The organism is Bacteroides pyogenes, from assembly GCF_014196225.1.
Classification (GTDB): domain Bacteria; phylum Bacteroidota; class Bacteroidia; order Bacteroidales; family Bacteroidaceae; genus Bacteroides; species Bacteroides pyogenes_A.
Window position 1 is genome coordinate 1 of sequence record NZ_JACIDI010000008.1, and the last position, 57,671, is coordinate 57,671.

Here is a 57,671-nt window from a genome sequence, read left to right on the forward strand (position 1 = left end):
GAGCGTGTGGAGCAGGTGACACTGTGCGTCTACCGTCCGGACGGGAGCATAGAACAGACCCTGACAATCTCCAAAGGCGAACTCATGAAGTTTCAGGGGACGGAACTCTACCTTCCCCAAGGGGAGTACACGGTGGTTTGCTGGGCGAATGCATCGGCAGAAAACAGCAAGCTCGGAGGGTTTCAAACTGGAGAAACCATTGCCGACCTGTTCCTTGAACATCCGAAAGCCGCAACTTCACAAGAGATCCCTACGCTCGACAGGCTGCTGTTCGCCACGGCAGACCTGAGTGTGAACGAGCGGAACGCAGGTGTGGAGACCGAAGTCAAGTTCAGCACCAAGACCATTCGCGTGAGCGTGCAGCTGAAAGGGATAAGCCTGCAACCTCAATTAAAGATGGGCGGTCTGGCATCCGCACTGCGTCCGATGAAAGATGATGACACGGGAAAATGGAAAGTGCTTCCGGTGGAGCAGGGAAAGACATATGTTCCGTCGGTGGAATACGACGGGACGAAGAAAGAGGCCGTAGCCGTGATAGACGTGCCGAGATTCGGAGCGGACACGCCCGCTCTGATAGAACTCAAAGACAACGCGGGAAACCACATCGTGCCGCCCATCTCGATAGCAGACCTTATCAGGAAGTACAACATACAGATAGGGGATGAAAACGAAATCGTGATTCCCATCGAGATTACATTTACCAACGGGCACGCGAAGATTACGATTAAAGACTGGGAAAACCAAAACGTAAAACCAGGAGGAGTCTGAAAGCCCGGAGTACGTTCTGAACGAAACATAGGTTGCCATACAACCGAATAACAATATTGCATATGATGAAAACAGATTTGATAAAGCGGATCGCGAAGCAAATGGCAAGCAATGTCATCCTCTACACGACTGTGTTGCTGCTCGCCGTAGCTTGTCGGAACGACGAGCCTGTTCCCTCTCCCGCACTGAATCCGCCGACAGGGCAAGACAAAGCGCAGGTGACCATTGCCATACATATACCCGGCATGCGCACACCCGGGACACGGGCAGTAAACGACGAAACCCTCGGATTTCCCATATCCGTACTCGCTTTCAAGGTGGAAGGGGGACAGGAGAAACTCAAATTCATGAAAGTATTTCAGACCCAGTCCGATTCGGGAGCACCTGATGTAAACACAGGGAGTAACCCGTTTGCCATGCACCTCAGAGGAATCGACGAAGGCGACTACAATCGTCTGTGCATACTCACCTCCACCGACGTCACGGGAAAACTGACGGCGGGAACCTCCACTTTCGACAATCTGAAACAATTGGATATTACCGGCGGAATGGACCCGGCGACGGGACAATACGTGAAAAACGAAATACCTATGTACGGAGAGCTGAAGCTCGCTACCCAGAACGGCATCTCCATCAAAGCAGGCGTACCCAAGGTCTTTACTGAAGAAGTCAAATTCCTGCGGGCGATGGCGAGAATAGAGGTCAAGAAACAACACGGTCCCGGAACCGTCGACGCAGTATTGGAAAAAGTATATTTCTGCCGTTCGGTGAAAAACGGACGTATATATGGCGATAAGGACAATTACACCACTACGCTGAATCTTCCGGGTTCGCTTGAAGCAAACATTACCCCGGTGGACTGCGGAAGTATCTCGCCTGCCAACATGACTGTCGAACAAAATCTTTCTACCCCTATATACGCATACGAGCAACCGGCTTCCGGCACGATAGGCACAGACGGGGCGCGAATTATCGTCAAGATAACCGGATTTCATAGTGGCTTCTACCCCATCGATTTCATCGACGACGGCACGCACGGAAAGCCGAAAGGAACGCCCATTCCCATTCGCCGCAACCATAAATATCTGTTCAACATCACGGCGGTGAATGCTCCCGGATATGCCACATTGCAAGAGGCGTTGCAAAGCAAGGAAATATTTACCAATGAAAACGGTATTACGGCAACGCTACTGACTGTAGACGAAAGCATGAAAAACATTATATTCAACAGTGGATATTACCTAACAATATCCGAAGATAAAATAACGGAATGGACTGACTCCCCGCTGACCAGACAAATAACAGTGCAAACAGACGTTCCCAGCGGATTTAGCATCGCTTGCTACAACCAAGATGGCAGCCCGATAACAGATAGTTGGCTTACCTCAAGTTCCGCCGGAGGAGGCGCGAACGCCCCGCAACAATTCACGATCTCCTTGAACGGAAATTACCGTGGCAGAACAGGCTATCTGGAAATATCCGCCGGACGGTTGGAAGCCCGTGTGAAAGTCATACTGAATCCCATTCCGCTGATGTATGTAGCGGAACATGGCTTGGTGGGGGGTTACACCGGAGCCGGAGGTTATGCCGTCATATCTACAAATGATGCGGAGAACTCTCCTGCACAGAAAGAACCCGAGGTACGGTGGGCTACCAGCCATAACAACGACCAGAACGGTTGTTACCCTTGCTATTTGACCAATGGGTCTTATCATTCCATTGTCAACCCGAATAGGAAGAACCTTTTTGCCGACCATCCTTTCTTGGCCGGTTACCACATGCCCGCTGCAGAAGAAATAAACGGGATTTTTTCCAACTTGAACTTCCAATTGAGTTCGGGACTTAATTCAGTTGACGGTGTCATGCCTGTCAGATACGGTAATATTTCAAAGACATATTATTGTGAAATAAAATCGGACGGCGGACCGATAGCATATGGCTTACATCTGCAATCTGCCGCCGGAGGACTCGGGACTGATTACCCCGGAGCACCGGATGACTCGGAACGTTGCGCCTACCGCTACGAGGCAGTAGGAACCCCAGGTAACAACAATAACTATTTCCACCTGAAAGTATCCAGCGTATGGGTAGGTGACGACTATTCGGTAGATATCGATGCGGTTGCCAATGAGAGTTTCTGGAATGCGCGTAGAACTCATACGGTTACTCGCATATTCCCTAATCCGGGACAAATAGCGAATTATAACGATCCTGTTTATCACCAAGGAAGTCTCCTACATAGAGGTAGTCTCAGGTTCTATTACTGGATTGCGACACCTCCATTGGCAGATACGAATTATGAATCCGGGAATCTGTCGCATCTCCCGGGGAATACCAACCGAAATGCGATGCAAGGAATGGCGGTACGCCCTTTCCTTAACCCTTGAATGAAGACATGTACGATAAGCAATAATTAACCGGACCTTGTTCTTAAACGAACGACGTAATCCGACAGTAGACAGAGGCAATATTCTGACAAATAAATTATGAAGACAAGAGATTTTATCATAAACATGCTTTTCGCTTGCTGCGCAATGGGAACCGTTGCATGCAGCGACGAAGCCGAACAAACGCCCGTACCCGACCGGGAAGCGACCATCTACCTGAATTTCAAGACAGCCGCCACCGAGCCCCATTCCGGCATACGGGCTTTGCAGCAAGCCGGTACACCGGCAACGGAACTTTGGATGGACGCGGGCACAGCGGACAGTGCTCCCACCGAAGGAAAAATGACTGCCGGAACTACGCGTGCGCCGATGACCCGCGCCGTGAACGAGGACGGCATACAGACCGTAGACCTGCTCGCATTCAAAACCGGAAGCAACCCCAACGACATAAAGCAGGGTACGTTTTTCTATCGCGTACGGGGCGAGTACGACCCCGCAAACCGCTCGGTGAAAGTACGCCTGATAAGCGACCCCCACGCCCAGACGCTTGTGCTCGTAGCCAACGCCCGCGACAAAGTAGACCGGCTCGCAGCCGCATTGGGCGAAGCCAAAGAGGATGTGATGAAGCGCCTCCTTGTGAGCGCTACGGCAGACGGACAACCCGACCTGAGCAGCGGGTACATGCCCATGTGGGGCGAACTGCCCAACCAGACGATAGACCCGAACTACGGCAACGGCACTTCGGCAACCGCGCCGAAGACGACCGTAACAATGATACGCCCCGTGGCAAAGGTGACGCTGAAATGCTCCGATGCACCCGGAAAGTCCTTCTTCGGGAAATTCGAAGAATTACGCCTGTACAATTATCGCAGTAAGGGACGCATCTCACCCGACAACTGCACAGCGCCCAATGCGCCGGGAATGACGGTGAACACGCCTACCGTGCCCGACAATGCGACAGTGGCGCAAGGCACATATAAAGAACTGCACAGTTTCGGTAATCCGGCTATCCTCGCAGGGCAAGAGAAAAGTTTTTATCTTTTCGAGGCGGACAATCACGCCAAGGCAGGCGAATCGGGGATGAAAGCCACCTGCCTCATCGTTCATGTCAAATTCAACAGCGCCACACCGGAAGGACAAGCTTTGGAAGCCAGTATCTCTCCACACTTCGGATATTACCGTATCGACTTCAGGGATTATGCTACAGACCAGTTTTTCGACCTGCTGCGCAACCACCACTACGTCATTGAAACTCAGAGCGTGGACAGTCCTCCGGCAGCAACGCCCGAAGACGCGCTCAATGGACAACATACCCTCAAATGCCGCATCGTTCCATGGAACCAAGTGCAGGAAGAGGTGAAAGTGCCGGGCAACAAACGGCTGACGGTGGATAAGAGAGAAGTGTATATCCCTTTCTCTGCGGCCACTACAGGACGCCCGCTTACCATCACCACCGAAAACACGGGAGGGTGGACGACAGCCGATGTCCCGGCATGGTGTACGCTGTCGAATACGCAAACAACGACAGACGGCACTGTTGTCTTGAACATAAAAGCCACGAACAAACTATACGCCAGAGGAAGCTTCAAACTCAAAGCCGGAGCGGCGGAAATGGAAATAAAAGTAAAGGTGGGCAAACTGCCACCCGAATATATGAGCGAATATAACCTTGCAGGAGGTTCTGCATACGGTTATATACCAGGAACCGGAGCCACTGCCGCACAAACCGACGGGCCGTTGCGTTGGGCCAATGACAACCAATTCGGCGCAAGCGGCTACTATAACTGGTATGTATGCACAGGAACAACGGATGCCACCCACAACCCGAATGGGCTGAAACTCTTCGAAGACCCCTTGCTGAAAGACAAATACCACCTGCCTTCGGCCGAAGAATGGGGAGGAATTCTGCCCCCGCATGGTTTTATTGCATGGAACAGTTATACAGAACTTACCATAAACGAAAGACTACGGCATGAGAAAATAAACATCGGAGGGCAAAAGCATACATACAAAAGCGAATATAAGCTCCTTTCACCATGGAAAATGTCAGCGCTTCGTTTTCAAAAAGGAGTGCAAGGAGCCAATGCCGAATATCCCCTCGCACCGGACAACTCAATGGTTTGCGCTTATTTCTACGAGCTAAAAAGTGTTAACTATCCCGGTGGATCATCAGGAAACGCCGTAAATATAAGAATCGTATATCTGGGCGGAGATGCCGCTATACCGACTATCAACCAGTTGACCGCCGCTTGGTGGCAAACGCAAGCACAGACCCCGGGCAGAGTATTCAACTATACGATAGAGCGCTCAGGATATTTATCTCCACTTTCCAGCAATCCTTCTTCAGGTATTCCGGGGGGCACTATACCCGGATCGGTTAGCCAGCTAAATACCGCATTTAATTTCTGGACATCTTCGCCTCCTCCGCCCGGCACCTCTCAGGCTTGGAGGTACGGATACACGGCTTTTGAGAATGGACACGCCATAGGTGAGGCCCATCAGCCTAAATACAGAGGCTACAGCGTACGCCCGTTCCATAACTATGACGAATAGCGTCGCCGTAATCCGCAGAACAGCAATCGCCGTTCTGCGGATTACGGCACGAAGGCATGGGCATTTCGAGCGGCAATTTGTTGAGATCTTTAACAATGATGATGAAATAAAAGTCAGCAGTGTAGGTGACACTGTTTTTGGGCAAGGCACGGGATGCGGCATCAGGCTCCCAACCAAGCCGGACGGAGCGATTGGTTAAAATATGTACATTCCCGACGGACGAAATTCTCCACGGAAATGAGTCGAACGCCCCTACCCCGGCCCGGAAACAGAACAGAAGAGACGGGGAATTGGGCAGGAAAAGAGTAGGTGGAAAAGACGGCGCGGCATCGAATTGTGAAAAAGCCGACACTGCGAAAACCACGGCCCGTTACTGAGGGTACCACGGCCTCTTACCGAAAGTAACACAGTCCGTCACTGAGGGTTCACGGTCTCTTACCGAGAGTAACACGGCCGCCACCGAGGGGACACGGTCCGTCACTGAGAGTAACACGGTCCGTCACTGAGGGTATCACGGTCCGTCACTAAGGATACCACAGTCCGTCACCGTGCTCCACCCCCTCAGGAAGCCCTTACAGGAGGGGTATCCGCCGAGCCCGTGATAAGGGGCGGAAATACACCGAAGACGACGAAAGCGGGAGCCGCACAAGCATGAAGCGCGAAAGCCCGGAGAGGCGGGAAAAAGGAATACACCTTTCTTCGGAAACTCCGGAAAAACAACGCGCAAGAGCATGAAAGAACAAATCTTTATTAACAAACTTAAATATTATCATTATGGCATTTTTTAAGAAAGTGAAACAGAAAATCAACGGCAAGTGGTATCCACGCGCCGTGACGGTGGGCAAACCGGTAACAACGGACCAAGTGGCCGACCGATTGTCGCAAATCTCCACCGTGAGCCGTGCCGACACGTTCGCCGTGCTCAAGGATTTGGGTAGAGTACTTGCAGACTACATGGCACAAGGGCGCACCGTGAAACTCGAAGGTGTGGGCACGTTCTACTACACGGCGAACGCCTCGGGCAAGGGTGCAGACACCGCGGAGGAGGTGTCGGCCAAGCAAATCACGGGCGTACGCGTACGCTTCATCCCCGAATCGACCCGCACCACAGGCAATAAAATAGCTACCCGCTCGCTTGTCTCCAACGAAGTGTTCTGGGAAGAATGGGGTGGAACAACCTCACAGCCGGGAGGCGTGCAAAACAATCCCGGAGATGGCGGAACTCCCTCGCCGGGAGGAGGTTCCGGCGGACACGGCGAGGCTCCCGACCCGGCAGGATAAAGATGACGGAATATTCATAAATCTTTCATTCATAAAATATCTTTTTTGTTCAAAACTCCCTGATCCGCCCCGGCTTTCGGGCAGAAGGGAAAGGAAATAAGGGAGTTTTTTACAATGTAAAACGAAACTTTAAACTTCTATGAACAAACGACACATCTGCCTCGCATTGCTCCTACTCGCTGTTCTCGGCAGCTGCCGGAACGAAAAGAAGGAAAAATCCGAAACAGAAAACCGCTACATACGCCTGCTGCAAGCCACTGCGGCATACAACCCTTTGCTGCTGGCACAAGAACAGTCGTTCGTCACCGATTCGCTTTCTGCCGACAGTCTGATGGCGTTCGTTTATGCACAGGACTACCTCTGTACATGGGCAGACTCTTACGCCGATACCGGAAGTTCCTCGCTGTGCACGGCTGCCAAGCGCATGGCCCGACGACTGCTGGAAGAGGGCAAGGAGGAAGAACTGAAAGTATTTTTCCGGGAGATTGCTGCACACGTCTTCAAACAAGGGTTGCAGCGTGCTGCGGCGTGCATTGCCGCCGCAGCCGAAGGGCTTGATGTGCCATCCACCGATCCCGGCGAAATAGCCCACCGCCTGCTCACCGCCTTAATGCTTAAAGACAGTCCTGCTCCACCGTTGACCCGGAGTTCGCCCCACGTGTCGCGCGGAAAAACTCTTCTGATATTCTATGAGAGTGATTGTGGCAATTGCGAGCGCACCCTCCGTGAAATCTGCTCAGCATACGGCACGCTCAAAGGGGAAGGAATACGCGTAGTATCCATCGGAGCGAACACGGACGAAAGAATGTTCGCCCGCAGGGCCGCCTCACTGCCGTGGGCAGAAAAGTGGAATGCTCCCGAGGGGTTTTACAGCCCTGACTTCATTGCATACGGTGTGGCCGCTACTCCCACACTCTACATCATAGGAAAGGACGGAAACGTGACAGGCTCTTTCCGGACATGGGAGCAGGCCAAAAAGGGCTTGTGCGGAAATTAAACCGTAACATGCAAAACCGCAATGACAAGTTGAAAAAACAGAAAAATCAAAATTAACAATCAAAACCATGAATTTACTTTTAAACCATGACGGGGACATACGGACGGAATTATCGATGCTGTATGCCAAACTCCAGATATATTACCTCATGCAAATATACCTGTGGCGCAAACATGATATAGAAAGGGCAAAGATATTCAAGGCACGACTGAAACAACTGCAAGATTCCGAAATAGAAGACAAGCAGCAGGATGTGAGCACGCGGACGCTATGCACGGTTTATATGCGTATGAGAGAAAGTTACGTGCATGAATTAGCTATGGTCGACAGAGTTCTGGAAGAGCATCCGGCATTGTTTCTTATGGAAAACGAGCAAATTATGGAGATACTTGAAAAAGAAACAGAGGATTACGCATCGAAAGGGGAATGTGATATTTAATTTTTGCAGCAACGACAGAAAGTTCCTTAATCACTTCTTAATCAGAAGTTATGATCCATTGTGCTACAATTTGACTTTATGCTGTGAAGCTTTTCAATAAATATTATGCAAATAGCCATTTGCGGCATCGGTCACTTTGTCAATCGTCTTCAAAAGGCTTGCAGTCACTTTTTTCACCTCATTCGAATACTCAGAACCACGCATACCCTCCAGCCATGTGAGAGCGGAGAGGGAGTCGGAAGCATTGATGACCGTAAACAGAGGAAGAAGCTTATGTGCCATATCTGCTATTTCATCTACATTTTTACGTTCCAATGCTTCTTTCATCCGCGCGGCATTCTTACCGGTTTCCTCAATAAAAGTCCGGATAATGGCCCGGGCAGCCTCCGGATCGTCTTCGGAAAACGCTGTCAGAGCAGAAAAGCAAAGCGAAGATGAAGAGTTCTGCGGTATATCAGAGGGCATATATCCGGTATTCTTCGTTATCCGGCGGATACCGACAGCTGACATCAGCTCTGCGACAGTGAAGGGTTTGTGCAGGCATCCCGCAAAACCGTGCTCACGCAGAATAGCTTCATCCATTTCACTCCGGGCCGTAACAGCAATAACAGGAATACTCCGGGCCTGAGGCGTATTCGATGTTCTGAGCAGGCGAAGCAGATCAAGCCCGTTGATAGCAGGCATTTGTATGTCGGTCAGCAAGAGGTCGAAAGTAAAATCCCGCAGTTGACACATCAGCTCGTCGAGTTGCTGGCAGCAAACTGCAATAATGCCTTGCTGCCGAAGCATGGCGGCCGTCAGCTCAAGCTGAATCTTGTCGTCATCTATCAATAAGACACGAAATTCTTCCGCAGGATTTGCCTGTTCCGCATCTTCATCCTTAGCCGGTGAAGTCTCGGTTTCTTTACGGCGGTTATTGTTATAAGCACTTTTCCCGACCGGATATAAAGGCAAAATAACCGTGAAACGGCTTCCTTCGCCCAATGCGCTATCGACACTGATTTTTCCTTCGAGCAGAGTCACCAGCTTATGAACGATCGAGAGTCCCAGCCCGAACCCCTCCGCTCCTTGAGCACCGGGCAAACGCGTGAATTCCTGAAAAATTCGTTCGCAATCTTCCACCGCTATTCCCTTGCCTGTGTCGGTTATTTCAATTGTCAACAACGATCTTTCGTAAGCGGCAGTCAAAGTAACGCTTCCTTCTTCCGTAAACTTCACGGCATTCGACAACAAATTATTTATAATCTGGCGCAATCGTAGCGGATCGCTCACATATCTCTCCGAAAGCTCGGGCGCAATGATACATTTCAGGACCAGGCCTTTTTCATCCGTTACCGGCCTGAAACTCACTGCTATCTCTTCGAACAGTTGTGCCGGAGTGAACGAAATACGGTTCACTTCCGCCTTATTCAAATCGAGCCGGTGGAAGTCGAGCAAATCGGTTACCAGTTTCAATAGATGATCTGACGAACTTTTCATGTTATCGAGATAAAAGCGCTGCCGTTCGTCTTTCGTCAAGCGGGAAAGGAGTTCGGTATATCCGATAATGGAGCTTAGGGGAGCTTTAAAATCATGCGTGATGGTCAACATCAGTTTTTCACGGGCAGCCAATAAAGCCTCCGCTCGTTTGTTTGCCTCTTCCAACTGTTTGCGGTATCGGTTTTTTCTCGTTATATCACGCATGACCAACATGAGGAATATGGCCGAAAGCAACACGCCGCCAACGGCTATGCCTCCTATGATGTGAGAAGAGCGTTTTCTGACAGACTGATAAAGTTCCGCTTCTTGCCTGGCTCGTTGCAGAATGTCTACTTCATACCCTTTAATCAAGCTATCCATCCGGTTGGTCAACAATTCGTTCATGCGCTGATACGCCGCACTGTTACGCCGGATGCTTGTCTTTGTCCTGATTCGTTTCCGGCGGGTAGCCATACGTATTTTGTGTTGAAGAGAATCGGTCGTGGCAATCGGTTCAAGAATAGTATCCGTAGCAAATTCAAGAGAAGTATTGACCAGTAGGGCAGTATCCTTTTTCGAAGGAACAAACACTTCGCCCAAACGTTTGAAAAAACCTTTTTTCTTGAGTTTCGTCACCAATGTATCCCGCTTGGTGATCACACGGTTTTGTACACGATGCCGCGTAATCACGGAATCTTGCTCCGAGATGATTTCTTCCACCTCCGAAGCAGACAGCAAACTATCATTCGCTTCATTCAGCACACGCAGCATCTCAATGGTATTCCGGTCTTTCTCGTGCAAAAGCAAGAGTATGCTGTCTGTTTTCAAATCCTGCAAATTATCTGCCGAAGACAAATTCTCCATTTCACGATAAACAAATATCAAAGAAAAAATAAGCATGGCGAGAAGCAAGGAATAGCCAACGGCTATTTTCAGTTTTGTAGAACGAAAAGAAGACATAAGTTGATTTTTTAAGTGTCAATCATCGAAGTACGCAACTTGATTTGCTGCCGAAAGCGCAACCAGAGCATTATGCCGGCACTGGTCAATCCAAAAGGGAATGCCATCCAGATACCAATTATCCCCCACTCTAATGTGAAACCACAGAAGTATCCGACAGGAAGAGAGATAAGGAAGTAGGCGATGAAGGCGATGAGCATCATCGGTTTCACATCCGAAATTCCACGCAAAGCATTGGCAAAGGTTATTTGCAATCCATCGCCAAACTGATAGACCAGAAAAGGAAGCACCAATGATGTAACCATTCCTGCCACTTGGGTGCTGTCGGTAAACCAGCCTCCCAAGTAATTACGACAAAGAAAAACAATCAAAGAAAGGGTTACCCCCAATGCCATCATCAAGTGAAAGCCGGCATAGACCGAACGGCGTACATTCAGCATATCTTCCTGTCCCTTAAAGTTACTGACTCTTACCGCAACAGCAGCTCCCATGCCGTAATACATCATAAAGGTAAACTGAGAAATGGTAAGCATGATTTGATGGGAAGCCAAAGCGATGGTGCCCAACCAACCGATCATTACGGCACTCAGGCTGAAAGATGCGGCTTCCATGCCCATTTGAAATCCTATGGGCCATCCGAGCGCATTTAAACGGCGAAGCACAGAGCGGGACCATCCCAAACGAAAAAAGCCGATTTTATAACGAAGGAAACGAGGGCTTCGGACAAAAACGGCAACAAATACCACCACCATCATAATGCGCGAAAACAAAGTACTGATTCCAGCTCCCAGCAGTCCTAACTCCGGAAAACCGAGTTTCCCATAGATTAATAGATAATTACCGATAATGTTCAGTACATTTCCTCCCAACAATATCCACATGGCGGTTTTTGTATCCGTTATTCCATCGGTAAATTGTTTGAATCCATTGAACAGCATCACAAACACCAACGACGCCAAAAGCACAAGATAATAGGGCTTTATCAATGGAATCAATTCTTCAGGTTGGCCAAGGTTCTCTACATTCAGCCAAAGCACTCCCATAATCACAGTGAGCAATACGGCTATCAGGAAATTGGCCAACAGGCTGCAACGCAATGCCTGTCCCGCAGGCGGGAACTGACGGGTTCCATACAGTTCACCGACAATAGGCGTAAGCCCATACGAAAATCCGACGCTGAATATAATGACTAAATTGAAAACATTATTGACAAAGGAAGCAGCTCCTAATTCTTCCGTACTATGATGCCCGATCATCAATGTATCGGCAAATCCGAGGATAATTACCCCAACTTGCCCGATGACGATCGGTAATCCAAGAAAGAACAACGCTTTATAATGGGACTTATATGTTTTATAAATATTTTTCATTTTTCTCTTTTTCTTCAATTATGATGTAAGTTCCATTCGTTGCAATCTCCGTCGAGACATTACTTTTTCAGGACAGAATTAACAGCTTCCTCAATGTAACCATATTCTTAAACAAACACAGTGCTGCTAACTAGCAGTTTTACAGTATGAGGGCTTTAAATTATGGCGGCTCTTCATATGTTTTTCAGGAAATCGGACAGTTCAATTTATAATACTGTCACTTTCAATATCTTCACATCTTCTTCCGGGCGATCGCTTCGGTCGGTCTTCACATTTTGTATCTTTTCTACGATTTCCATCCCCTCCACTACTTCTCCGAACACAGTGTATTCACCATCTAAATGAGGCGTACCGCCTACTGTCGTATAAGCTTTTATCTGTTCCGGCGTGAAATGGAAATCCGGTTCTTTCCCAGCCTCTTTCCGCGCCTCTTCAAACAGTTTTTCCTGAAGTTCATAAAGCCCGTCTTCATCATTCGCTTTCCGCATTTTATAAATTTCCTTCATGTGCTTCTGCGCCAACGCATTGAAAATAATATTCACACGGTTTTCATTCTTCCGGTTTTCCATATTCAATAGTGTAGAGTCATTGAATACTTTTCCTGTCACGATGTAAAACTGACAACCGGAAGACTCCTTCTTCGGATTGACATTATCACCTTGGCGGGCGGCAGACAAGGCCCCTTTCTTATGAAAGAACTGCGGATACGCAAATTCTGCCGGGATCGTATATCCCACATCGCCGCTCCCTAACATTTTTCCTTTAGGGGCATTCTTAGAATCGGGATCTCCCGCCTGAACCATGAAGTCTTTGATGACACGGTGAAACAAAGTTCCTTCATAGACTCCTTGCTTTGCCAACTTTATAAAATTATCACGATGTTTTGGTGTCTCGTCGTACAACTCAACTTTAATATCTCCTAAACTCGTTTCAATCTTTACCAACGTCCGGCTATCCATATTTCCTTCTTTTTTTATCCTGTTTTTACAACCGATGAGGCTGCTAAACAATACAATTAATACTAACAACGACGTATTTTTCATAACACTTTTGTTTTATTTAAGTCTGCAAAGATACTATTTTCACATGGAATCTCTTATCTTTGCGCCTTAAAAGAGGCAAAAAGGTCGCAAAATGAAATCGATATTAATTGTTGAAGATGATATTACTTTTGGGATGATGCTGAAAACCTGGTTAAGCAAGAAGGGGTTTGAAGTATCGTCTGTAAGCACGGTTTCACGTGCTCAAAAACAGATTGAGGAAAAAACGGTCGACTTAATTTTATCCGATTTGCGCCTGCCCGATCAGGAAGGTATCGATCTCTTGAAATGGATGAACAAACAACAAACCCGGATACCTTTAATTATAATGACCGGCTATGCCGACATACAGTCGGCCGTGCAAGCCATCAAACTGGGTGCGGGCGATTACATAGCAAAACCGGTGAATCCGGAGGAGTTGTTGAAAAAAATATCGGAAGTGCTGAAAGAAGGAAGCAGCTCCACCTCATCTTCCAAGCATAAGACAAGTGTTGCAACAAAGTCGGAATCTGAAGCTGACGAAAAACATCAAAGCTCTTTTCTCGAAGGAGAGAGCGATGCGGCCAAGCAGCTTTATGGATACGTAGATCTGGTAGCTCCGACCAATATGTCGGTTCTCATCAATGGTTCCAGCGGAACAGGAAAAGAATATGTAGCACATCGCATCCATCAACTAAGCAAACGCAGCGATCAAGCTTTCATCGCAGTCGACTGCGGTGCAATTCCCAAAGAGCTTGCGGCATCCGAATTTTTCGGGCATGTAAAAGGTTCTTTTACCGGAGCCTTAACAGACAAAACGGGAGCTTTTGTTGCAGCTAACGGCGGTACCATCTTTTTAGATGAGATAGGCAATCTCAGCTACGAAGTGCAAGTGCAACTACTTCGTGCCCTGCAAGAGAGAAAAATCCGACCGGTAGGATCAACTCAGGAAGTCAATGTAGATATCCGCCTTATATCCGCCACTAATGAAAACTTGGAACAAGCCATAGAAAAAGGCAGTTTCCGGGAAGACCTCTATCATCGTATCAATGAGTTTACATTGCAAATTCCGGATTTAAAAGACCGAAGCGAAGATATACTCCTTTTTGCCAACTTCTTCCTTGATCAAGCAAACAAAGAATTGAACAAGCAACTCATCGGGTTCGATTCCAAATCATCTCAAGCCTTGCTCAACTATCATTGGCCGGGAAACTTGCGTCAAATGAAAAACCTTGTAAAACGGGCAACCCTATTGGCTCAAGAGAAAATTATCACTATTGAAGATTTGGGAGCGGAAATTTTAGAAACTCCTCCCACCACCTATGAGAGTAGCATGGCTTTGCACAATGAAGAAATGGAAAAAGAGCAGATCCTGGAAGCGCTTCGTCAAACAGGAAATAATAAAAGCAAAGCCGCCCGGTTACTGAATATAGATAGGAAAACATTATATAATAAATTAAAGCTATACGACATTCGGCTATAAACAAAAAAGTGTGGAATAATTCTACAATCCAATCCACACATTCCACACATTATCAACATCCTCTCACACTTCCACAAGTGCACATTTATTTAAAGATCAAAACATTATGCCTTATTTATCAGTTTGGCACAAGCTTTGATGTTTTTTAAGTACGAATAATGACTGATTATCAGACATAAAAAATATAGAAACAACCGATTCCTTAACTTGAAACGAGAGAGAGTTGAATTTTATTTTATTGAAGAAAATCATTTAAGCAAACAGTGATGAAAAAAATTGTCTTAGTAGTAGCAATGTTTATGTTTGTTTGTAGTGGTTCATTCTTGGTGAAGGCTCAGAACTCTGCAAAAGCTGTGATAGCCCCGGCAGATGTTACACTAGCCGTTGTAGTCAATGACACAATATCTCCTGACACGATTGTCAAAGATACGACTGCCAGAGATACAACAGCAGTACCTGAGCCCACCAGGGAGGAGCCTGATACTGAACCGACAGAACAGCCTGCCGAATAACAGTAAGCACACTACAAAAAGCCATCCCTACTTGTCTATTCCGGGGATGGCTTTTTTATACTACTCAAACTCTTTCCACAAAACACTATCCGGCAAGGGAGCCTCAACCTCGATAAGTTTTTTCGAAACAGGATGCACGAATAATATTTTTCGGGCATGCAAACAAATACTTCCATCCGGATTCGACCGTTGGGCCCCGTATTTTAAATCCCCTTTAATTGGACAACCTATTTTAGACAACTGGCAACGAATCTGATGATGCCGTCCGGTTTTTAAATCTACTTCAAGCAGATTATAGTTCTTCGAACGCCCAATCAGGCGATAACACAAAACGGCCTTTTTCCCATCGGGCACTTCCTTATCGTAAGCATAACTTTTGTTCTGCTTCTCATTACGCACTAAAAAGTGAGCTAATTCACCTTCCAGCTCATTCGGAACATTTTTTACAATAGCCCAATAAGTCTTTTTTACCTCGCCCGTACGAAACATTTCATTCAAGCGAGTCAGTGCTTTGCCTGTTTTGGCAAAAACAACAAGACCGCTCACCGGGCGGTCCAATCTATGAGTAACACCGAGAAAAACATTTCCGGGTTTCTGATACTTCTCTTTCAAATACTGTTTTACTGTTTCCGAAAGCGGGGTATCTCCGGTTTTATCTCCTTGGACAATCTCAGAAGCGGTCTTGTTAACTATAATAATATGATTATCTTCGTATATAACAGTCATCCTGCACGCTACATGTTCATACCACCGTCTACCTGAATTACTTGGCCTGACACGTATGAAGACATATCAGAAGCAAGGAAAGTAGCGATATTCGCCACATCTTCAGGGGTTCCGCCACGGCGCAAAGGTATTTTTTTAGCCCACTCTGCTCTTACTTCTTCTGAAAGAGCTGCCGTCATATCCGTCAGAATGAATCCGGGAGCAATGGCATTTGCACGGATGCCGCGAGAACCCAACTCCTGAGCTATAGATTTGGCCAAAGCAATCATGCCGGCTTTGGAAGCGGCATAGTTAGCCTGTCCGGCATTGCCATGAACACCTACCACAGAAGCCATATTGATAATGCTGCCCGATTTTTGCCGCATCATCACGGGTGTACAAGCGTGAATAAAGTTGAACGCAGACTTCAGATTTACATTGATTACCATATCCCACTGTTGTTCGCTCATACGCATCATCAGTCCATCGCGAGTAATACCGGCATTGTTCACCAGAATATCGATACGTCCGAAATCTTTTTGAATCTCTCCTACAACTTTCGCCGTATCTTCAAAATTAGCTGCATTCGAAGCATATCCTTTTGCTTTCACACCCATTGCTTCCAGCTCTTTGGCTGTCTTCTCAGCATTCTCATCGATAAGAAGGTCGGTAAATGCAATATTTGCTCCTTCGGAAGCAAATTTCAAAGCGATTGCCTTACCAATACCACGAGCGGCGCCGGTAACAATAGCTGTTTTTCCATCTAATAATCCCATACTATAAAAACTATTTAATTAAAATTCGGTTCTACGCAATGCGCCAAATACAATGTTGACCACATATTTCTTTCTTGTATCTTCATCCAAATGAGCACCTATTTGCCCGCGAATATAAGGAACCTCAATTCCTTTCACACAGTAGTGCACCAAATCGGAAATCATTTCAATATCATCAATCTGAAAAACTCCTTTAGCTTGCCCTTCTAAAAGAACTGCCTTAAAAAGCAGTTTTTCTTTTGCATCGAATTTCTTACGAACTTTTTCTACTTTCCATATATCACGGAAAAAGTCAGCGCGCAACGTACCGTTCCGATAAACAACCTCTTTTACCGCATCCAAGCGGGTATATATCATCTCCAGAATCTTTTGATCCGGCGAAATGTCTTTTCCCGCCACCCGCTTCATCATATCCGACAAGATATCGAGTTCGGACTCGACAACAGCCAAATAAATCTCATCCTTGCTTTTAAAATAAGTATATAGCGTTCTCCTACCTTTTTTAGAAGCAAGAGCGATATCATTCATTGTCGTATTCTCTACCCCCATCTTTGCAAAAAGCTGGCGGGCGACATCGACTAATTTGGCTTTTGTTTTGGACACGGTCATAGGTTACAATTGCACAATGCTAAATATTTTGAGCAAAAGTAATTCTTTTCTTTAGATCACACAAGAAAACAGACGGAATCTTTAATACTCGCGCATGCGAATAACGTTCAGGAAAAGATCAGGAAAAAGAGTTTAGCATTCTTCTCTACATCCACATCTGGCAGAACATACAGAATATATTAAAATATTCAATAACGGGGTCCGCAATAGGCGATGAGCCTAGTACAATCGAGTCAGTAATAAATCTCAGAACCTTAGCTTTATCGGGTTCCTGAGAAATAATGAAAGTTTGCCTTTTTCTTTAAAACGATTATTCGTCTGTCGCTTGTGTTTTATTCGTCTGCCGAATGAGAGACGAATAAAACACAAACGACGGACGAATGCAACACGAATGGGAGACGCATAAACTTTACTATAAAACCGGTAAAGCATTGCAGTGAAATGAACAACATATTGCTTACACATTCTAATTGTTTTAAATTCAGTAATTAGATACAATGACTTTTCAGAAATAGAAAGCGATTTTTATATATCAAAAGCGAAGCATCAAAACAGGAGCCAGGAGTACTCAATCACTTTTTTTTGAAAATAATATGGAAATAGTTTGCATATTCAAAAATAAGCAGTACCTTTGCACCCGTTAAACATCGCGGAGTGGAGCAGTTGGTAGCTCGTTGGGCTCATAACCCAAAGGTCGTCTGTTCGAGTCAGGCCTCCGCAACTAAAAAAAGTTGAGGATGATAATATTGGTTTTCAATATTTCATCCTCAACTTTTTTTTAGGGAAAGACTAATAGATTTTGAATAGTGTAGAGATTATATCAAATCGGAAAGAATAAAAAAAATCGAAAGCTTGGTTATACAAAAAAAGAGTGACCATTTGCGGACACTCTTCTCACTTCTCAAATAAGTTATTTTCGAGCCTCTTGTCGGATTCGAACCAACGACCCCGAGATTACAAATCACGTGCTCTGGCCAACTGAGCTAAAGAGGCGGGTGGGTAAGCTGACTATATCGCGCCGCTACAACCAACTACCTTTGCTGCGATCAAGCCCTGGAGGATTCGAAGGGAGCTGGCCGTATAGGACTTACCCGTTTTGCGGTTGCAAAGGTAGACATTTTTATTTAACTTGCAATACCTTTCGCCTTTTTTCTATCGTCCCAAAGCTAATCAACTACTTTTCAAGTAACTAAACAACAGAAAAATTTCTCGCAAAACACTTAATGCAAACCTATCAATTTTAAAATAAGCATAATTTTTCTCATCAACCGATATTATTCTTATCTTTGCATTCTATTCAAATAATTAAAGATGACAGAGAACAGAAGCTATTTACAAAAATATGCCATGCATTTCGGCACCCATATGGGGGTATATTGGATACTGAAGTTTATCTTATTCCCTTTAGGATTCCATATCCCTTTCCTCTCTCTCTTATTCATTGTATTGACTCTGGCTGTACCGTTTATCGGCTATCATTACGCTAAAACTTATCGAGATAAAATATGTGGAGGAGTGATTTCTTTCACCCATGCTCTTCTCTTTAGTTTATTTATGTATATGTTCGCTTCATTGCTTGTTGCAGTAGCCCATTACGTTTATTTGGAATTCATTGATCATGGATTCATTGTCAATTCCTATACTCAGTTATGGGAGGAATTGGTGATAAAAACACCCGCTTTAGCAGAACATAAAGAAATCGTGGAAGAAACAATTAATGCAGTAAGTTTGCTCACTCCTATCAATATCACCATGCAACTTTTATCCGGCAATCTCTTTTGGGGCGGCATATTAGCCATTCCCACCGGATTGATGGTCATGAAAAAAAAACAATCGGGGAATACGGAATTGCCGCGCTTTTAATTCTCTTGCAATTCACGTTTTCTAAAATAAATGCAATAAACAGTAATTGGCCCAATGAATATATCAGTTGTAATCCCATTATTCAATGAAGAAGAATCACTACCCGAACTATATGCTTGGATAGAGCGGGTAATGAATACCAATGGCTTTTCATTCGAAGTAATCTTTGTAAACGATGGAAGCACAGACCATTCGTGGGAAGTGATAGAACAACTCAAAGCAAACTCTAATCACATAAAGGGAGTTAAATTTCGTCGCAACTACGGCAAATCACCTGCTTTGTTCTGTGGATTTGAGGAAGCGAAAGGCGATGTCGTAATCACAATGGATGCCGACTTGCAAGACAGTCCGGACGAAATACCCGAGCTATATCGCATGATTGTTGAAGATGGTTTCGATTTGGTGTCGGGATGGAAACAAAAAAGATATGATCCGTTGTCGAAAACACTGCCTACCAGACTTTTCAATGCTACGGCACGCAAAGTATCAGGAATAAAAAACCTGCACGACTTTAACTGCGGTTTGAAAGCTTACCGGAATGAAGTGGTGAAAAACATCGAAGTGTATGGCGAAATGCACCGTTACATTCCCTATTTGGCAAAGAATGCCGGATTCAAGAAGATTGGCGAGAAAGTAGTACATCATCAGGCACGAAAATACGGAACGACTAAATTCGGGCTAAATCGCTTTGTCAACGGATATCTCGATTTGCTTTCTCTTTGGTTTCTTTCGAGATTCGGAATCAAGCCGATGCACTTTTTCGGCTTATTAGGTTCACTTATGTTTATCATCGGCATGATTTCAGTCATCGTCGTAGGCGGCAGTAAACTATATGCCATGTACAAAGGACTTTCTTACCGACTGGTAACCGACTCTCCTTATTTCTATCTGTCGCTTACAGCCATGATTATTGGAACTCAGCTGTTTCTTGCCGGATTCTTGGGCGAATTAATTTCACGCAATTCCCCGGAACGAAACAAATATCAAATAGAAAAGATAATTTAAGATTTACCCGTAGAGGTAAGAAGATTATGGAGTATAACTTAGTAACTGGTAGATTGTAATTATTATGAAGAACTTAACTTATCTACTTCTGTGTTTGCTCATCCTCACAGACATTATGATTGTCAACAGCTCGTGCTCGGATGAGAATGATTGTTCACTGACCGGACGCCCGATGATGTACTGTGCACTATACACCATCGACCCTGAGACACAAAAGGTTCTGAAGGACACACTCGAACAACTCACTGTTACCGCTTTGGGAACCGATGAAGTGATTATCAACCAGGAAAAGAATGTACACAAATTACAGCTTCCTTTACGATATACCGGTAACACTACGGTATTTGTTTTTCATTACGATCCTGCACAACCCTCTCTCTATACAGATACATTGTATATCACCCAACAAAACACTCCCTACTTTCAGTCGATGGAATGCGGCTATATGATGAAACAAAGCATTCTTACTGCCCAAATAACAAATGGAAAACAAGCCGACCAACCGGAGAAAATGGAGTCAGTGGAAATAAAAAACAAAGAAGCTAACACCAATGAGATACAGAATTTGCAGATTTTCTATAAGTACCGCGATCGTACCGAGACTAATTAGTTTTCTGATCATCTTATGGATAGGCCTTCCGGCGACCGGACAACAACGTTACCAGAATCCGACGCCTAAAAGAGACCAAAAGAATAAGAAAAAAGAAGTTGCAGCAGTCGATACCATTCCGTTATATAACGGTATATATATGGGTGTCGACTTGTATGGCATGGGTGCAAAACTTTTAGGGAGCGACTTTATCAGCTCCGAAATCAACGTAAACATCAATCTTAAAAACAAGTTTATCCCTGCTTTTGAGTTTGGTATGGGAGCCACAGACACATGGAACGAAACGGGAATACATTACAAGAATAAACCATCGCCTTTCTTCCGCATAGGTATAGACTACAACACAATGGCGAAGAAAGCAGACAAAAGCAGCTTTCTTTACGCAGGATTCCGTTATGCTTTCAGTTCTTTTAAATACGATGTATCAAGCATGCCCGTCGATGATCCGATTTGGGGAGACGAACTTCCGAATCCCGCACTTGAAGATGAGATCTGGGGCGGAAGCGCTCCTTTCGACTATCAGGGGATGAAGGGATCTATGCAATGGTTGGAATTCGTATTGGGAGTAAACGTTCGCATATACAGGAACTTTCACATGGGTTGGACTCTCCGGATGAAATACAAAACAACAGTTTCTTTCGAAGAAAACGGCAACCCATGGTACATACCCGGTTATGGCAAATACAAATCGAACAATATGGGAATAACATATTCTCTTATCTATAAACTGCCTTTTTAAAAAAACAATGAGAGGATTGGAAATATGGCTGCTTGCAATAGGCTTGGCGATGGATTGTTTCGCTGTATCTATTGCAAACGGAATTCTGTTGAAACATATCCGATGGAAACCGATGTTGGTTACGGCTTTTTCATTCGGGCTGTTTCAAGCCGTCATGCCTTTCATCGGCTGGATGTGCGCCCGAACATTCAGCCACTTGATAGAAAGCATAGATCATTGGATCGCATTTATTATCCTCGTATTTCTCGGAGGAAGAATGATTTACGAATCTTTCAAAAACGAAGAATGCCGATATGAATTCAACCCTATGAGCTTAAAACTCGTATTTACCATGGCTGTAGCAACCAGTATAGATGCTTTGGCAGTCGGTATTTCGTTTGCCTTTTTAGGAATTCGCGATTACAAGGCAATCGTCCATCCTACCCTTATTATCGGCTTTGTTTCATTCACAATGTCCCTTATCGGAGCGTCTTTTGGCATTCTATGCCGAAATGGATATGCCCGAAAAATAAAAGCAGAGCTATGTGGCGGGATTATTCTTATCCTTATCGGAATGAAAATATTAATCGAGCACTTATATTTACAATCATAAAGAATATCTTCTAAATAATAAAAAATAACAGGTATGAAAAGTAAGAAAAGTTTTTTTTGGTTGACTTTCCTGATTTTAGCAAGTATATGGATATTAGTTAGAAAAAACCGTGAAGCAGATTACAAAAGCATCACCGGGCTTATATTCGGCACTGTATACAATATTACCTACCAAGACCGAAACGAACTCAAGCCGGAGATTGAAGCTGAATTGAAACGGTTCGATCAATCGCTCTCGACTTTTAACGACAGCTCAATCATCAGCCGAATCAACCGTAACGAGGACGTTGTAGCAGACAGCCTTTTCTTGAATTGCTTCAACCGTTCTCTTGAAATCTCGCGCGAGACCGAAGGGGCTTTCGATATCACGGTAGCGCCCTTGGTCAATGCATGGGGATTCGGATTCAAAAAAGGGAATTTTCCGGATTCATGCACGATAGATAGTTTACTACAAATCACCGGCTTCCGGAAAGTAGAGCAGAGAGAAGGGAAAATCATCAAGCAAGATCCCCGAGTGATGCTTGATTGCAGTGCTATAGCCAAAGGATATGCAGTAGATGTAATAGCAGATTTCCTCAACAGGAAAGGCATAAAAAATTTCATTGTAGATATTGGCGGGGAGGTTGTGGTGAAAGGCGACAACCCGAAAAACGGATTATGGAGAGTAGGTATCAACAAACCGATAGACGACTCTTTATCAGTGAAACAAGATATCCAAACAATTCTGGAATTGACAGATCACGGCATGGCTACATCAGGCAATTACCGCAACTATTATTACAAAGACCAGAAGAAATACGCCCATACTATCGACCCACGGAACGGCAATCCGGTACAGCATAGTCTGTTATCTTCAACCGTAGTTGCCAAAGACTGCATGACGGCCGATGCGCTTGCTACCGCTTTCATGGTAATGGGACTAGAGAAAGCTATTGCTTTCTGCCAGACTCACCCAACAATTGAAGCCTATTTTATCTATAGCGACGAGAATGGCGAATTTAAAACTTATCTTACTGAAGGAATGAAAAAATTTGTATCCCCTGCTAAATAATATGCCAGTAGGACTGTCTACAAAGTGAAGTGCACCCTAAAAGTTTTTATCTAACTTTTAAGGTGCATTTCACTACGACCATAGTTCCATTTTCTTTTTATGACACTATGAGATTGAATTAAAAAGCAGTACTTGAGTTCACAATCCACTTCAAAATATCATGAAGTTCTCGAAGTATATTCGGATGCTTTTCCGCCAAATTCCTTTCTTCATGAATATCATTGCTCAGATTATAAAGTTGTGGAGCGTTTAAATAACCGGTTTCAATCTTCGGCCCCCATGAAATCATTTTCGGCCCGTCACTCGGCTCTATGTACTTCCAATCTTTTGTGCGCACGGACAATGTACGATTAGCAGCTTGTTCGATCACCCAAGAACGCCCTATCCTATCTTTTCCCATCCAAGCGTCCAAATAATCCCTGCTATCGGGAGCCGCTCCTTTCGGAAGTTTGGCACCAATCAAACTCCCCAACGAAGAGAACCAATCAATTTGCGAGACCAATGCATCCGAAACATGCGCTTCTTTCATGACTTTAGGCCAGCTTGCAATGGCTGGAATACGAGTTCCGGCCTCAAACGCACTGTATTTGCCTCCACGTAAAGGTCCGGCGGGTTTATGTCCTTTCAACAACTCTTCAGAACGATCGGCATATCCGTCGTCCGTGACCGGCCCGTTGTCGCTGGAAAGGATAATGAGCGTATTCTCAGTCAGCCCCAATCTATCCAAAACATCCATGATTTGACCTACACTCCAATCGAACTGAATGATAGCATCGCCGCGAAGCCCCATAGGGTTCTTTCCCCGAAAGCGTTCGTGCGGGAAACGTGGCACATGCACATCGTTTGTAGCAAAGTACATGAAAAAAGGTTTATCTTTGTTTTGTTCAATAAACGAAACTGCATGCGATGTGATAGAATCGGCAATGTCTTCATCCTTCCACAAAGCTTTTCCACCACCTTTCATATAACCAATCCGGCCGATACCATTTACAATGGCCATATCATGCCCATGGCTCGACTTCAGGTTAAATAACAATTCAGGATGATCTTTTGCCAAAGGCTCTCCATCGAAAGGTCGTTTATAACTAACCTCAATCGGAGCCTCCGGATCATAATTCGCTACTTTCCCATTTTCGATAAAGACACAAGGCACACGATCGGCGGTAGCTGCCATAATGTAGGAATAATCAAACCCCAAATCTCCCAATGCCGCAGCCAGCGGTGCATTCCAATCCTGTTCTCCCGTTTTATCCCCCAGTCCCAAATGCCATTTCCCGATAGCTGCTGTAACATATCCAGCATTCTTGAACATATCTGCCATTGTATAACGCTCAGGGCGTATGATCAAACCTGCATTTCCGGCAGCCACATCTGTTCCGGGTTGTCTCCAGGCATACTCGCCCGTAAGCATGGAGTATCGTGAAGGAGTGCTTGTTGCAGCTGTAGCATAGGCGTTTGTAAACCGAACTCCCATGTTTGCCAAACGATTCACATTCGGCGTTTGTACATTCTTTGCGCCGTAACACTCCAAGTCACCATAACCCAAGTCATCCGCATAAATAAAGATAACATTCGGTAATCCACGTTCGCCATTTGATGATGTTAAACCGCAGGCTGCACTCTGAGCGTGGGCAGAGACACTTACCAAAGGAGGAATGGCTGTGAACAAAAAAAGCTTTTTCATATGTTATTTTCAATTTTGAGAATAGGCAAAAGCTAAAGAAAGCGCATTCCGATGCATATATGCATAAAAAGCTCAGTGAGCCCCCTTCAGCTTTCAACCGGTACAACTCTTATTTTCTTAATTTCGGGTTAATGTTCTGTTCTGACTGAGGAATAGGCCAAACGTAATCAACAGGATTACGAAAAGCCCGTTTACCAACATACCAACGGCAATGTCCCGCGGGATCTACCTCTTTGGTGGAAGTGGCATATAACTTCGACTTGGGATAAGGAGCTCCCCAAATCTTTTGGGACAATACCTCATGGGCGATTTCCCATCTTAACAAATCCCAATAGCGAATACCCTCCATTGCCAATTCCACACGCCGTTCGTTCCGTACCATCTCACGCAGTCTATTATTACTTGTCTCTGTAATTGGTGGCATATGCACAGAAGCACGCCCTCTTACTTTATTGATAGTAGCATCAAGTATCTTTTGATCTATTGTTTCGCCACTTTCGAGCACACATTCTAAATAACCGAGAAGAACTTCTGCATAACGAATTACAGGAAAGAAACCATTAGCATCTTGTAAACTTTTCATTGACGAAGCTTCGTCTATATATTTTCTCATTAAAAAACCGGTACGGGAAGCTTCACTCGAATAATCCAACCGTTCTTTTTTTGCCGCCTCATAATCCGGGCTAATTTTATATTCGGTACCTTTGAACATGCTTCCATTATAATAAACAGTATAATCTAGCCGCGGATCACGATTCTCTCCCAGTTTATCCGGATTGTATCTGGAATCAGCATAACTAAACGGAGATCCATCCAGAAATTCATAAGCTTCATATAATCCGGCACTGGGATTAATTAAGCTCCATCCTCCATCCTTAGCCGGAAAAGCATGTTGAGCGAGTCCCGTGCCAAAAAAGCTTTCCATAAATTGAATATAAAAAATATTTTCTTTATTAGCGCTTCCTTTAGAGTAATAAAACAAGCTTTTATAATCGGGATTGATATCATTATCACCTAACTCTATAATCTCTCCAAAAGCTTGCGCTCCTCTTGCCCAATCTTTTTGCAACATACAAGTACGCCCTAAAAAAGCCAAGGCAGCTTGCTTGCAAGCACGTCCGGATTCACTACTTCTGATTTCAGAAAAACGAGGTAAGTTGAGAGCTGCTTCAGAAAACTCCAAAGCGCACCATTTTAAAATATATGCTTGCAAAGCTTTATCTACACTATTTGCTTCCTCGCCCGTCAGCACAGTTGTAACTAATGGCACGTCTTTAAAATAGCTTGCTAAATAAAAATATTGAGTGGCACGTAAAAAACGAGCCTCTGCCACCATTCTCGCTTTTTTAGGAGAATCTGACCACTTTTGTATCCCATCCAAAAAACGATTACAATAACCGATACGCGCATAAGATACGGTCCAATATCTTTTAATAAAGTTGTTATCCGCAGTTAAGTTGCCGCTGGAAATTTTGAAGAAAGGGTTATTCTCACCTCTCCTGTCAAAAGCATTATCCGAGAGGTGTTCCATTAATATCATACCATGATAAGACCACCAGTCTGAAGGGTTATACTCTACTTTATCCGCCATGCTCCCTCGATACAAAGTGGTCAAAGCCAAATCGGCATTCGACTCATTATCCCAAAATGTTTTCTCTGGCAAATTGGCTAAAGGATAGCGTTCCAGATCACATGCTTGAAAGAATACTGCCACAAGTATCTGTATAAATAAATAATGTATCTTTTTCATCATCGTTAAAATTTTAAAGTTAAGCCAAAAGAATACGTTGATAAGATCGGATAATAATCTCCACTTGTATTTATTTCCGGATCCCATCCTTTACGATACTTACTAAAAGAAACAGGATTATCTAACGAAATATATAATCGCAAATTAGAGCAAGCAAACTTCCGAGTGACCTGCGAAGGAAGGGTATATCCTAATTGTACATTTCTAATTTTCAAATAAGAAGCATCCAATATCCAGAAATCAGAAGTTAAAGTGTTGATACTTCCTGCATTCGACATAACTTCCAAGCGTGGATATTTGGGATAGCGACTTTCCTGATTATTAGTCCAAGTCTCACGTGCTTGCCATTTCTGTATACTTCCCTCTTGGAAGAAAGCATATCCTGCATAATTAGTTAATAATCCTTTCACTTTTGCCACTCCTTGCAGAAGCATATTAAAATCAAAACCTTTATACTCTGCTCCTAAACTCAAGCCAAATGTATACTTCGGAATTCTGGAACCTAAATAAGTTTTATCGGCCTCGGTCACAGCTCCATCGTTACCATGCAAGTCTAAATAACGCAAGTCGCCGGCTTTGGCATTCGGAGCTATTTTACTTTGATTACTCCACTTGCTTACTTCGTCATCCGACAGAAAAACCCCATCTGTTTTATACCCATAATACATCTCCATCGGATATCCTATAAACAGATTACTGCCGTTACCCACCATACCGTTCGGTTGCTCTACATTACCTACCCCCAAACTAATTACCTTGTTTTTAATAATGGAAAAATTAGCATTAATATGATAATTAACGCCTCTCACGCTGTTTTGGTGCCCAAGTTCAAACTCCAATCCTTTGTTTTCAAGTGTTCCTGTATTCACTTCCGAAACCGACAAACCGAAAATAGCCGAATAGCTTGCACTTGGCTTATACAATATATCGCTGGTTTTCCGATAAAAATAAATAGAACTGAAAGTCAACTTATTATCCCATAAGGAAGTCTCAAAGCCAATATCTGCCGTGCGTGTTTTCTCCCATTTCAAGCGAGGGTCGACATAAGTGGTTACCGCGGCCCCCTGAGTATAAACTCCTCCGAAAATATAATTCATAGATTTGTTTAAAGTATAAGTCGACTGATATGGATAGTTTCCAATATTATTATTTCCCAACGTCCCATATGAAGCCTTCAATTTCAAATTATTAATAAAATTCAAGGATTCACTCTCTTTAAAAAACGTCTCTTCCGACAAGCGCCAGCCCAAAGCGACAGAAGGAAACAATCCGAACTTGCTATCAGAAGGGAAACGTGATGAACCATCATACCTGACAGTAGATTCGAACAAATAGCGTTGATCGTAATTATACGTGAATCGCCCGAAAAAAGACATAATAGCCCAATCATATCCATTACCTTCATTCGTTTGTCCGTCGGCACCACCGGCGTCAAGATAAGGAACTTCATCGGAAGGAAAATTATTCCGCATACCTCCCACATAACGATTCGACTCATCTTCCCAAGTATAACCACCTAATACGGAAAAATTATGTTTATGAAAACTATTATTATACTCTGCTATAGCTTGAAAAGTCTTATAAGTGGTTTTTCTCATATTATCATATAGCGAAGAGGGACCTAATTTTTTTCCCGATGTAATTTCCATTTCCGAACGATAGTGACGTACTTGCCCGTTCGTATAATTATATCCTCCGATAGCCTTTAATATAAGACTCTTCAATGGAGTATAAGCAAGTTCTATATTGGTAGTGAACTTGTCTGCATTTTCATTATAAAAAGAGCCGCTTTCCAACCATGACAAAGGAGTACCTTGCAGTTTAGGGCCTTGCCCGTATGTTCCATTTTCCAGCTTTGTGGCCCATAAACCCGGAAAGCGTAAAGCATTACTCGTAAAAGATTTGAAACCAGCATTATCCAAAGCGCCGGGAGTGGAAGGTTCGTATCTTTTTGAAGCGATTCCACCTAATCTGGCTGTAAGCTTTATGTTTTTTACCAGTTCAGTGGTTAAGTTCACTCTACCATTATAGCGTTCATAATAGTTATGCTCCATTAAGCCATTCTGCCTCACATAACCAAAAGAAAGCATATATTGCGTTTTTTCATTTCCACCGCTAACAGTAAGCTCATGTCCTGTTTGCAACCCTTTGTTATCTAATAACATGTCTAGATAATGTTCGTTAGGATAATTATAAGGATCTGTGCCTTCTTTCAGTTTACGAATTTCGTCTTGAGAAAAGCTTTCTTTTCCAATGGCTTTATTATACAACTCTGCATATTCCCATGAATCACACATATCGGGTAAAGCGCTTGCTTTATTAAAACCTATGTATCCATTATAACTCACATTGGCCTTGCCTTTCTGACCGCCTTTAGTTTTCACAAGGATAACTCCATTTGCTGCCCGTGAACCATAAATCGCAGCCGATGAAGCATCTTTTAAAACAGAAATACTCTCTATGTCGACAGGGTTCAAATCATTTAAAGAACCCGGCAGACCATCGATCAAGACTAGCGGAGAGGGGGTTGCTCCAAAAGAACCTACCCCACGCACGCGAATAGTTCCTTCGTCTGCACCAGGATTTCCACTGGACTGCTTAATGGTAACCCCAGAAAGTTGCCCCGTCAGCATGTTAGATATACTCGGTACCGATCTTGATTCCAACTTTTTACTATCTACAGTCGAAATAGACCCGATAACATTTACTTTCTTCTGTGAACCATAGCCTATTACTACAACCTCCTCAAGAGCTTTGGCATCCTCAATCAATAAAATATTAAGAAATTTTCCTGTTTCCGTTTTTACGATTTGTTGCCTATATCCTATGTAAGAAACTTCAATACTGACAGTATTGTTATCGACAAACAACACGAATTCACCTTGCAGATCAGTCACAGTTCCATTACTTGTACCCTTCTCCACAACACTTGCTCCTATAACAGGTTCTCCTGTCGCATCAGTGACTTTGCCAGAAATCCATTGTTTTACTTCTTTCTGAAGAGTCTTCCGACTATTTTCTTTAAAAGTATCCGATAAAGAGATAATCACCTGATTATCAACTATTCTATATTTATACTCCGTATCATTTAAAATATTATCCAATATTTTCTCAATGGAAGCATTTTCCACATCAATAGATACTTTCTTGTGTAATCTTACCTGATTGTCACTATAAAAGAAAGTATATTTGCTTTGCCTTTCTATTTCCTGAATAATACTTTCAATAGTTGCCTGCTCTTTCTTCAGTGAAAATTTAAGCTGCTGAGCCATCACTTTACCCGGTATATTTCCGAGTACTCCTACAATCAAAGCTGTTGCAAAAGAAAATCTCATTTTCCGAACAACTTGCAAATACCACAATTTGTTTTTCATCATAAACATATCAATAGATTTAATATTAATAATAGCACAATTTACTTTATTAAAATAAGATGTGATCGGGGTTAGTTAACAAAGGATCTCTATTTTTTCTTTTTTAGTTCATAAGTTCCATCGGGCATAAGACAATAAACAAGTGCAGGTTCACTACGCGACATCAGATCCAATATCAAATCCAAAGACTCATTACGAACAGCGAATGTAAAACGATAATAATCAGACACGTCTTTCGAACAATGAATTTTCTGTCCATACCATTTTTCCAAACGGGGAATTATCATCGAAAGTTTTTCATTCTTAAAGTTCAATCCCTTCTTCAGTCGCCACAAAGAATATGTGTCAGCATCTACAGTATCTATTTCAACAATACCTCTTCGAAGAGATAACCTCTGGTCCGGAATAAGCGTATAGTCTTTCGAGTTCTTTTCAAAATCTCCTTTCGGAGTAACTTTTATTTTTCCTGTCAAAAGTATAACTTCTACCTCTTCATCGCCATCAAAACTGAATACTTCGAATGACGTCCCTAAAGCTTTAACATCCATTTGGGCAGTTTGAACAATAAACGGACGAGCCTTATCGGGCATCACACTAAAAAAAGCCTGTCCGGAAAGTTCTACAACTCGTCTATCACCGTCAAAACGTTCAGGATAAGTCAAGCGGCTTCCCGCATTCAACATCACACAGGTTCCGTCTGACAGTCTCAGCGAGTCCATTGTTTGCCGGCCTGCCGTGACAATATAAGTATTTGTACTAACTCTCGTATTTACAAACAAAAGCAACGATAAGGCACCACAGATAATAATCAATACAACAGAAGCCACCCATAAAGAAAGATTAGTTACCAGTCGCGAAGCAGAGCGATGCTTCGGCTTTCCCGCTATTACTCGTAAAATATTCCTTAAAATACGTTCTTCTTGTTTTTTATCAGCTTTAGCACCATCGGTAGTCATATTCCATTTCTCGGCAATCATCCTTTCTATCACAGGCTCTTCATTTAATCTTTTACGATCCTCCAAAGACATTCGTCCTTCCAAAAGCCTAAAAAAAACATCAGCATTATTTATTTTACTTTGCTTCATGTCTCATCTCTTATTTAACGTTACTCACATATATAAATACCCTCATAAACAACTTACCCCCCAAGAAAAATACAAATCTTTTGTAGCTTTCCCTAAAAGCAAAATAATCCTAAGGGCGTTTCAATGTTAACATTTAGAGAAAATACCGAGAAAGTTGTTTTTTTCGAAAAACCCATTTCCTTTTTATTTCATACCCCCAAACGACTCCTGACATCGGTTCATTTGTCAAGCCAAAAGCAAGCAGAAATAAAAACCAAGTAAATTAGTCAGCTACTTCAGCACAAAAAAAAGTTTCTATAAAGAGCTTTTAAATGGAGAGGAAGATAGAATAAATTAGCAGATTCTTACGCAAAATCTTGAGTGCATCATTGATATGACGCTCAACTGTTTTCTCACTAATTGAAAGGCGAACAGCAATTTCCCTGTAAGTCAAATATTCCATACGACTTAACCGATAAATCTCTTGCTGTCTGGGAGATAATTCTTTAATCAATAAGTCAACATAAGCTTTTAAATCAGTCACAAAAATTTGTTCCTCCACATCATTCGTAAGATGTGAATCTATGACAGAAAGCACCGTTTCCCGATACGCGTTTTCATTAAAGCTTCTGCGAAATTGATTAAAAATAAGGTTACGAGTTATAATAAAAAGAAAACTATCAAGTTTATCATTCTCACGTATAAATTCCCGACTTTCCCATAGTTTTAAGAAGACTGCCTGAACAACATCTTCCGCATCGTCTACAGATGACAAATATACGCGTGAGAAGTTATACACTTTCGCCCAATATTTTCTATACAGCACTGTGAATGCTTTTGTATCTCCCTGCCTTAAACCTAATATAAGCTCTTTGTCAGCCATATTGCCCCATACCGTTACAAATATATTTATTTAAAAAAAAACAAAAGTAAATAATTTACAACATATAATAAGAACAAAACAAAGAAAACATTGCAATAATCAACAAATTAGTTCACAAAGCGGTGTACATCGTTAAAAAAAAACAAAAGAAGAAACATATAGGTAGGGTGTAAAGGTTATTTCTGTGTATTTAAGATACATTCGCAAAACAAATTCAAATGGTAAAGCAAAAAACAATTATAATTCTTTAAATATAAACCTTTTAAACCGAAAAACATTATGCGCAATCTTTTTACGATTTTAATCGTTATTGTAACTTTGTTCAAAATCCAAAACGGATATGCACAGAAAACAAAAAGTGACTTCTCTCCTATTCGGATAGAAACTCCCGAACGACCTGCCGGACAAAAAGATGTTCTCCAACTTACTACCCCCAAAATGGAAACGGTTCGTGTAGGATTCATCGGACTCGGCATGCGTGGCCCCGGAGCTGTGGAACGTTTCATACATATCCCCGGCACTCAGATAGTAGCGCTGTGCGACATTTATCCCGAGCGTGTGGAAAAAGCTCAAAAATATTTAGTGAAAGCCGGCCTTCCTAAAGCAGCCGAATATTCCGGGAGCGAGGATGCTTGGAAGAAACTGTGTGAACGGACTGACATCGACCTTGTATATATAGTAACCGACTGGAAGAATCACGCAGAAATGGGCGTTTATGCAATGGAAAATGGCAAGCATGTAGCCATCGAGGTTCCGGCAGCCATGACTCTGGATGAAATATGGAAGCTGATCAATACTTCGGAAAGAACCCGTAAACACTGCATGCAGCTGGAAAATTGCGTATACGACTTTTTTGAACTGACCACACTAAATATGGCTCAACAAGGGGTATTTGGGGAAATTCTGCATGCGGAAGGAGCTTATATCCATAACCTGGAGGATTTTTGGGCTTATTACTGGAATAATTGGCGTATGGATTACAACCGTAAGTTCCGTGGAGACGTATATGCAACACATGGTATGGGCCCTGCTTGCCAACTGCTCGACATTCATCGCGGAGACCGTATGAAGACTCTTGTGTCCATGGACACGAAAGCCGTTAACGGTCCGGCATATATCAAAAATAAAACCGGCGAAGAAGTAAAAGACTTCCAGAACGGCGACCAAACCACCACAATGATACGTACGGAAAAAGGAAAGACTATGCTGATTCAGCACAATGTGATGACACCCCGCCCTTACAGCCGTATGTATCAAGCAGTAGGAACCGACGGTTTCGCTGACAAATATCCGAAGGAGATGTATTGTCTTCGCCCAACTCAGGTAGACTCGGACATAGCGCCCGACCACGAAAAGCTGAATGCTCACGGTCCTGTAACAGAAGAAGTGAAAAAAGCTCTGATGGAAAAATACAAACACCCGATTCATCGCGAATTGGAAGAGACTGCCAAGAAAGTAGGCGGACATGGTGGAATGGACTACATCATGGACTACCGGTTGATATATTGTCTTCGTAACGGTTTGCCATTAGACATGGATGTATACGATTTAGCCGAATGGTGTTGTCTGGCTGAGCTCAGCCGTATCTCTATCGAAAACGGTTCTGCCCCGGTAGAAGTTCCCGATTTCACCCGCGGAGGATGGGAAAGAATCAAAGGATATAGACACGCCTTTGCCAATTAAGAACTTTTAAACACAGCCAATACAGATTGTCCGAATATTTTTGCTTCTTTTGCAGAAATATTCGGATAGTCTGTAATTCGTGTATAAAATCTTATTAATCTTTATCGTCGGGGCGACATAATAGTATGAAAACATACATCGGCAAAACCTCCAAGCAAGTCATATACCGGGAGGCTAAAGATTATATAACCATTGCTTTCGGAATGGTTTTATACAGTATAGGATGGGTATTATTCCTCCTCCCCAATGACATTACCACGGGTGGTGTACCGGGTATCGCTTCCATTATTTACTTCGCCACCGGCTCACCGGTTCAATACAGCTATTTCACCATCAATTTTTTCCTTTTAATTCTGGCTCTAAAAATATTAGGCTTCAAGTTCAGCATTAAAACAATCTTTGCGGTATTCACGCTGACTTTTTTTGTTTCAGTGATACAAGAAGTGACGAAAGGTACACAGTTGCTCCAGAGTCAACCTTTCATGGCGTGCGTTTTAGGCGCATCTTTTTGCGGTGCCGGTGTAGGAACAGCCTTTTCTGCCAATGGAAGCACAGGAGGCACGGACATTATCGCGGCTATTGTTCACAAATACCGGGAGATTACACTTGGAAGAGTTATATTATTGTGTGATCTGGTAATCATTTCTTCCAGTTATTTTGTTTTAAAAGACTGGGAAAAGGTTGTATATGGATTCGTCACTCTTTATATTTGCAGTTTCGTAGTAGACCAGGTAGTAAACAGTGCCCGACAATCGGTTCAGTTTTTCATCATCAGCAGCCGATGGGAAGAAATAGCGCGGCACATCAACGAATACCCGAAGCGGGGAGTTACAATCATCAATGCAACAGGCTTCTACTCCGGCAAAGAACAGAAAATGATGTTCGTGCTGGCACGAAAACGAGAATCGGCAACGATTTTCAGACTAATAAAAGACATCGACCCACACGCCTTTGTATCACAAAGTGCCGTTATCGGTGTATACGGTGAAGGATTCGACCGTATAAAAGTAAAGTAACAACAACCATAAATAAATAACATGAGAAAAAACATCTATCATGCCATCGTCGGCATATTGCTTTTTGGAAGTTTTACATTGTTTTCCTGTCCTGTATATGCACAGGTAGACAATACACAAACGCCCTATTGGAAAGATATGCAGGTGGTAGCAGTCAACAAAGAATATCCACGAACAGCATTCATGACATACGGCAGCCGGATGGACGCACTTTCCGGCAAATACGAAAAAAGCAATTACTACAAGCTGCTCAACGGTACATGGAAATTCTACTATGTAGACAGCTACAAGGATCTTCCGAACGACATCACCGACACAAATACAAGTACAGCCAACTGGAATGATATAAAAGTTCCTGGGAACTGGGAGGTACAAGGATACGGAACAGCTATCTATACTAATCACGGTTATGAGTTTCAGCCGAGAAACCCGCAGCCTCCCACTTTACCGGAAACAAATCCTGTAGGTGTTTACCGCCGTGATATCGAGATTCCTTCCGATTGGATGGAGCGGGATATCTATCTGCATTTGTCAGGGGCCAAATCGGGAGTATATGTATATATCAACGGAAAAGAAGCAGGATACAGCGAAGATTCGAAAAATCCCGCAGAGTTCCTGATCAATAAGTATGTCACGGCAGGAAAGAACGTACTTACATTGAAAATATTCCGTTGGAGTACAGGATCTTACTTGGAATGTCAGGACTTCTGGCGCATCAGCGGTATCGAACGGGATGTATATATATACTCTCAACCGAAAGCTTCAATCAAAGACTTCCGCGTCAAATCTACTTTGGACGACAGTTATCAAACAGGTGTCTTCTCGTTGGACATAGATTTACGCAACCGCCGGACGGATGCAAGTAATCTGACGGTAATTTACGAACTGCTAAACGCACAGGGAAAAGCCGTTTCTACCGAAGAAAAGGCGATGAACGTTCCCGCAGGCGAAGTGCGTACAGTCTCTTTCGGCAAAGAAATTCCCGAAGTACTCACATGGACTTCGGAACATCCGAATTTGTACAAGCTGATGATGACCATCAAAGAAAACGGCAGGGTAAGCGAAATCGTGCCTTTCAATGTAGGATTCCGCCGCATAGAAATTAAACCGATTGAACAAAAAGCAGCCAACGGTAAACCCTACGTTTGTCTGTTCATCAACGGGCAGCCTCTAAAATTAAAAGGGGTCAACGTACACGAACATAATCCGGAGACAGGACATTACGTGCCGGAGGAACTAATGAGACGTGACTTTGAATTGATGAAACAACACAATCTGAACACCGTTCGCTTGTGCCATTATCCGCAAGACCGCCGTTTCTATGAACTTTGCGATGAATACGGTTTGTATGTTTACGACGAAGCCAACATCGAAAGCCATGGAATGTATTACGATCTTCGCAAAGGCGGCACATTGGGCAACAATCCGGAATGGCTGAAAGCGCACATGGACCGCACGATCAACATGTTCGAACGCAATAAAAACTATCCTTCCGTGACATTCTGGTCGTTAGGAAACGAAGCAGGCAACGGATACAATTTCTATCAGACTTATATATGGGTGAAAGAAGCCGACAAGAATCTCATGAACCGCCCCGTGAACTACGAGCGCGCCCAATGGGAATGGAACTCGGATATGTATGTTCCCCAATACCCCGGAGCGGCTTGGCTTGAAAGCATAGGCAGAAACGGAAGCGACCGTCCGATAGTTCCATCCGAATATGCGCATGCCATGGGCAATTCTACCGGTAATATCTGGGGGCAATGGCAGGCGATTTATAAATACCCGAACCTGCAGGGCGGATATATCTGGGACTGGGTAGACCAGGGTATTCTGCAAAAAGACAAGAACGGAAGAGAGTATTGGGCTTACGGAGGCGATTTCGGAGTGAATGCTCCGAGCGACGGAAACTTCCTTTGCAACGGAATAGTAAACCCCGACCGTACTCCGCACCCTGCCATGGCTGAAGTGAAATATGTGCATCAGAATGTTGCCTTTGAAGCTATCGATGCCGGAAAGGGAGTATTCAGAATCACCAACCGATTCTATTTTACGAATCTGAATAAATACCGGATACACTACAACATATCGGCGAATGGAAAAACCGTTCGTAACGGAAAAGCCACACTGAACATCGCTCCTCAAGCTTCGCAGGAGTTTACCGTACCGGTAAGCAATATAAAGGCGAAAGCAGGAACCGAATACTTTGTAAACTTCAGCGTTGTGACAGTAGAGCCGGAACCGTTGATTCCTGCAGGATTTGAAATCGCTTACGATCAATTCCGCCTACCTATTAACGCCGCAAAGACCGCTTACAAAACAGGAGGTCCCACGTTGAAAACCAATGTAGACGACGACAATTTTGTTGTTTCTTCATCGAAAGTCAACTTTACATTTAACAAGAAGAGCGGATTGGTAACTTCGTACCGAGTAGACGGAACGGAATACTTTAAAGACGGATTCGGCATCCAGCCCAACTTCTGGCGCGGACCGACGGATAACGACTATGGTAACGGAACCCCGAAACGCCTGCAAGTATGGAAACAATCGAGCAAAAACTTCAGGGTGACAGACGTGCAAATGAGTACGGAAGACAAAGCCGTATTATTGAAAGCGACGTATCTCTTGACCGCAGGAAACCTGTATAACATAACTTATAAGATTTATCCGAACGGAGTGGTCAATGTAAAGGTGCAGTTTACTTCCACCGATATGCTCGCTGCTGAAACGGCTGTTTCGGAAGCTACCCGCACGGCAACATTCACTCCGGGCAACGAAGAGGCACGAAAAGCCACATCGAAGCTGGAAGTTCCGCGTATCGGCGTTCGTTTCCGCCTGCCGGCTTCCATGAATCAGGTGGAATATTTCGGACGCGGACCGGAAGAGAATTACATCGACCGCAACCACGGAACACTGGTGGGTATTTATAAAACAACGGCAGACCGGATGTACTTCAACTATGTACGTCCTCAGGAAAATGGACACCGCACAGATACGCGTTGGCTGACTTTAAGCCAGGCAAAGGGCGGAGGGCTTGCCGTTGTAGCCGACAGTATCATCGGCTTTAACGCCCTGCGCAATTCCATTGAAGATTTTGATTCGGAGGAGGCTCTTCCACATCCTTACCAATGGAACAACTTTACCCCCGCAGAAATAGCCAACCGCAATGAAGAAGCTGCACGCAACGTGATGAGAAGAATGCATCACACCAACGACATCATACCGAGAGACTTCGTAGAAGTATGTGTCGACATGAAGCAACAAGGCGTAGGCGGATACGACAGTTGGGGATCACGTCCGGAACCGATGTATCAGATTCCCGCCAACCGCGAATACAACTGGGGATTCACATTAATGCCCGTACGCTCTTCAGCACAGGCAAACGAAGCAATTAAATATAATTACTAACCACTTTTAAAATATAAAGAAAACTTTCATGAAAGATTTATCAAACATTGTAGCTAAGTTCAACATTAAGGGTACGGTAGATAAGATCCAACCTTTAGGCTCCGGGCTTATCAACGATACGTACAAAGTACAGACTTGCGAAAAAGACGCACCCGACTATGTATTGCAACGCATCAATCATGCTATCTTCCAAAATGTAGAAATGCTCCAATCCAATATCTCGGCTGTAACCCGCCATATCAGGAAGAAACTGACGGAAGCAGGCGAACAGGATATCGACCGCAAAGTGCTTACCTTCCTTGAGACAGCGGAAGGGAAAACGTATTGGTTCGACGGAGAAAGCTATTGGCGTGTAATGGTATTCATTCCTCGTGCAAAAACATACGAAGCGGTGACTCCGGAATATTCGCGATATGCGGGAGAAGCTTTCGGGCATTTTCAGGCAATGCTGGCAGATATCCCCGAAACGCTGGGTGAAACCATTCCCGATTTCCACAACATGGAGTTCCGCCTGAAGCAATTGCGCGACGCAGTGGCTTCGAACGCCGCAGGAAGAGTGGCAGAAGTTCAATACTACCTGGACGAAATAGAGAAAAGGGCGGATGAAATGTGCAAAGCCGAGCGCTTGCACCGGGAAGGCAAACTGCCTAAACGTGTTTGCCATTGCGACACGAAAGTGAACAACATGATGTTCGACGAAGACGGCAAGGTGCTTTGCGTCATCGATCTGGATACGGTAATGCCGAGCTTCATCTTTTCCGACTACGGAGACTTCCTTCGTACGGGCGCCAACACCGGAGATGAGGACGATAAAGACCTGAACCGCGTGAACTTCAACATGGAGATTTTCAAGGCTTTCACCGAAGGATATCTGAAAGGAGCCCAATCGTTTCTGACTCCCATTGAGATTGAAAATCTTCCTTACGCTGCCGCATTGTTCCCATACATGCAATGTGTACGGTTCCTTGCCGATTATATCAACGGTGACACTTATTACAAGATCAAGTACCCCGACCACAATCTGGTTCGTACCAAAGCTCAGTTCAAACTACTGCAAAGCGTAGAAGAGCATACTCCGGAAATGGTGGCATTCATACAAGAATGCCTGAAGAAATAAGAGCCGGTCAGAGAAGGACGGTTTTCTTTTGGAAAGAGCCGTCTTTCCATTCATACACTATAGGGCGGCGGAGAAACGGTTTCAGTTTCTCCGCCGTTTCTTTTACCATATAGTCAAATACGGGTTGCACCGTAAGCTCCGTATTCTCCTTATTCAACAGCACCTTCATCAACGGGATATCGGCAGAACGGCGCGAAGTCTCGAAAAGTTGGCTTTGGAGAGAATCGGGACGATTGAAAAAATCGTCCATCGCCGGAAGAACAATAAACGATGAAGCCGGAAGAGACTTCCAGTCGGACGTATAGAAACGGACGGTACTATCGCAAGCAGGCGCGCAGGCAGTGGATACGGTGCAAATCACACGAACGGAATCGTTTACGGGCAACACCTTCATTTGCCAGGAAGTTTGTGCGGACAACTGCATGCAAATGTAGTCTTTCCCCAGTTCGGTCATTTCCGACTTTCCTCCGAAGCGATTGTCTACCTCCGCTTTCATTTTACTTTCCAGAAAGTCGATGCAGTCTGCCCGGTTTACCGAAGTAAGTAAAGGCAGCAGCGAATCGGGCATATTTACAAACAGCGTTTTGGCCTCTTGCGCACGAAGAGGGGTTAAAAAGAAGAAACCTAACGCCACACTCAGTATAAAAGATAAAGACAATTTTCTTTCCATATTTATTCTTATTTTATCCGCACACAAGACAGAACGTCGCTCTCTTTCCGCCTTTTTACCGGCACGTATTTTCTTTCGTGCCTGCTGCTCCGGCGGTTGCGTGCGTTATCGCCGATGATTTGCACGTGCAAATATACATGATAACCTTGAGTTATAAGTATATTCGGCAAAAACATTTTTCTTTTTGGGAGAGAACATGCCGGATTGAAAGGGAAATACAGGTCTTAAACCATATGGGAGTGAGAAAATTTTCCCAAAGGAAGCAACAGGAAGCGGGCAGGAATGAAAGTACGTTAAGTAAGAGGAGTGTCTACACAGGAAGAAAGCAGGACTGTAGAGGGGCAGGAATGAAAGAGTGTTAAGTAAGAAGACTTCACCGGGCACTTCACTCGGGAGCCGAAAACAGGTAGAAGTGGAAGTGTGTTGAACAAGACGAACAATCGCTAAGGTCTTGGGCAAATAAGTTTACAACGTATAAATAGAAGTTGTGTTAAAGAAGATGCTTAATAAAAGGAAAGGCGAAGAGAAACCACACCGCCGGCAGAAAGGAGTAGCATTAACATGAATATCAAATGAAAGCCGGAATGAAGAACGCCATATCGCTGATGAAATAAATGAATATTAACATCCAGAACGGGATGAAGGTCAAGGCGAAAGCAGCTAAAATTGAGCAGATCCCACAGGCGAGCGGCAAGATGGTATTATGGAAAGCAAAGGCGAAGAGCCCCCCTCTGCCGCCAAAAGAGAACGGTGCAAGATTACGTTCTCTCCTCCTTTCTATTTGGTTCCCAAGTATAAAAATATCATCCCGATCAGCACCAGAGCCAAGTCGACGGCTTTGCTCCTCAAATTTTTCTCGCCGAAAAGCAAAGCTCCGAAGAGGAAGGAGACGATGACGCTTCCGCGGCGAATCATGGAGACAATGGAGATCATCGAATCGTCGTGGCTCAAGGCGTAGAAATAAGCGAAATCGGCGGCGGAGAGAAAAATCGAGATGAAAACAATCGCCCAACTCCAGCGGAAAGGCGTGGTGGTTCTTCTTCTCGGCCACCAAAGCATCAACAGGATGGGACACATGATGAATACCTGATACACGTTGTACCACGATTGCACCAACATGGGGTTGAGTTGTTTCATCAGGTATTTGTCGTACAATCCGCTCGCGGCTCCCATCACCGCCGCAAGCACGATGAAGAAAATCCATTTGTCGTGCCTGAAATCAATTCCCTCTTTCTTTCCCGAACGGCTCAGCAGGAAGAAAGAGGCGACGGCCAAGACCACACCCGTCCATTGATAAAGGTTTAGCCGTTCGCCGAAAAGCAGCATCGCCCCCACCAGCACCATTACCGGGCGGGTGGCGTTTATCGGCCCGACGATGGTAATGGGCAGATGTTTCATTCCGAAATAACCGCATATCCACGAAGAAAGCACGATGAACGACTTCAGAAGGATATATTTATGCTCTTCCCACCCGGCTGCGGGAACATGAAATATCGTTCTTTCCAGCACGGAACCCTCACCGGCGGAGAGCAAAATAAAAGGAATAAAGATGAAACTTGAGAAAAGCGTGTTGAGGAAAAGTACCGGAAGCACGGCGTTGTCTCGCAGCGAATATTTCTTGAAAACGTCATAGAATCCGAGCAGTGTAGCGGAAAGGAAAGCTAACAGTAACCACATAATGCGATATTAAAAGTCTTTAGTTGAAGATGAAATCAAACCGACGGCTCTCCCGCCATCAGTCCGCAAAAATATCCTGCGGATATGCCACATCGACGAGAAACAAGGCTTGCCCCGGTGCGGAAGTGCCCGCTTTACAACGGTCTTTCTGCTCAATGATGCGGCGGAAACCGTCGACAGAGAGCTTTCCGCGCCCCACTTCGACCAGAGTACCGACGATGGCGCGCACCATGTTCCGCAGAAAACGGTCGGCACGTATCGTAAACACCCAAGTGATATCATCTTCCTGCGTCCATTCGGCATGGGTGATACGGCAAATATTCGTCTTCACATCGGTGTGCAGTTTGCTGAAACTCGTGAAATCGGAATATTCCAACAACGTGCGCGCAGCCTCGTTCATCCGGTCGTAGTCCAACCGGCTGTGGATCCTCCAACGGTATTGGCGGTTGAAAGGGTATTTGGCTGAAACGACATAATACTTGTAAGTGCGCTCCACGGCATCGAAACGGGCGTGCGCGCCGGGCTTCACCCGTCGGATACGGAAAACGGAAATATCGGGGGGCAACAAGCGGTTCAGCTTATCCGCCACCGTGTCCGGCTCCAAAGACAGGCCGTAATCGAAATGAGCCACCATCAGAGACGCGTGTACTCCCGCATCGGTACGTCCGGCTCCCACCACTTCGATGTCTTCCCGCAGGAAAGTGCCCAACGCTTTCATGAGGCATTCCTGCACGCTGATACCGTTGGGTTGAACCTGCCAACCGTGGTAACGGGTGCCGTCGTAAGCCAAATAGATGAAATATCTTTGCACGAAATCTTTCTTTTTTAGATTTTGACTGCAAAAATAATCATTTTTTCATTCAGAAACTCGAATAATCCAATTTTCCGGTTTCGAGCCGGCGCAGAGAACATTCCGTATTCTTTACGGCAAGCAAGCATTTTATACGATGCCGGAAAGCAACGTTTGCCGAAAAACGTTCGGGTTCTTTTGCGCTCCTTACGCAATAAACATTATCTTTGCAGACAAAACATAAACTTGTGGCAATGAATCACCGCATACCTCGTTACTCACTCTTTTTCTTCCTGATTGCCGGGTGCATCGCCTTCGCGGCAAGCTGCAAAAAGAAAGACATGTCGCTGAAACTGAATCATCCGCGCAATATCCGGGGCGTAATCAGCTACAAGCGTTCGTTCCCGGACATGAACGAAAAGCACCTGAACGTGGCGCAGGCCATCGGCATCCGCCCCTTGGCCGACCGCAAGGAAGCCGCCCGGATGAAAGGAAAGCTGGTACATATCACGGGCAACCCATATTACGAAGTGGACTCGCTGACGCACTCCATACCCTATCTCATACCGCGTGCCGGCGCGCTTCTCGATACCATCGGCGCGCGCTTCATCGACTCTTTAGACGCGAAGGGACTCAATCCGAACCGGATAATCGTGACTTCCGTACTGCGCACCAAAGAGGATGTAAAGCGCCTGCGCCGCCGGAATGTGAATTCATCGGAAAATTCGGCACACTGTTACGGTGCGACTTTCGATGTCAGTTGGAAGCGGTTCAAGAAAATAGAGGATGAAGACGGTCGCCCCACACAGGATGTCAGCCCCGATACGCTGAAGCTCGTCCTTTCGGAAGTGCTGCGAGATTTGCGGCAGGCAGGCAAATGCTACATAAAATACGAATTGAAGCAAGGGTGCTTCCACATCACGGCCCGGTAATTTTACGGCAAGTGTTTTTCACGGAGGCATATCCCGGCGAATGGAACAGAGGCTCTGCTCAGGCGGAACAGAAGCTCTGCCGGAATGAAACAGAGGCTCTACCGGAACGAAACAGAGGCTCTGTTCAGGCGAAACAGAGGCCCTGCCGGAATCAAACAGAAGCTCGCTAAGAAGGAACTCCAAGTTCCTCCCCGGCAAAGCACTGCCGCAAAGCAGCGGAAACGCACCGCACGTCATACACAAACACTATTTTGGAAACGCAATCTGCAAAATTCCGTCTCCAAAGTCTAAGAATACGAAAACGATTCACTAAATTTGCAGAAACTTTTCTTTAATACAACTCAATGATAGAAAAACTGATAGTCCTTGAAGATATCGACCCCGTTATCTTCTATGGAGTGAACAACACCAACATACAATTGATAAAGGCTTTATACCCGAAGCTGCGCATCGTTGCACGCGGAAATGTAATCAAAGTGCTGGGCGATGAGGAAGAGATGTGCGCCTTCGAAGAAAATATCACCAAGCTGGAAAAGTACTGCGCCGAATACAACTCGCTGAAAGAGGAGGTAATCATCGACATCATCAAGGGAAATACGCCGCAGGCGGAGCAAAGCGGAAACGTCATCGTGTTCAGTGTCACAGGCAAACCCATCATTCCCCGAAGCGAGAACCAGATGAAACTGGTGGAAGGATTCGCCAAGAACGACTTGCTGTTCGCCATCGGTCCCGCCGGTTCGGGAAAGACATATACCGCAATCGCTCTCGCGGTACGCGCACTGAAGAACAAAGAAATCAAAAAGATTATCCTCTCACGTCCCGCCGTCGAAGCCGGAGAAAAACTCGGTTTCCTTCCCGGCGACATGAAAGAAAAGATAGACCCGTACCTGCAACCGCTTTACGACGCGCTGCAAGACATGATTCCCGCCGCCAAGCTGAAAGAATATATGGAACTCAACATTATCCAGATAGCTCCGCTGGCTTTTATGAGAGGACGCACGCTGAACGATGCTGTAGTCATTCTGGACGAAGCGCAGAACACCACTACGCAACAAATCAAGATGTTTCTCACCCGCATGGGAATGAATACGAAGATGATCATAACGGGAGACATGACGCAAATCGACCTCCCCACCTCTCAAACGTCGGGTCTGATACAGGCGCTGCGCATCCTGAAAGGAGTGAAAGGCATCGGATTCGTGGAACTGGGGAAAAAAGACATCGTGCGCCACAAGCTTGTGGAACGCATCGTAGACGCTTACGAGAAATTCGACAAAGAGGTGAAAGCGGCGAAAGAGGCAGCGAAGAGCACGGCACAAAGCGATGCGGAGCCACGCAAAGCGGACGGGAAAGAGAAACGGAACGAAACGGAGCGGAAGGATGTTTCCGAAGGCGGTGGCAAACGCGAAAAACCGCAGCAGGAGAATCCGGCGCCGGAAGCTGCAAAGAGCCGAAACAACAAATCAGAAAAACCGTCTAACAATAAATAAAGATGAAAGCATTAACAAAAACAGATTTCAACTTTCCGGGACAGAAAAGCGTATATCACGGAAAAGTGCGCGATGTGTACAACATCAACGGTGAGAAACTCGTCATGGTGGCAACCGACCGTATTTCGGCGTTCGACGTGGTGCTGCCCGAAGGCATTCCATACAAAGGACAGATGCTGAATCAGATTGCGGCGAAGTTTCTCGACGCCACGACAGACATCTGCCCGAACTGGAAGCTGGCTACTCCCGACCCGATGGTGACGGTCGGCGTTTTGTGCGAAGGGTTCCCGGTAGAGATGATCGTGCGCGGATACCTGTGCGGAAGCGCGTGGAGAGCGTATAAGAACGGGGCGCGCGAAATTTGCGGCGTTAAGTTGCCCGAAGGCATGCGCGAGAACCAGAAGTTCCCCGAACCTATCGTTACACCCACCACCAAAGCCGAAATGGGACTGCACGATGAAGACATCTCGAAAGAGGAAATCCTCAGACAAGGCTTGGCTACTCCCGAAGAGTACGCCACTTTAGAGAAATACACGCTGGCGCTTTTCAAACGCGGAACGGAGATTGCCGCCGGGCGGGGACTGATTCTCGTAGATACGAAATATGAATTCGGCAAGCACAACGGAACCATCTACCTGATGGATGAGATTCATACTCCCGACTCCAGCCGCTATTTTTATGCCGACGGCTACCGCGAACGCTTCGAAAAAGGCGAACCGCAGAAGCAGCTTTCGAAGGAGTTTGTCCGCGAATGGCTGATGGAAAACGGATTCCAGGGGAAAGAAGGGCAGCAGGTTCCCGAAATGACTCCGGCCATTGTGCAAAGCATCAGCGAACGATACATCGAGCTGTTCGAAAACATTACCGGCGAGAAGTTTGTAAAAGAAGACACGGGAAACATCGCCGAACGGATAGAGAAAAACGTTCTGCAATACTTGAAATAAACGTAAGCGGCAACCATGGATTACCCGCAACAACATATCAAGCCTTACGACAAAGAGGGCAAAAAGAGCGAGCAAGTGGAACGGATGTTCGACAACATCGCACGAACTTACGACAGACTGAATCATGCCTTGTCATTAGGCATCGACCGCCGCTGGCGCCGCAAAGCCATCGCATGGCTCCGCCCCTTCCGCCCGCAACGCGTCATGGACGCGGCTACCGGAACGGGCGACTTCGCCATCCTTGCCTGTCGCAAGCTGCGCCCCCGGCAACTGATAGCCACAGACATTTCGGAAGGCATGATGAACGTGGGGCGCCAAAAGGCGAAGGAGCAAGGTCTGGCGGATACGATATCGTTCGTCCGCGAAGATTGCACTTCCCTTTCTTTTGCCGATAACGAGTTCGATGCCGTTACCGTAGCGTTCGGGATACGTAACTTTGAAGATCTGGACCAAGGTCTTTCGGAGATGTGCCGCGTGCTGAAACCGGGGGGGCATCTGGTTATCTTAGAGCTCACCACCCCCGACCGTTTCCCGATGAAGCAACTGTTCGCGATTTACTCGAAGGCTGTGATTCCGCTGTTGGGTAAAATTCTCTCTAAAGACAAGAGTGCGTATCATTATCTGCCGGACACGATCAAGGTGTTCCCCCAAGGGGAAATCATGAAAGAAGTAATCGGCAAAGCCGGGTTCAGGGAAGTGAATTTCCGGCGGCTCACCGGTGGCATCTGCACTCTTTATACGGCTACTAAGTAACAGACAACCAGCAAATCGGCCGAAGGAGACAAAATATCCCGCCGTTTGCGCAACCACTAAGACGATGGATAAATACGGTTTAATAGGGTATCCCCTGAGGCATTCGTTCTCTATCGGATACTTCAACGAGAAATTCAATTCCGAAAGAATCGACGCGGAGTACGTGAACTTCGAGATTCCCCGCATCGAAGATTTCATGAAAGTAATCGAAGATAATCCCGACCTGCGGGGGCTGAACGTCACCATCCCGTACAAGGAGCAGGTGATTCCTTTTCTCGACGGGCTCGATCCGGACACTGCCGAAATAGGAGCCGTCAATGTAATTAAACTCATCCGCGAACCGAAAAAGAAAGCAAGGCTGGTCGGTTATAATTCAGACATTATCGGATTTGTCCAGTCTATCCAGCCGCTATTGCTGCCACATCATAAGAAAGCGCTGATTCTGGGAACGGGCGGAGCTGCCAAAGCGGTTTTCCACGGACTGAAGAAACTGGGCATCGAAAGCACGTTCGTCTCTCGCACGCAGAAAACGGAAAAGACGCTGACCTACGAGGAACTGACTCCCGAAATCGTACAGGAGCATACCGTCATCGTCAATTGCACGCCGGTAGGCATGTATCCCAAAGTGGATTTCTGTCCCGACATTCCTTACGAGCACCTCACACCGAGCCATTTGCTGTACGATTTGCTCTACAATCCCAATACCACGCTTTTCATGAAGAAGGGAGAAGCCAAGGGGGCTGTCACTAAAAACGGGCTGGAAATGCTTTTGCTACAGGCTTTCGCAGCTTGGGAAATCTGGCAAAAATAAAAAGAAAGGAGACGGAATGAGAAAGAAATCGCGGAAATCGCTCTTGAAATTTATACTAAGCCTGTCGGTTATCGTACTGATATTTGTGGGCGGGGGAAGCTGGTACCTGATTCGGTATGCGCTGACGCCCTCCCGGCAAATCAAGCAAAAGAACGACTCTACCGACTTGTTCATGGCCGAACGCTATCCGTTTTACAAGTCATGGACGGACAGCCTGAAGCAAGCCGAAGCGTTGCGCGATACGTTCATCACCAACAAAGAGGGTATCCGGCTGCATGCATACTATGTGCGCGCGGCACGCCCCACGCGCAACACAGCCGTCATTGTGCACGGATATACGGACAATGCCATGCGCATGATGATGATCGGCTATCTGTACAGCTGCGATTTAGGGTTCAACATCCTGCTTCCCGAGTTGCAATATCACGGAGCAAGCGGCGGGAATGCCATCCAAATGGGATGGAAAGACCGGTTGGATGTAATGGAATGGATGGATGTGGCCGACCGCCTGTATGGCCCGGACACGAAGATGGTGGTACACGGTATTTCGATGGGAGCGGCTACGACGATGATGGTATCGGGCGAGCGGCAGCCTCTTTACGTAAAGGCTTATGTGGAAGATTGCGGCTATACCGACGTGTGGGATCAGTTTGCCAAAGAGTTGGACGAAGGTTTCCGCCTCCCTCCTTTCCCCCTCCTCCACACGGCAAGCCGGCTGTGCGATATCTTATACGGATGGAACTTTAAAGAGGCTTCGGCGCTGAAGCAGGTCGCCCGATGTAAGCTTCCCATGCTTTTCATACACGGCGACAAGGACAGGTACGTCCCCACTCGGATGGTATATCCGCTGTACGAAGCCAAATGCGAACCGAAAGAACTCTGGATTGTCCCCGGAGCCGCGCATGCGGTTTCCTATCAGGAAAACCCCGAAGAATATACCCGCAAAGTGCGCGGCTTTATCGATCGCCACGTCCGATGATGCCGAATAACACAAGGAGTATGGAACGAGTTTCCGAAAAGTTGCTATATTTGCAAAAGTAAACGAATTCGTATGAAATCAATCCTCACCCTGATATGCGCCGTTTTCCTGTGGTTTCCCTTACAGGCAAAGGAGAAAATATATACGGTAGACAATCTTCCGAAGGTTCATCTGCAAAACAAAATGAAATATGTGTGCAACCCCGAAGGAATTCTTTCGCAAGCGGCCTGCGACACGATAGATGCCCGGCTTTACGCATTGGAGCGGCAAACAGGGATCGAGACCGTAGTGGCGGTGGTTCCTTCCATCGGGGAAGCGGAATGTTTCGATTTCTCTCACGAACTGCTGAACCGGTGGGGAGTGGGTAAAAAAGGGAAAGACAACGGGCTGGTCATCTTGCTGGTGACCGATCAGCGGTGCATCCAGTTCTATACCGGATACGGGCTTGAGGGGATTCTCCCCGACGCCGTCTGCAAAAGAATCCAGACACAATACATGATTCCTTATCTGAAAGACAAGAAATGGGACGAAGGAATGGTGGCGGGAGTCGTAGCTACCTGCGGTCGTCTCGACGGTTCGATGGAAAACGATACGGAAAACGAATCGGAGGACGGCGCAATGGGCATCATTCTTGTCGTATTCGGATTCATGGCCATAGCTATAGGCGTTTCGTTATTCGCCGCATGGAAGGAAAGCCGCTGCCCCAACTGCGGAAAACACCGGTTGCAGAGAAGCGGTTCGCGAATCGTTTCGCGCAGCAACGGAATAAAGGCGGAGGACATCACATATACGTGCGGCAATTGCGGGCATACGATCGTCCGACGTCAGCAAACCTATGACAGTAATTACCGGGGCGGAGGCGGAGGACCTTTCATCGGAGGTTCGGGAGGAGGAAGCTTCGGTGGCGGGCGAGGATTCGGCGGCGGACGAGGATTCGGAGGCGGAAGTTTCGGCGGAGGAATGGGGGGAGGCGGAGGTGCCGGCTCACGATTCTAAACAAACCGAAAAGCCTGAAAAGGAAACTTCGCAATAGAAACGGCAGAAATAAAGAAAAATGCAAATCTTTATCAAACTATATCATTAGAAAAACGATGAACGAGTAAAAACTATAAAGCAAAAGAATTATGAAAAAGTCAACTATTATCTTTTTAGTCGTAGCAGGTGTTTTGGTTATCTGGGCTATCAGCGCTTACAACGGATTGGTAACCATGGAAGAGAAAGTAAGCAACCAGTGGGCGAATGTAGAAACACAGTATCAGCGCCGGGCCGACTTGATACCCAATCTCGTGAACACGGTGAAAGGATATGCCGCACACGAGAAATCGACACTGGAAGGCGTGATAGAAGCTCGCAGCAAAGCCACGCAAATCAAAGTGGAAGCTAAAGACCTGACACCGGAAAAGCTGGCGGAATACCAGAAAGCTCAGGGAGAGGTGACATCGGCATTGGGCAAACTGCTTGCCGTGAGCGAAAGGTATCCCGACCTGAAGGCCAACCAAAACTTCCTCGAATTGCAAGCACAGTTGGAAGGTACGGAAAACCGCATCACTGTAGCCCGCAAAAACTTCAACGATACCGCCAAAGAGTATAACACAGCCGTTCGCCGTTTCCCGAAAAACATCTTTGCGGGTATCTTCGGATTCGACAAGAAGGCTTATTTCGAAGCGGAAGCCGGATCGGAAAAAGCGCCTAAAGTAGAGTTTTAAACGATAATCTGTGTCGATGGACTGAGAGGTTTTGCCGGAGAAAAGTTTTTAAAACAGAACCCTAAGGCATCGGCTCGAAGAATATTCTTTTTCCTGTAACATCCCCTCCTGTTATTTTCTGCGACATTACCTACCGGTTTCTGAGATAAACCGGCACGATGCGAAGAAAACGACAGGAGGGGATGTAGTATATGGCATATTGCATCTGTCTAAGAAAGCTGTCGCGTTTGCGTAAGAAAAAATTCCGCGTTCGTTCGAATACGAAAATTCTCTTAGGGAAATACGGTCTTTTCAGGCAATAACCTTTTATCGTTTATGGGAGAAATAAGCGTAAATCTCCCGAAAACGAGTATCGCGAGTAAAGGCAATATGAATCCGTTGAGAGAAATTAATACCACTGAATATTGCTTTGTGTCTGGCTGCGTTGCTCGTATTTCAAATCTTGCAGAATGCTTGCATTGGCGCGAATCATCACATTGTAGTATTTCCAGCGTCCGAACGGGGAAAGGCTGGCGGAAAGATTGAAGCAGTGCAAGTCGCGGGAAATGGTGCAGGAGGTCTGAGTAATCTCTTTCGCCTGAAAGTCATATCCCGAGCTGAACGAGATCGACCATTTGTTTGAGATCTTCACATTACCGTTTGCATTGATATTGTGCGTATAAGTATAAGGATACCTCATTGAATGTCGGTTGATAGGCTTCGAACGGTCTTCACGGATATTGAACGAATAACTGACATTCAATGACCAGGGCATCTTGAAAGCCTGGTAGCCGTCCGGATCAGATTCCGCCTTCTTGACCTTTTTAGTCTTTACCTCTTCCTCCTTGTACTCATCCTCCGATTCGTCGTCTTCCTCTCCGGGTTTCTTTTTGGTTTTCTCCTCCTCTTCTTTCGGGCCGAACCACTTTTTCCAGGTATCGTTGTTGAAAGTATAGCTGAACGAAGAGCCATATCCTTGGAATCGTCCGAATCGTCCGTACGACCACTCGGTACGGTTGCTCGTCACCACATTCCCGTTCTTGTCGAAAGCATAAGCGTATGTAGCGAATGAGGCGTTCATATTGAATGTATAGTTTTTCGTGAGTTTCAGACGCAGACTCATACTCAGGTCGCTCCACGGCCTTTCTTTGGCAGCCATATTGTAAGACATACCCGCTCCCAACTCATCGATCAAGCTCACTTTTTTAATGGAATCGTTCTTATCTTTATACTTCATCTCCAGATTGTTCGAAACCGAGAAGCTGACCGTCCCCGAGCCCTCGCGTGAAGGAACTCCGTAAGGTTGCCCGCTGAAAGGAGAGTAGTATTGCGTCATGCCGTTGTTGTCGGTATACTCTTTCCAGTATTTGCTAAAGCTCGGCGCGCCGCTGAGGCTTACCTGCGGAGTGAACACATGGCGGATCTGCATCTCTTTCTTTTTCATGAAAAGAGGCTTGTACATACCGTATAGTTTGGTGCTCATGCTCAGGCTTGCCGAATAATTCGCTACCCGGTAAAAACCGTTGATCGTATCTTTCAAGGCAGGATCCAAAGCGTTTTTCTCGGGATTGTAGGTCTGATTAACCTTACGGGTGTACCAGCGTTCCGTGTAATTCACCGAAGGAGACAACTGGATATACTTCAGCAAAGTGAACGTGGCACTGACGGGAATATTATGGTTCATCGAGTGCTCCCAATCACTGATTCCGGCTTTAAAGAGCCGATCGTCTTTGGTGCGGATGCTATTCGTAAAACGTCCGGAGTAACTCACCGAGATCTTTTCATACCAACGTTCCGCTCCTGCCGCTTTCTTGCGTTTGAAAGGGAACAGGCGATTCAGTGTGATATTCAAGTCGGGCAAGGTGACCGCTATAGATGAATCGCGCATGGTCTGCGCAATATTACTGGTTCCCGAAAGCGTCAGCCCGATATCGGGGAAGCTGCGGGAATAACTGATGCTCGATGTTTTTGTGTTTTGAGTCATCGCCTGAGCGTTGTACAAGTTGCCGATGTTGGAACGCTCGTAACTGCTGGTCGAAAAGTTCACACTGGCGGAAAAAGTAGTGTTGGGGCTTGCCTTCGGATCCTGCCTATGGCTCCATACTACCTTGAAGTCTTTCGCCACGGCATAATCGGGCATACCTTTATCACCGGTCTTGGTCACCTGATAATCGGCTTGCACCATTCCCGAATATTTGTATCTTCTGTTGTAATTGGTCAGTCCGGATAATCTCCAGGAACCTTTCGTAAAAATATCTCCCGTAAACTTCAGGTCCATCATGTCGCTGATGGCGAAATAGTATCCCCCTTCCGCCAATCCGAACCCGCGGTTGGAGTCGTCCATGTAAGTGGGCATAATGAATCCCGAAGAATAGCTGCTGGAAAAAGGAAAGAAGAAAAAAGGCACGGCTATAGGCAAAGGGACGTCTTCGACAACAAGATAAGCGGGTCCCGTCACCACATTTTTTTTGGGCCGGACTTTCGCCTTTGTGAGTTGCATATAAAAGTGAGGATGATCGTGATGGTCGCAAGTGGTGTAGCGTCCATCCTCCATGAATATTTCGTCATTAGCTCCTTTCTTTGCCTTTTTACCGGTGACGTAACCCTCGCCCTGCTGAGTCACGATGTCACTGATCCCCGCTTTCTTACTCTTGAAGTTGTAACTTATCAATTTCGTATCATACGACGTATCTCCGTCTTTAAACACCGGCTTTCCCTTGATTACTCCGGTAGAGTCTTCTATCCCGTAAGCATGCACTGTGCTGCTGTCGAGGTTCATCGAAATCACTTCGGCTGCCAGCTCTATCTTCTGATAGTTTACCTTTCCGCTTCCATACAGTGTAGCGGTCCCCCCGAGAGTAAAGACCATAGAGTCGGTGGATTCGTAGATAACGGGAGCTTCAAGCGGCTGTTTCTTAGAAAAGGGAGTAACGGAGTCAATGCGCAATGTGTCCGATTTAGCCGTCGGGGTTCTTGAAAGAGAATCCTTTTGCGCGGCATCGGAGCCTGTCACTCTTCTTCTCGGTCGCTGAGATGCGGCCTTATCGGGAAGAAACAACAAAACAAATAACAGTATAAATGATGTAAGTATTTTCGCTTTCAACGACGTCATTAACTCATAAGTTTACGCTTGAAGTGGCAAAAGTACACAATCTTCACCAATAATACGTGAGAACCTGTGTTATTTAATTATTTTTTAGTGCTATAGAAACAGCGAGCACCACCTGTCGAAACGGGCTAATCCTTCCTCTCCGTACCGTTCGATACTTTTCCGTGCGTGAGCTACTGTCTTTTCCCTGTCGAGATGTGTTTTCGAAAAGAACTTATCGGCAAAACAAATCAGCTGTTCTTCCAAACTCACAGGAAGCATTTCCCGGTGAGGTACGGGCAGTTCTTGCTGAATAATCTCCTTCAGCGACAGTCCTGCTCCCGTATGCCGTTCGCAAACAAGCGCATGGCGATACAGTCCCTCCTCACGCAGCAAATCGGCCCCTAAATATCCGTGGCAAATATACGGGTAAGTGCCCTCACAATGTATGCCCGGAGCGTGAGTTCGGAATATACCGATATCGTGGAGCAAGGCGGCTTCTTCGACAAAGCGGCGGTCGAAAGCAAGTTCGGGATGCGCTTCCGCCATCGACAGTGCTTTTCGGGCTACAGCAGCACTGTGCGCTACTAAAATATGTTTCAATTCATTCTCTTGCGGGTAATACTTGTCAATCAGTTGAACCGGACTCATTTTATCGTTTATTTTTCGTATACATAAATGAACATTCCAATCACTTCAATGAATATTCTTTGCAATATTACTAAAATTTACGATATTCACCCCCAACAGTTCTCATTATTATCTGCTTGCACAAAACTCTTTTCTTTTTTTCCAGCGCTCAACTCCTTCACGAAACTTCTTCGCTTTCCGCCCTTTCAACCAAGGCTGCTCCAATATTTCAGGAATATGGCGGGCATTATCTATCACCCGAACAGGGGCGGAAGCTGTTTTTATAATCTCCACATCGTCATACAAAGAGTTATCTTCTAAAAAGGCCTTCATACGGAGCGTATCACCTTTCACATCAATCATTTGGTAGAAACGGTGATTCGTACCAAAGCGGTCATATTTGTCGTTAAATCTTAAACGGTATTCCTTAGGTGAAGCATGACTTACCAGATAGATCGGTACAGTCATTTCTCCATTCTTTTTCTTGTTTGTCATACGGGCATAATTGTGTTCATGTCCCTGAAGCACCAAGTCAACCCCGTACTCCCGAAGCAACGAATCGAACATCCAGCGCACCGGAAGATTGTTCATTTTCCCTTTAATGGAATATACCGGATGATGAAACATCACTATTTTCCACTTTTTATCCGAAGCTTTCAGCGTTTTTTTCAACCACTCTCGTTGTGAGAACAAAAACCAAGCATCTCGATTACTGTCGAGTGTAATAATAGTAGCGTCTTTATAATCTATCGCATACACATTATTCCGCTTGTAACGCGAATCGAGAAGATAAGAAAAAGCATACGCGAACCGCTTTTCCATAACACGTGTCAAACCTTTAATATATTCATGATTGCCGGGAGAAACCATTACAGGTTTGCAAGGAGCAATCGAATCTATACTTTGGTAGGCTTCCTCCCAATAGCAATTCATCGGACGTTCCACAAAATCGCCGGCAAACATGTAGAAGTCGGTATCGGGATAACGATGGCGTATATTTTCCATAAACTCGCGTGTTTTACCACGCAATGTATCTTGTACGTCTCCGATAAAGGCAAAAGAAAAATAATCTGTCGAGTCGGGCTGTGTAGAGAAAAAATACCATTTGGAAACATCAGAATCATTCCAAACCCTGTAAGCGTATGAAGCTCCATACGCAAGTTTCCCGAATTTCGCCCAATTGGCATAACAAAAGCCGCCCAATGTCCTGAAGAATTTGGAATATCCATCCACCCAAATGGTATCTCCCGATCCGACTTTCGTATATTCCAATTTTGCCTGTTTCGAGACGCCGCCGCATACCCAACTGACATTACGAGAAAGTTCGCCATCATTTCCAAAAGTAAGAAGCACACGTTGCGGTTCGTCAGTGAGCACATAGCGTATCTCAGGAAGATTTTCGAACCATGCCTTCCATCTTTTTTTACAAATAGCAACACCAACTATCAACAAAAGCAAGATTATTCCCCCAATTATTTTTGTTCTTTTTTTCATCACAATATCGTCCTTTAAGCAAAAACAAAGATAAAAAATTATGTTCCAAAAATCGGAACACTTGTTCTATATTTAACCTTTTTCTATTTTTCTCTTCTTCCAGAGTTGCCAACTGTTAATGATATTTTGCCACAATACATATGAACCGGGGGCAATAGACGACAGCGGGTTTAAATAGGTATGCGCCATCCAAATAGCCAAAATCGTGTTTTTCTGTCCTAGGGCCTGCCCACCACTGATGCGATCGTTATAAGCGCTTCCAATCATTTTCCCAAGGAAGAATTGCAGACCGCATACGACCAAGGCACCTGTTACAATCATAATCTCCGTGAACCCGCCGGCAGGCTCATTCACTAATGAATGTGTAGTTTGAGCAGTAACAATGATTAATGAAACGGCCCAAAGGTAAAAAGACAAATCATGATATCCCAGCAAACAGCGATGAAGCTTCGGAAGGAACTTCTGTAAGAGCCAGGCCAAAAAGAAAGGGAAAATAAGTAAAGGGAACACCCTTTCTACGATAATCAAAAAAGAACTCCAAAAACCAACATCAATTCCGACTTCAACCAAAGGGAAAAATAAAGGAACTGCAATAGCCGCTCCGATATTGCCAAGCAATGTGTATGTGGCAACGCTTGCTATATTTCCTCCCAACTTCGATGTAACCACCGCAGCAGCTGTAGCGGTAGGGCAAATGATACAAACCATCACTCCTTCGGCCAAAATTTTATTGACGCGACAAAGCTGAAAATAGGCGATTAATGCTCCGGCAATCTGAATCAGCAACAACCATCCGTGTAAAGGCTTGATTCTTATATCCTGAGGCGATACTTTACAAAAAGTAAGCAACAGCATAACAAAAATAAGATATGGAGTTAAAAAAGAGAAAGTAATAAACAAAGGATAGCCTATGGCACCTAGCAACATGGCAAGAGGCAGTGTCCAATTCTTCAAGAGCTTAAGCATTGCAGTATTGTTTTTTGAATGCAAAGTACGGAGATTTCAAAGAAAAACTATCATCAAACCGAAAAAAACTCAAAACTTAATGGTAAATCACGAGTTTTCTACAAAATTCTACTACATTTGCATCATCATTTTTGAGATTATGAGAATGCAAAAGTCCTACATAGTATATATATCCATTATTTTGGGGTTGCTCATGTCGCCCGGATATAATGGAAACTTATGGGGGAAAGATTTCACTGTAGTCATTGATGCCGGACATGGCGGACATGACCCGGGAGCTATCGGCAGAATTTCCAAAGAAAAAAACATCAACCTGAATGTAGCTTTGAAATTAGGTGGACTCATACAAAAAAACTGCAGCGATGTAAAAGTTATTTATACCCGGACAAAAGATGTTTTTATTCCACTTAATCGAAGAGCCGAAATAGCGAACAACGCAAAAGCCGATCTCTTTATTTCAATACATACCAATGCATTAGCCAATAACCGAACAGCTCAAGGGGCTTCCACATGGACACTCGGTCTCGCAAAATCAGAAGCAAATTTGGAAGTAGCCAAACGGGAAAATTCGGTAATTTTATACGAAAGTGACTATCGCACAAGATATGCAGGATTCAATCCAAACTCCTCCGAGTCATATATTATTTTCGAATTCATGCAAGACAAATATATGGCACAGAGCGTACATTTGGCTTCATTGGTACAAAAACAGTTCCGCCATTCGTGCCGTCGAATAGATAGAGGAGTGCATCAAGCCGGTTTTTTGGTATTAAAGGCGAGTGCCATGCCCAGTATATTGATAGAATTGGGATTTATTTCCACACCCGCAGAAGAACGTTATCTGAACTCATCAAACGGAATCAACGAAATGGCTAAAGGTATTTATTATGCTTTCTTAAACTATAAAAGAGAACATGAATTGAGATTGACCGGAAGCAGTAAAACAATAGTGCCCACCGAACCGGGAAATACAAAATCAGAAACACCTTCTCCAATAACAGAAATTAAAGAGGAAAATAAGGGAAAGATTGATGACAGGCAAAAAATGGAATTAACGGCAGACACAACACCGCTATCTCAAACTTCCGAACAAACAACAGAATCTTACACTAGAATAGAAAGCAAGAAAGAACCGGAAATCATATTTAAATTGCAAATATTGACTTCTAGACAACCGTTATCCCAAAACGACAAGCGACTAAAAGGGTTGAAAGATGTTGATTATTACAAAGAGGAAGGCATTTACAAATACACATACGGCGCATCACCTGACTACAACAAAGTATTACGCACCAAACGAAGTATTGCTACATTATTCAATGATGCATTTATCATAGCCTTTCGAGGTAATGAGAAGATAAATATCAATGAAGCAATCGCTGAATTCAAGAAAAGCAGAAATAAATAAAAACATGAAATATATTACGAAAGAAGTAAAAATAGGTCTGGCCGGGATCATCGCATTATGCATAATCGTTTATGGAATTAATTGGTTGAAAGGTATACACATGTTTCAACCGTCAAGTTATTTTTATGCCAAATTTGAAAACGTGAACGGGCTGACTAAATCCAGCGCAGTGTTTGCTGATGGGGTTCGGGTAGGTATT

The 57,671-nt window shown here is 45.0% G+C and carries 46 protein-coding genes, 2 tRNA genes and 1 pseudogene (1 of these 49 running past the window's edge); 30 read left to right on the forward strand and 19 right to left on the reverse strand.

Annotation, left to right across the window (positions count from 1 at the left end):
• The 7 genes from GGR07_RS06890 to GGR07_RS06920 form a co-directional block, all read left to right on the forward strand.
• On the forward strand, positions 1-768 hold a 768-nt coding region (locus GGR07_RS06890; RefSeq protein WP_183200475.1), incomplete at its 5' end, for a FimB/Mfa2 family fimbrial subunit.
• Positions 769-830: 62 nt separating this feature from the next.
• Positions 831-3,155 (forward strand): BACON domain-containing protein, encoded by a 2,325-nt coding sequence (locus tag GGR07_RS06895; RefSeq protein WP_122056651.1) that lies wholly within the window; start codon positions 831-833, stop codon positions 3,153-3,155.
• A gap of 99 nt (positions 3,156-3,254) precedes the next feature.
• Positions 3,255-5,708 carry a BACON domain-containing protein gene (locus GGR07_RS06900; protein ID WP_147298168.1) on the forward strand — a complete coding sequence of 818 codons (2,454 nt, stop codon included), beginning with the start codon at positions 3,255-3,257 and terminating at the stop codon, positions 5,706-5,708.
• Between the two features lie 125 nt (positions 5,709-5,833).
• Positions 5,834-6,085 carry a hypothetical protein gene (locus GGR07_RS06905; protein WP_021646046.1) on the forward strand — a complete coding sequence of 84 codons (252 nt, stop codon included), beginning with the start codon at positions 5,834-5,836 and terminating at the stop codon, positions 6,083-6,085.
• Positions 6,086-6,482: 397 nt separating this feature from the next.
• Positions 6,483-6,989: an HU family DNA-binding protein gene (locus GGR07_RS06910; protein ID WP_034542829.1), complete on the forward strand. Its 507-nt coding sequence runs from the start codon at positions 6,483-6,485 to the stop codon at positions 6,987-6,989.
• 139 nt (positions 6,990-7,128) lie between these two features.
• Complete coding sequence (locus tag GGR07_RS06915) at positions 7,129-7,986, forward strand: peroxiredoxin family protein (RefSeq protein ID WP_021646480.1); 858 nt, start codon at positions 7,129-7,131, stop codon at positions 7,984-7,986.
• 67 nt (positions 7,987-8,053) lie between these two features.
• Complete coding sequence (locus tag GGR07_RS06920) at positions 8,054-8,425, forward strand: hypothetical protein (RefSeq protein ID WP_021646479.1); 372 nt, start codon at positions 8,054-8,056, stop codon at positions 8,423-8,425.
• 93 nt (positions 8,426-8,518) lie between these two features.
• Here GGR07_RS06920 and GGR07_RS06925 read toward each other — a convergent pair whose 3' ends face one another.
• From GGR07_RS06925 to GGR07_RS06935, 3 genes are all read right to left on the reverse strand, one after another.
• The gene (locus GGR07_RS06925) at positions 8,519-10,843 is read right to left on the reverse strand and encodes an ATP-binding response regulator (RefSeq protein ID WP_034542824.1); all 2,325 of its coding nucleotides are present in this window, start codon (positions 10,841-10,843) and stop codon (positions 8,519-8,521) included.
• Between the two features lie 11 nt (positions 10,844-10,854).
• Entirely contained in the window at positions 10,855-12,213 is a 1,359-nt protein-coding gene (locus GGR07_RS06930; RefSeq protein WP_034542858.1) for an MATE family efflux transporter, read from the reverse strand.
• Between the two features lie 206 nt (positions 12,214-12,419).
• Positions 12,420-13,256 carry a peptidylprolyl isomerase gene (locus tag GGR07_RS06935; RefSeq protein ID WP_122056653.1) on the reverse strand — a complete coding sequence of 279 codons (837 nt, stop codon included), beginning with the start codon at positions 13,254-13,256 and terminating at the stop codon, positions 12,420-12,422.
• A 91-nt stretch (positions 13,257-13,347) separates the two neighbouring features.
• Here GGR07_RS06935 and GGR07_RS06940 point away from each other — a divergent pair, with 91 nt between their 5' ends.
• Together GGR07_RS06940 and GGR07_RS06945 are read left to right on the forward strand one after the other, a co-directional pair.
• Positions 13,348-14,715 carry a sigma-54-dependent transcriptional regulator gene (locus GGR07_RS06940; protein ID WP_122056654.1) on the forward strand — a complete coding sequence of 456 codons (1,368 nt, stop codon included), beginning with the start codon at positions 13,348-13,350 and terminating at the stop codon, positions 14,713-14,715.
• Between the two features lie 266 nt (positions 14,716-14,981).
• A complete protein-coding gene (locus GGR07_RS06945) occupies positions 14,982-15,227 on the forward strand; it encodes a hypothetical protein (protein ID WP_021646474.1) in 246 nt (81 codons plus the stop codon).
• A gap of 60 nt (positions 15,228-15,287) precedes the next feature.
• Here GGR07_RS06945 and GGR07_RS06950 read toward each other — a convergent pair whose 3' ends face one another.
• From GGR07_RS06950 to GGR07_RS06960, 3 genes are read right to left on the reverse strand one after another with little or no spacing between them, the layout of a single operon-like run.
• Complete coding sequence (locus tag GGR07_RS06950) at positions 15,288-15,953, reverse strand: RluA family pseudouridine synthase (protein WP_021646473.1); 666 nt, start codon at positions 15,951-15,953, stop codon at positions 15,288-15,290.
• An 8-nt stretch (positions 15,954-15,961) separates the two neighbouring features.
• Entirely contained in the window at positions 15,962-16,708 is a 747-nt protein-coding gene (gene fabG / locus GGR07_RS06955) for a 3-oxoacyl-[acyl-carrier-protein] reductase (RefSeq protein ID WP_034542822.1), read from the reverse strand.
• A gap of 18 nt (positions 16,709-16,726) precedes the next feature.
• A complete protein-coding gene (locus GGR07_RS06960) occupies positions 16,727-17,317 on the reverse strand; it encodes a TetR/AcrR family transcriptional regulator (RefSeq protein ID WP_021646471.1) in 591 nt (196 codons plus the stop codon).
• Between the two features lie 648 nt (positions 17,318-17,965).
• Here GGR07_RS06960 and GGR07_RS06965 point away from each other — a divergent pair.
• Positions 17,966-18,038, forward strand: a tRNA-Met gene (locus GGR07_RS06965).
• A gap of 198 nt (positions 18,039-18,236) precedes the next feature.
• Here GGR07_RS06965 and GGR07_RS06970 read toward each other — a convergent pair.
• A tRNA-Thr gene (locus tag GGR07_RS06970) sits at positions 18,237-18,310 on the reverse strand.
• Positions 18,311-18,628: 318 nt separating this feature from the next.
• Here GGR07_RS06970 and GGR07_RS06975 point away from each other — a divergent pair.
• From GGR07_RS06975 to GGR07_RS07000, 6 genes are all read left to right on the forward strand, one after another.
• Positions 18,629-19,180 carry a DUF4199 domain-containing protein gene (locus tag GGR07_RS06975; protein WP_256680603.1) on the forward strand — a complete coding sequence of 184 codons (552 nt, stop codon included), beginning with the start codon at positions 18,629-18,631 and terminating at the stop codon, positions 19,178-19,180.
• Between the two features lie 54 nt (positions 19,181-19,234).
• Positions 19,235-20,185 carry a glycosyltransferase family 2 protein gene (locus GGR07_RS06980; RefSeq protein ID WP_034542820.1) on the forward strand — a complete coding sequence of 317 codons (951 nt, stop codon included), beginning with the start codon at positions 19,235-19,237 and terminating at the stop codon, positions 20,183-20,185.
• Between the two features lie 64 nt (positions 20,186-20,249).
• Positions 20,250-20,795 (forward strand): DUF6452 family protein, encoded by a 546-nt coding sequence (locus GGR07_RS06985; RefSeq protein ID WP_021646468.1) that lies wholly within the window; start codon positions 20,250-20,252, stop codon positions 20,793-20,795.
• On the forward strand, positions 20,737-21,534 hold the full coding sequence (locus GGR07_RS06990; protein ID WP_172545197.1) for a DUF6048 family protein: 798 nt from the start codon (positions 20,737-20,739) through the stop codon (positions 21,532-21,534). Before GGR07_RS06985 ends, GGR07_RS06990 begins: the two co-directional genes overlap by 59 nt.
• 7 nt (positions 21,535-21,541) lie before the next feature.
• Positions 21,542-22,126 carry a manganese efflux pump MntP gene (locus GGR07_RS06995; RefSeq protein ID WP_122056655.1) on the forward strand — a complete coding sequence of 195 codons (585 nt, stop codon included), beginning with the start codon at positions 21,542-21,544 and terminating at the stop codon, positions 22,124-22,126.
• A 33-nt stretch (positions 22,127-22,159) separates the two neighbouring features.
• Positions 22,160-23,176 carry an FAD:protein FMN transferase gene (locus tag GGR07_RS07000; protein WP_021646465.1) on the forward strand — a complete coding sequence of 339 codons (1,017 nt, stop codon included), beginning with the start codon at positions 22,160-22,162 and terminating at the stop codon, positions 23,174-23,176.
• A gap of 118 nt (positions 23,177-23,294) precedes the next feature.
• On the opposite strand, the gene GGR07_RS07005 is transcribed toward GGR07_RS07000, so the two are convergent.
• The 5 genes from GGR07_RS07005 to GGR07_RS07025 all read right to left on the reverse strand — a co-directional run bounded on the left by GGR07_RS07005 (position 23,295) and on the right by GGR07_RS07025 (position 31,931).
• A complete protein-coding gene (locus GGR07_RS07005) occupies positions 23,295-24,860 on the reverse strand; it encodes a sulfatase family protein (RefSeq protein ID WP_021646464.1) in 1,566 nt (521 codons plus the stop codon).
• Between the two features lie 109 nt (positions 24,861-24,969).
• Positions 24,970-26,610: a RagB/SusD family nutrient uptake outer membrane protein gene (locus GGR07_RS07010; protein WP_034542855.1), complete on the reverse strand. Its 1,641-nt coding sequence runs from the start codon at positions 26,608-26,610 to the stop codon at positions 24,970-24,972.
• Between the two features lie 5 nt (positions 26,611-26,615).
• Complete coding sequence (locus tag GGR07_RS07015) at positions 26,616-29,882, reverse strand: TonB-dependent receptor (protein WP_231381883.1); 3,267 nt, start codon at positions 29,880-29,882, stop codon at positions 26,616-26,618.
• Between the two features lie 191 nt (positions 29,883-30,073).
• A complete protein-coding gene (locus GGR07_RS07020) occupies positions 30,074-31,069 on the reverse strand; it encodes a FecR family protein (RefSeq protein WP_021646461.1) in 996 nt (331 codons plus the stop codon).
• Positions 31,070-31,376: 307 nt separating this feature from the next.
• Positions 31,377-31,931, reverse strand: a complete 555-nt coding sequence (locus tag GGR07_RS07025) for an RNA polymerase sigma-70 factor (RefSeq protein ID WP_021646460.1) — start codon at positions 31,929-31,931, stop codon at positions 31,377-31,379.
• 279 nt (positions 31,932-32,210) lie between these two features.
• On the opposite strand from GGR07_RS07025, the gene GGR07_RS07030 reads away from it, so the two are divergent.
• The 4 genes from GGR07_RS07030 to GGR07_RS07045 all read left to right on the forward strand — a co-directional run bounded on the left by GGR07_RS07030 (position 32,211) and on the right by GGR07_RS07045 (position 39,155).
• Complete coding sequence (locus GGR07_RS07030; protein ID WP_021646459.1) at positions 32,211-33,614, forward strand: Gfo/Idh/MocA family protein; 1,404 nt, start codon at positions 32,211-32,213, stop codon at positions 33,612-33,614.
• Positions 33,615-33,739: 125 nt separating this feature from the next.
• A complete protein-coding gene (locus GGR07_RS07035; protein WP_021646458.1) occupies positions 33,740-34,630 on the forward strand; it encodes a YitT family protein in 891 nt (296 codons plus the stop codon).
• A 21-nt stretch (positions 34,631-34,651) separates the two neighbouring features.
• A complete protein-coding gene (locus GGR07_RS07040) occupies positions 34,652-38,038 on the forward strand; it encodes a glycoside hydrolase family 2 TIM barrel-domain containing protein (protein WP_034542818.1) in 3,387 nt (1,128 codons plus the stop codon).
• A 28-nt stretch (positions 38,039-38,066) separates the two neighbouring features.
• Positions 38,067-39,155 carry a phosphotransferase enzyme family protein gene (locus tag GGR07_RS07045; protein ID WP_021646456.1) on the forward strand — a complete coding sequence of 363 codons (1,089 nt, stop codon included), beginning with the start codon at positions 38,067-38,069 and terminating at the stop codon, positions 39,153-39,155.
• A 7-nt stretch (positions 39,156-39,162) separates the two neighbouring features.
• Here GGR07_RS07045 and GGR07_RS07050 read toward each other — a convergent pair whose 3' ends face one another.
• From GGR07_RS07050 to truA, 3 genes are all read right to left on the reverse strand, one after another.
• Positions 39,163-39,825 (reverse strand): DUF3256 family protein, encoded by a 663-nt coding sequence (locus tag GGR07_RS07050; RefSeq protein WP_021646455.1) that lies wholly within the window; start codon positions 39,823-39,825, stop codon positions 39,163-39,165.
• Between the two features lie 777 nt (positions 39,826-40,602).
• The gene (locus GGR07_RS07055; protein ID WP_021646452.1) at positions 40,603-41,502 is read right to left on the reverse strand and encodes a DMT family transporter; all 900 of its coding nucleotides are present in this window, start codon (positions 41,500-41,502) and stop codon (positions 40,603-40,605) included.
• Positions 41,503-41,560: 58 nt separating this feature from the next.
• Positions 41,561-42,313, reverse strand: a complete 753-nt coding sequence (gene truA, locus GGR07_RS07060; protein ID WP_021646451.1) for a tRNA pseudouridine(38-40) synthase TruA — start codon at positions 42,311-42,313, stop codon at positions 41,561-41,563.
• Positions 42,314-42,546: 233 nt separating this feature from the next.
• Between truA and GGR07_RS07065 the strand changes: the two genes are divergently transcribed.
• From GGR07_RS07065 to GGR07_RS07100, 8 genes and pseudogenes are all read left to right on the forward strand, one after another.
• Positions 42,547-43,224 carry a DUF5715 family protein gene (locus tag GGR07_RS07065; RefSeq protein WP_021646449.1) on the forward strand — a complete coding sequence of 226 codons (678 nt, stop codon included), beginning with the start codon at positions 42,547-42,549 and terminating at the stop codon, positions 43,222-43,224.
• Between the two features lie 344 nt (positions 43,225-43,568).
• A pseudogene (locus tag GGR07_RS07070) lies at positions 43,569-44,534 on the forward strand (PhoH family protein); the annotation flags it as partial.
• A 182-nt stretch (positions 44,535-44,716) separates the two neighbouring features.
• Positions 44,717-45,658, forward strand: coding sequence for a phosphoribosylaminoimidazolesuccinocarboxamide synthase (locus GGR07_RS07075; protein ID WP_021646446.1), 942 nt, complete (start codon positions 44,717-44,719; stop codon positions 45,656-45,658).
• Between the two features lie 15 nt (positions 45,659-45,673).
• The gene (ubiE, locus tag GGR07_RS07080; protein ID WP_021646445.1) at positions 45,674-46,411 is read left to right on the forward strand and encodes a bifunctional demethylmenaquinone methyltransferase/2-methoxy-6-polyprenyl-1,4-benzoquinol methylase UbiE; all 738 of its coding nucleotides are present in this window, start codon (positions 45,674-45,676) and stop codon (positions 46,409-46,411) included.
• Between the two features lie 64 nt (positions 46,412-46,475).
• Positions 46,476-47,222 carry a shikimate dehydrogenase family protein gene (locus GGR07_RS07085; protein ID WP_021646444.1) on the forward strand — a complete coding sequence of 249 codons (747 nt, stop codon included), beginning with the start codon at positions 46,476-46,478 and terminating at the stop codon, positions 47,220-47,222.
• Positions 47,223-47,238: 16 nt separating this feature from the next.
• A complete protein-coding gene (locus GGR07_RS07090) occupies positions 47,239-48,201 on the forward strand; it encodes an alpha/beta hydrolase (RefSeq protein ID WP_034542816.1) in 963 nt (320 codons plus the stop codon).
• Positions 48,202-48,273: 72 nt separating this feature from the next.
• Positions 48,274-49,197: a TPM domain-containing protein gene (locus tag GGR07_RS07095; protein ID WP_122056657.1), complete on the forward strand. Its 924-nt coding sequence runs from the start codon at positions 48,274-48,276 to the stop codon at positions 49,195-49,197.
• Positions 49,198-49,325: 128 nt separating this feature from the next.
• Positions 49,326-49,907 (forward strand): LemA family protein, encoded by a 582-nt coding sequence (locus GGR07_RS07100; RefSeq protein WP_021646441.1) that lies wholly within the window; start codon positions 49,326-49,328, stop codon positions 49,905-49,907.
• A 388-nt stretch (positions 49,908-50,295) separates the two neighbouring features.
• On the opposite strand, the gene GGR07_RS07105 is transcribed toward GGR07_RS07100, so the two are convergent.
• From GGR07_RS07105 to GGR07_RS07120, 4 genes are all read right to left on the reverse strand, one after another.
• Positions 50,296-52,998, reverse strand: coding sequence for a putative LPS assembly protein LptD (locus tag GGR07_RS07105; RefSeq protein WP_034542815.1), 2,703 nt, complete (start codon positions 52,996-52,998; stop codon positions 50,296-50,298).
• A gap of 90 nt (positions 52,999-53,088) precedes the next feature.
• Complete coding sequence (locus GGR07_RS07110) at positions 53,089-53,625, reverse strand: HDIG domain-containing metalloprotein (protein ID WP_021646438.1); 537 nt, start codon at positions 53,623-53,625, stop codon at positions 53,089-53,091.
• 108 nt (positions 53,626-53,733) lie between these two features.
• Entirely contained in the window at positions 53,734-55,098 is a 1,365-nt protein-coding gene (locus tag GGR07_RS07115) for a metallophosphoesterase family protein (RefSeq protein ID WP_021646437.1), read from the reverse strand.
• 72 nt (positions 55,099-55,170) lie between these two features.
• Complete coding sequence (locus GGR07_RS07120; protein WP_027324825.1) at positions 55,171-56,064, reverse strand: bile acid:sodium symporter family protein; 894 nt, start codon at positions 56,062-56,064, stop codon at positions 55,171-55,173.
• Positions 56,065-56,203: 139 nt separating this feature from the next.
• Here GGR07_RS07120 and GGR07_RS07125 point away from each other — a divergent pair, with 139 nt between their 5' ends.
• Both GGR07_RS07125 and GGR07_RS07130 read left to right on the forward strand, forming a co-directional pair.
• The gene (locus GGR07_RS07125; RefSeq protein WP_034542850.1) at positions 56,204-57,472 is read left to right on the forward strand and encodes an N-acetylmuramoyl-L-alanine amidase family protein; all 1,269 of its coding nucleotides are present in this window, start codon (positions 56,204-56,206) and stop codon (positions 57,470-57,472) included.
• A 4-nt stretch (positions 57,473-57,476) separates the two neighbouring features.
• A protein-coding gene (locus GGR07_RS07130) for an MlaD family protein (protein WP_034542848.1) crosses the window boundary here: on the forward strand, positions 57,477-57,671 show its 5' portion. Its footprint extends 699 nt past the window's final position; the window shows 195 of its 894 coding nt (coding positions 1-195); the start codon lies at positions 57,477-57,479; the stop codon falls past the right edge of the window.

Excerpts from the sequence above, each read along its gene's own strand:
- GGR07_RS07035 (WP_021646458.1), top strand. The coding sequence starts at position 33,740 with ATGAAAACATACATCGGCAAAACCTCCAAGCAAGTCATATACCGGGAG.
- GGR07_RS07115 (WP_021646437.1), bottom strand. The coding sequence starts at position 55,098 with ATGAAAAAAAGAACAAAAATAATTGGGGGAATAATCTTGCTTTTGTTG.
- GGR07_RS07030 (WP_021646459.1), top strand. The coding sequence starts at position 32,211 with ATGCGCAATCTTTTTACGATTTTAATCGTTATTGTAACTTTGTTCAAA.
- GGR07_RS06915 (WP_021646480.1), top strand. The coding sequence starts at position 7,129 with ATGAACAAACGACACATCTGCCTCGCATTGCTCCTACTCGCTGTTCTC.
- GGR07_RS07045 (WP_021646456.1), top strand. The coding sequence starts at position 38,067 with ATGAAAGATTTATCAAACATTGTAGCTAAGTTCAACATTAAGGGTACG.
- GGR07_RS07100 (WP_021646441.1), top strand. The coding sequence starts at position 49,326 with ATGAAAAAGTCAACTATTATCTTTTTAGTCGTAGCAGGTGTTTTGGTT.
- GGR07_RS07015 (WP_231381883.1), bottom strand. The coding sequence starts at position 29,882 with ATGGCTCAGCAGCTTAAATTTTCACTGAAGAAAGAGCAGGCAACTATT.
- GGR07_RS06930 (WP_034542858.1), bottom strand. The coding sequence starts at position 12,213 with ATGAAAAATATTTATAAAACATATAAGTCCCATTATAAAGCGTTGTTC.
- GGR07_RS07065 (WP_021646449.1), top strand. The coding sequence starts at position 42,547 with ATGAATCACCGCATACCTCGTTACTCACTCTTTTTCTTCCTGATTGCC.
- GGR07_RS06920 (WP_021646479.1), top strand. The coding sequence starts at position 8,054 with ATGAATTTACTTTTAAACCATGACGGGGACATACGGACGGAATTATCG.
- GGR07_RS07040 (WP_034542818.1), top strand. The coding sequence starts at position 34,652 with ATGAGAAAAAACATCTATCATGCCATCGTCGGCATATTGCTTTTTGGA.
- GGR07_RS07075 (WP_021646446.1), top strand. The coding sequence starts at position 44,717 with ATGAAAGCATTAACAAAAACAGATTTCAACTTTCCGGGACAGAAAAGC.
- GGR07_RS07000 (WP_021646465.1), top strand. The coding sequence starts at position 22,160 with ATGAAAAGTAAGAAAAGTTTTTTTTGGTTGACTTTCCTGATTTTAGCA.
- GGR07_RS06985 (WP_021646468.1), top strand. The coding sequence starts at position 20,250 with ATGAAGAACTTAACTTATCTACTTCTGTGTTTGCTCATCCTCACAGAC.
- GGR07_RS07025 (WP_021646460.1), bottom strand. The coding sequence starts at position 31,931 with ATGGCTGACAAAGAGCTTATATTAGGTTTAAGGCAGGGAGATACAAAA.
- GGR07_RS06925 (WP_034542824.1), bottom strand. The coding sequence starts at position 10,843 with ATGTCTTCTTTTCGTTCTACAAAACTGAAAATAGCCGTTGGCTATTCC.
- GGR07_RS07125 (WP_034542850.1), top strand. The coding sequence starts at position 56,204 with ATGAGAATGCAAAAGTCCTACATAGTATATATATCCATTATTTTGGGG.
- GGR07_RS06945 (WP_021646474.1), top strand. The coding sequence starts at position 14,982 with ATGAAAAAAATTGTCTTAGTAGTAGCAATGTTTATGTTTGTTTGTAGT.
- GGR07_RS07020 (WP_021646461.1), bottom strand. The coding sequence starts at position 31,069 with ATGAAGCAAAGTAAAATAAATAATGCTGATGTTTTTTTTAGGCTTTTG.
- fabG (WP_034542822.1), bottom strand. The coding sequence starts at position 16,708 with ATGGGATTATTAGATGGAAAAACAGCTATTGTTACCGGCGCCGCTCGT.
- GGR07_RS07055 (WP_021646452.1), bottom strand. The coding sequence starts at position 41,502 with ATGTGGTTACTGTTAGCTTTCCTTTCCGCTACACTGCTCGGATTCTAT.
- GGR07_RS06995 (WP_122056655.1), top strand. The coding sequence starts at position 21,542 with ATGAGAGGATTGGAAATATGGCTGCTTGCAATAGGCTTGGCGATGGAT.
- GGR07_RS07090 (WP_034542816.1), top strand. The coding sequence starts at position 47,239 with ATGAGAAAGAAATCGCGGAAATCGCTCTTGAAATTTATACTAAGCCTG.
- GGR07_RS06950 (WP_021646473.1), bottom strand. The coding sequence starts at position 15,953 with ATGACTGTTATATACGAAGATAATCATATTATTATAGTTAACAAGACC.
- GGR07_RS07095 (WP_122056657.1), top strand. The coding sequence starts at position 48,274 with ATGAAATCAATCCTCACCCTGATATGCGCCGTTTTCCTGTGGTTTCCC.
- GGR07_RS06990 (WP_172545197.1), top strand. The coding sequence starts at position 20,737 with ATGAGATACAGAATTTGCAGATTTTCTATAAGTACCGCGATCGTACCG.
- GGR07_RS07105 (WP_034542815.1), bottom strand. The coding sequence starts at position 52,998 with ATGACGTCGTTGAAAGCGAAAATACTTACATCATTTATACTGTTATTT.
- GGR07_RS07120 (WP_027324825.1), bottom strand. The coding sequence starts at position 56,064 with ATGCTTAAGCTCTTGAAGAATTGGACACTGCCTCTTGCCATGTTGCTA.
- GGR07_RS07010 (WP_034542855.1), bottom strand. The coding sequence starts at position 26,610 with ATGAAAAAGATACATTATTTATTTATACAGATACTTGTGGCAGTATTC.
- GGR07_RS06940 (WP_122056654.1), top strand. The coding sequence starts at position 13,348 with ATGAAATCGATATTAATTGTTGAAGATGATATTACTTTTGGGATGATG.
- GGR07_RS07110 (WP_021646438.1), bottom strand. The coding sequence starts at position 53,625 with ATGAGTCCGGTTCAACTGATTGACAAGTATTACCCGCAAGAGAATGAA.
- GGR07_RS06960 (WP_021646471.1), bottom strand. The coding sequence starts at position 17,317 with ATGACCGTGTCCAAAACAAAAGCCAAATTAGTCGATGTCGCCCGCCAG.
- GGR07_RS06935 (WP_122056653.1), bottom strand. The coding sequence starts at position 13,256 with ATGAAAAATACGTCGTTGTTAGTATTAATTGTATTGTTTAGCAGCCTC.
- GGR07_RS06980 (WP_034542820.1), top strand. The coding sequence starts at position 19,235 with ATGAATATATCAGTTGTAATCCCATTATTCAATGAAGAAGAATCACTA.
- GGR07_RS07005 (WP_021646464.1), bottom strand. The coding sequence starts at position 24,860 with ATGAAAAAGCTTTTTTTGTTCACAGCCATTCCTCCTTTGGTAAGTGTC.
- GGR07_RS06895 (WP_122056651.1), top strand. The coding sequence starts at position 831 with ATGATGAAAACAGATTTGATAAAGCGGATCGCGAAGCAAATGGCAAGC.
- GGR07_RS06910 (WP_034542829.1), top strand. The coding sequence starts at position 6,483 with ATGGCATTTTTTAAGAAAGTGAAACAGAAAATCAACGGCAAGTGGTAT.
- GGR07_RS07050 (WP_021646455.1), bottom strand. The coding sequence starts at position 39,825 with ATGGAAAGAAAATTGTCTTTATCTTTTATACTGAGTGTGGCGTTAGGT.
- GGR07_RS06900 (WP_147298168.1), top strand. The coding sequence starts at position 3,255 with ATGAAGACAAGAGATTTTATCATAAACATGCTTTTCGCTTGCTGCGCA.
- ubiE (WP_021646445.1), top strand. The coding sequence starts at position 45,674 with ATGGATTACCCGCAACAACATATCAAGCCTTACGACAAAGAGGGCAAA.
- GGR07_RS07085 (WP_021646444.1), top strand. The coding sequence starts at position 46,476 with ATGGATAAATACGGTTTAATAGGGTATCCCCTGAGGCATTCGTTCTCT.
- GGR07_RS06975 (WP_256680603.1), top strand. The coding sequence starts at position 18,629 with ATGACAGAGAACAGAAGCTATTTACAAAAATATGCCATGCATTTCGGC.